A 57,671-nucleotide genomic window follows, 5' to 3' on the forward strand; every position below is an offset into this window, starting at 1 on the left:
TGCACCACCGAACAGGTGCAGGAATTTCTGCGGGCCGTGCCGCTCGTCGAACGCGCGATCATCCATTCCGGCGTCTTGCTGCTCAAATACTGGCTCGAGGTGAGTCCTGAAGAACAGACGCGGCGCCTCGAAGCGCGGATTCACGATGAACGCAAGATCTGGAAACTCTCGCCGATGGATCTCAAATCCTATAGCCGCTGGTATGACTACTCGCGCGCCCGTGACGAGATGTTTGCGATGACGGATACTGAGTTCGCGCCGTGGCATGTCGTGAGGTCGGACAACAAGAAGCGCGCGCGCCTGAACCTGATCAGTCATCTACTTGGCGCGATTCCTTATCATCCGGTCGCCCGCGAAGAGGTCTCGCTGCCGGCGCGACAGAAAGCAAAAGACTATGAGGAACCCGACTACCCATTCAAGTACGTCCCCGAGAAGTTCTGAGTGGTGTTGCCCGTTTTGCCGCGGCAACGCGCTCGACCATGCGCTTTCCCCAGGCTGAGCCAGATACCTGGGCTGGGTCTACCGCCCCATGCGACGGTCGTAGCTCTGCGAGACTCGGTGAAGCAGGTTTGGATCGCGTGCGTCACTGGAGTCGAATCGTACCTGTACGCTGCCATCAGACTGCTGGCGCACGCTAGCCGTCACGGTGCTGCTGTCGAATTTTCCAGCGATGGTGCCGCTCGCCGGATCCTGGACGGTGATGGACAGTCCTTCGTCGCGCATCGCACCCGCTGCGGCGGCGAACGAGCGGTCGTAGCTGGCTGGCGTCATCACCACGGTGCCGGCTGACGGGACCGGGTAGTACGTGCACGCCGACAGGGCGACGAGGGCACCGCAGGCTGCGGCAAGCGGAAGGCGCATCAAGGTGACACCTTTGCCCACCCGGGGCCGGGGTCGAACGACGTCATCGCGGCGGCCTTCGTTGCGCCATCGGGGCCAAGATCGCGCTCATAGACCTGCCCGTCGTGACTGACCAGGAAGCTCTTGATGCCGGTATCGTCGTAGTGAACGGGCCAGGCAACGACGGCGAATCCGCCAAACAGCTTGCCGTTCACGACATAGTTATAAGCCCCGCCCGGAGCATGAGGACCTTGCGAGGTGAGCAGCTTGTAGTGATAGCCGTAATAGCCTGCCTGGCCAGCGTTGCGTGCGCCCGCTGTCATGAAGGCAGACCCAAGCGGGCTCGGCTTGTCATCGGGGCCTGTCGGCCAGTAAAGGCCGTCCTGCTTGCCCGGTGTGCTCGAAAGTTTCGCCGCATACGCAAGCACGCCGCCTCCGTCGTGGTCCGTCTCGGCGTATTCGCGCTGTGCATCGTAGATAGCCAGCATCGTCTGGATGACGGCAAGCTCATTGCGGCCGATACGGCGCAACCGCATTTCCTCGGCTCCGGCCTGTGTGTCGAAATGCCAGCCCCTGGCTGTTTTCACGAGCGGGATGGGCAGCGTCCAGCCGTCGTCGCCCACCGCGATTTCGACGTGGTCGCTGTCCGTTGGCTGAATCGCATGTGACTTGTTCCAGGCGCTCAGGAAGCGGGTGCGGATTTCGGCGCCCGCCGGAGGGATGAGTTTGCGGAAGTCGTGACCGAGCAAAGCCCTTAAAGCGGCTTCGTCGTTATTGGCAACTGCATTGCCAAATGCGGTCATCGCCTCGTCCGGCGACTTGAAGTCCGTCTGCGCGTATGCAGCAGGCGGCGATCCGAGGCAGAGTGCCAGCGCAACCGTGACAGAACTGCCGGTCGCTGCGAGCCGGGCCGCAGCAAATCGTAGTGGTGACTTCATGCTTGTGTCTCCTTAGCGCCTGCCGCGTCCGCCGCCACCGCCACCGCCACCGCCCGCCCGCATTCCGCCGCCGCTCGGTCTGTTGAAGCTCGAAGACTGTGCGCTGGATCGGCCCCGGTTGAAGTCGCTTTGTGAGGCGCCACCGCCGCCCACGCCCTGGAAGGCACTGTCGCGGCCGCCACCACTGCTTGCGCGGTTGCCTCCAGCACTGGCCCGGTCGGACGCCGAGGCGCGATTGCTTACACCAGGCGAATTCGCGCCACCGCCGCGGTCAGCCAGACCGGCATTGTTCGCGCCGCCTGCGTTCGCGCCGCCTGCGCGGTTGGCCACACCTGGGTTGTTGGCGCCGCCTGCGCGGTTGCCCGCGCCCGCACCGTTTGCTCCGCCTGCGCGGTTGCCCGCGCCCGCACCGTTTGCTCCGCCCGCACGGTTGCCCGCGCCGGCCCTGTCGGCTACCGCGGCGCGGTCGGATGCGCCGCCGGTACGGCCACGGTAGTCACCGCGCGCATCGGCGCCAGGGACATTCTTCGCAAACTTCTCGCGGGACGCGTTGTCACGATAGGCGACACCCTGACGATGGCTTGCATCATGTTTCCACTTGCCGCCCTCAACCTTGGTGCGGTCGAAATTCCGATCGATATTGGCGGCCTTGTTGACGTTGATATTAACGTCACCGCCACCCCAGTTGCAGTTACCGAAGATTGCTCCTGCGGCGGCAAGGCCGACGCCCCAGGCGAGTCCGGTGGCGAGCGCGGCGCCGGGATAATAAGCCGGATACGGTGGCCAGTAAGTTGGAGGATAGGCCGGATAGCTCCACGCGCCGTACACGACGGTCGGGTTGTAGGCCGGCACGTAGATCACCTCCGGGTTCGCAGGTTCGATGCGCACGATGGTCTGTGTGGTCTGTGCGCCCGCCGGCGGCGGTTCCATGATTACATTTTGTTGCTCGTTGGACTTGAGGTTTCCCGATTCCTGCGCACGCGCGCGCAGTCGTTGCACCGCGTCGAGCACGTCCTTTTCCTGTGCGAGGAATGCGTCGCCGAGCTTCTGGGTCCAGTCGAGCTTGTCGCTCATTGGCTCGAGCGCTTGCGGAAACGCGACCATCGATTTCACGCTGACATCCCAGGGTTGGTCCTCCACGGCCTTCACCGCGGCATCGCCCTTGATGTTCGGATTAGCCTTGACCCAACGCGCGGCGTGCACAACTTCTAGCGGATAGGTCGAGGCGATCAGTACCTGGGATAACACCGAGTCCGGATAGAGCGCGATCGGCGCCACCAGCGCCTCGATCTCCTCCGGCTTGAAGGTCGGCTGCTGTGGTTGCGGCTGATTCTGGGCACTCACACCACTCGAACCCATCATCAGTGCCACGATCAACCACTTACCGACCGCTTGAGACAGCCTTTCACTCCACCGGGTCATAGCGGCTCCTCCCAACTGATCACGATGCCAGATGGCGTGCGCGTTTCTCGTTGCCGGGCACGGGTTCCTGCAGATGGCTGGGCCGGTTCATGACTGTTCGCGGCGCCGCTCTGTATCAATGTTAGACCATTACCGGCGTTTGAGGAGGGCGGCTAGGGGTTTTGTCTGCTGGGCCGGACGAACGATCTGGACGGAATGACTCAGACCATGCCCGATGCAGCTTTGATCAAGCGCCTGTTGAGGGTTTCCCCGTAAGTGTATGCAATGGGCTGATCGATGGAATTGCTCAAACAGGTCGACTCGGCTGCAAGGGATCAAACACGGTTTGGCTTTGTGTTCTGCGATGCACATGAGCACGCCGTAAGAACGATGAAGACCATGTGAACGGCAAATCAAGCTTGAGACGGAAGCCTCGACGCCGGCTGTAGATGTGACACTTCCTCATGACCGCGTGTGCACTCAAAAAGACCCGCAAGGCTGCCGCGCAATTAGCTTGTGTATTTGTGGCAACGCACTCTCGCAGTGAAGGAAACGGCCGGTCGTTAGCCGCTGAGCATCGCGAATGTAACCACCCCAAGGACAGCAGCAGGTAATTGGAATTTCACGCTGTGCGAACGTGCCGCGAACAGGAAAGTACCGAACTACAATGCAATGGCATCATTGAAAAGTGCGCTGGAAGCGGGTGTCGGGTGCAACGCGGGATGTCGGTAGAAAACCGCATATTGTGGCTCAGGAGGACTTCGCCATGGCTAATCTGTGGATAGGCAACATAGACGACGGTACGACCGACGATGAGATAAGGGAACTTCTGATCAGATATGGGTTGCCGCCATTCGACACCATCCAGCGTATCGAAGGGACGGGCGCACGTCCTGCCGTCCTGCTGGAATTCATCGGCGTGGATCACCATGCGCTGCGCAGCCTGCAGCCGCGCCTCCACAATCTGTTCTGGAAGAACCGGGTGCTCACGGTACAGGTCATGCCGGAGCGCGACGAAACCTGAAAGCTTCGGCCAGCGTTGGAGTATCGGTATCGGCCCCCTATCACCTGAACGAGACGACGAAACGTCGATGCGAACGCGACCAGGCGTGAGCGCCTGGCGAGGCGCATTGCACTTCTCGCGCGCAATACGACATGGACCCTGCTGCGCGAAGGGGCGCTCAAGGTCCAGTTCGCAGGCGTGCTGTTTTACGACAGCCAGGCGATTATGGTGCCGGGGCAGGGCCAAGGACATTCAGTTGCCTCGCTCAAGGGTGCCACGGTGTGCGTTCAGAAGGACACGTCCACCGAAGACCATCTGCGTGCCTACTCGGCAGCGAACGGACTGGACGTCAAGCCACTTGTGATGGATTCCGCGCCTGAACTGGAAAAGGCATTCTTCGCCGGGCGCTGTAGCGCCTACACGGCAGACGCCTCCAGGCTGACTGCGATGCGCCTGCGTGCACCAGGCGGCGCGACATCGTTCGTCATACTTGACGAACGGATCTCGAAGGAGCCACTTGGTCCGGTTGTCCTCGGCGATGACGCGCCCTGGCTGACTCTCGTGCGCTGGGTGCTTTTCACGCTGATCGAAGCTGAAGAACTGGGTGTGACGCGTCAGAACCTGCAGGCGCGCATAGGCGATCCCGTGGTTCGACAGGCGCTTGTTCCCGACGACACGGTCACCCGTACGATGGGTGTCGAACCCGGCTGGACACTGCGGGCTCTTCAAAGCGCGGGGAATTATGGCGAGATGTTTGACCGAAACCTCGGCGCGCAAAGTCCGCTTCGACTCCAGCGTGGAATCAACGGATTGTGGACGCATGGCGGCCTGATGTATGCGCCGCCGATGCGCTGAACGACGCGAGGCGAGTCATGAGTCAACTGCAGGTCTACATCGTCCTTGGCGTATTCCTGACGGTCATATTGTTGATCGCGTTCAACGTGATCGATATGGCCGTCGCGGCGCTTGTCGGCGTGAGCGTTCTGATTGCGCTGCGAATACTCGACGAACGGGACCTGATCGCCGCAGCCCGAACCGCTGCGGGTCCGATCAGCCTGCTGTTCGGCGGCATGGTGGTTGCGCGCATCCTGTCAACCACGGGTCTCTTCGAACTGGTCGGCGACCTGTACCTGCAAGCGACGCACGGCAGCGGCAAGCGCTTTCTGCTTCTGCTCATCGCGATTGTCTCGCCACTGTGCGCGTTTTTGCCGAATGCGACGACGGTCGTTCTGCTTGCCCCCATCATCATCCGCGTGGCCGTCGCACTAGACGTGGACATCATCGCGCCAATGGTGCTGACTGCGATCGTCAGCAACTCGGCCGGAATGCTGACGCTGGTCGGCGATCCGGCGACGTTTCTCGTCGGCAGCTCGATCGGCATGGCGTTTGGCGAATACCTGAGACGCGTCAGTCCAGGAGGGGTAGTCGCGCTCGTCGTCGTGGTACCGATGCTGCCGCTCTTGATGGGCAACGTGTGGCGGATCCAGCGGACCTTGCCACCGCGCGAGCCGCGCGCCCGGCTCAAGCGGCCCATCTACGCGGGCCTGTCGCTCGCCGTGCTGGCGATGATGATGGTGTTGTTCGTGTTCGGCGAGGAACTCCCCACGCGCATTGTCCCGCCGGCAGGGGCACTGATCGCCAGCTCGCTGGCGCTGCTGGTCGGCTATGCGGCCAAGGTCGAGCCGACCGATAGCGTGCTGCGCGACGTCGACTGGAAGACACTGGTGTTCCTCGCGGCCATATTTTGTCTGGTTCAGGCGATAATCAGAACGGGGTTGCTGCAGGTCGTGTCGCTCAAGCTCAATGAGCAGTTCGGGACCCAGTTGTCGCTTGTCGCCCTTGTGATGATTGCCGGGATTGGCCTGTTATCGTCCCTGCTTGCCAACGTCCCGGTTGCTGCGGCGTCCATCGTGATGGTCAAGGGATACCTGGTGGCGGCGGAATTCGTTCCCGACTCCGCGCTCTCCGACCAGTTCACACAGTGGCCGCCGGTCACCCATTCCGGTATTCGTCGGCATGATGTTCGGGGCGACGCTCGGTGGCAACGCTACGCTCATCGGAGCAGCGGCGAACATCGTATCGGCGGGCATCTGCGCCCGCGAGGGCAAACCCGTCACGTTCGCCTCCTTTCTGCGTTATGGACTGCCCGTGACGCTTGTGCAACTCACAGCGTCCGCGGTATTCGTGCTCGTGCTGGCACGCTTCACGCGTTGACACGGGCGGCGTCGACAGGGCGTGCGTACGGCAGCGAATGTGCTTATTGAACTTCGGATTGAAATTCACGCGAGACCTCGCGCACCATGGCAAAGCGGGGTAGAACGCTCCAGCTTTCGTTTGATCATTGTCCTTGCATCTCCGATATCCGTCCTGCGCCCGGACAGCACGATTCCGACATCACGGCTGTGCGATTTCGCGCCAGAATGTTTTTAAATGACTTAATGTTTCGATGACGTCCCCCTGTATGGCAGTCAGGAGAAGATCATGACCAGACCTTGCCCGGTTTTGCCGGCCGTCGCGGTAAGTCTTGTTGTTGCATTCGCGTATGAGCCTCACGTCATGGCACAGACAGGCACTCCCGGCATGAAACATATGCAGGATGCACAGCGAAAAGCCGAACAAAAGGCACGCGGTACACACACGGGCAGTAATACCCACGCAGAGCATCCCAAGGCCGGAAGCGCCGTAGCGGCATCCGCGCCCTAGGTTCCCGGACAATCAATCGGGTGGATCGGTGACATCGGATACGGACGCTCTGTAGGCCTCTGAAATCGGCGCTGCGAATTGCGCCCGTCGACACGGTACGTGCCGTGACCCCGGTCGGCGTTTTTCGCATGCGCACTGACAGCGCAACGGAATGGCCTGATACTGCCGGCACACTCGACCGTTCGCGAGCATCAACGGCACGCGCGGGAGGACTGCCGCGGGCTGGCCGTCTTATATCTGCGGCGCATGACGTTCGCCGCGCGAATCTGCCGGCTGGTTCGGTGTAAGACAGGCGCTCGTCAAGCGCCTGGTTTTTTGACCGTCTCGACAGCCTTATTCCTTGCGGCCCGTGCGTCGACGATCAATTTGTACGCGACATAGTATTTATAGATATTGCGTACATAGGTCGTGGTTTCGATGCCGATTTTGTCCGCAACCACGATTTCCACATTGTTGAACCACTTGTTCGGATCCAGTCCGCGCGCCGCTGCCTCCTTGCGCATTTTCGCAATATTTCCTGGACCGGCGTTATAGCTCGCGAACGCAAACAGTGTCCGGTTGCTTTCGTCGAAGTGTGCGTCGGGGAAATAGCGGGTCATCAGATGGTCCATATATTTGGCGCCTGCGTGAATATTGGACTCGGCACCCGAGATGCTGCCGACGCCCATTTGCTTACCGGTGGACGGCATGATCTGCATGATGCCGATCGCACCCACGTGGCTGCGCGCGCGCTGATTGAGTTGCGACTCCTGATAGCCCTGCGCGGCCAGCATCAACGGGTCGAAGCTGTACGCCTTACCGTACTTGGTGAAGAATTCGATCGTTTGCTGGAAGCGTTTGTCTTCTTCGCTGTTGGTGTTGTTCGAGATCTGTTTGATACGCTTCATGTACTGCGAAAGCCGGTAGGCCGCCACCCCCTCCTTCTTCACGAAATTCAAGTAGAAGTCGTTGAGGGCAGCTTGTAGCTGCGGACTATTCTTGCGGATGGCCCAGCCCACGTAGCTCTCCGTGCGAACGGCAAGATCGTCATGCACCTTGATGCGCGGCAGTACTTGAGCCCACATTTTTGCTTTCCAGTCGTCGACCACGACGATATCGATCAAGCCCGCGTTGAGCATCTCCAGTTTGTCTTCGTCTTCGAGCGCATCCGGCAGGAGGGTGAGTTGCATGAGCGGCTTGCCGGTAGCCTTGAAACGGCTGTTCAATGCAGTGAGGCTTTCGTAGTAGCTCGTTGACCTGCGCACATAGACCTGCTTTCCGGCGAGGTCGTCGAGCGTTGCAAGCGGTGGCGCCTTGGGGCCCGTCACGATCAGCTCGCGCATGGCTTTCCGGTCACGGGGCGCGACGAAATCAACGAGCTTCTCGCGTTCGGCAGTGACGGTCAGGTTGCCGGCGGATACGTCGCCGAGGCCAGCAACCAGATCGCCCAGAAGCCTGTCGCGCGTGGTGGGAATCAGGAAAATTGTAACGGGCCGATTGCCGAGCTGGCTGGCGTAGCGCTTGTTGATATAGTGCTCAAAGTCTCGCGCGAGCTCCGCCGACAGCCCGCGCTCGCGGCCTTTGTCGCTGAAATAAAGCGTGCGGCTATAGGGAACCAGAAAGCGGATCTGGCGTCGCTCGAGCATCGCATCGAAATCGCCGGTCCAGGGTTTGTTTGCGAGAGACAGCCCGCGTTTCTGAGCAGGAGGCGCAGCCACCGGCTGAGACGCGGGAGCAGCTGCGGACGTGGGCTGCGGCGGTGCCGCGTGTGCCGTTCCTGTGTACGCCAGTGCAAGGGCCAGCAACGCAATAAATCGACGCTTCGAGTTCATGGCGATCGGTCTCCCTGCGCGTTCTGCATACTCACTTTGAATTTTAGTTCGGATAGTCGCGAATCAGCCCCGTTGTGCGTGATGAGCCTGCGCCCTTGTCGAAACGGGGGACAGTGGGCTTCCTGCGCGGCCGTATGGGGTGCCGGGCGGAAAGGGCCAGCAAAGAACAGCGTTTTCGCGGCACTCGAGGCTCAAGGTTGTGGATGCGCCGCTGCAACTCGCCAGGCACAATGAACGCGGCATGCTGGAAAGTCTGCCGCATCGCCGACTGCGACCCAGATGTTGCCCCACCCATGGATGCAGCATGAGCGCTCGTTCATTGCCAGCGGCCGCTACGCCATGATGTGCACGCCCCCGTCTACGTAGACCGTCTCGCCCGAGAGCCGTCGCGCATAGGGCGTGGCGAGAAATGCGCAGGTGAATCCCACATCCATGATGTCGACCAGTTCGCCGAGCGGAGCGCGCTCTGCGGCCTCGTTAAGCAGCAGATCGAAATCCTTGAGGCCTGAAGCGGCGCGAGTTTTGAGCGGCCCCGGTGAGATGGGGTGGACGCGGATGCCCTTAGGGCCGAGTTCATAGGCCAGATAACGCGCAGAGGCTTCAAGTGCGGCCTTTACGGGTCCCATCACGTTGTAGTTCGAGACGACCTTGTTGGCCCCGTAGTAGCTCATCGTGAACATCGTCCCGCCGTCCTTCATCAGCGGCGCCGCCATTCTTGCCATCCGTATGAACGAGTGGCAGGAAATATCCATCGCTTTCGAGAAACCCTCTGCCGAGCAGTTCAACAAGCCGCCTTGCAGATCCTGCGCGGGCGCCCACGCGATGGAATGCACGAGCACGTCGAGCCGGTTCCACTCTGCTTCAATCCGCGCGAATACAGCCTCGAGATCGCCTGGCCGCGAGACATCGAGCGGCATGAATATCGGCGCTTCCAACTGGCGTGCAAGGGGCTCGACATACGCCCTGGCCTTGTCGGTGGCGTAGGTGATGGCCAGATCGGCGCCCAGTTCGCGAAAGGCCTTCGCACAGCCATAGGCAATGGAGTATTCATTGGCAATTCCGCAGACCAATGCCCTCTTGGCCTTCAGTATCTGACTTGGGATTGGGTCGGTCATGACGACGCTCCTTAACGGTTAATCCGTGGACTCAACGTGTTGTTGCGCTCAGTGTGTGGCGCGCGAGTATCGTCTCTTCGTTAGTGGGTATCACCCATACGGCGACCTTGCTGGTCGTCGTGCTGATGCGCGGGCCTCCGGTCTCGTTGGCCGCTGGATCGAGTTCGATGCCAAGCCAATCCGCTTCGCGGCACACGCGTTCACGTATGGCCGGCGCGTGTTCGCCGATTCCCGCGGTAAAGACAAGCGCATCGATACCTCTCGCCGCTGCAACGAGCGACCCCAGCTCGCGCCCAATGCGGTACGTGAACAGATCTACCGCGAAGCGGGCGCGCTCATCGTCGCTGGCAAGCAGCGCACGCATGTCGCTGGACAGGCCGGAAACGCCGAGCAGCCCCGACTGCCGGTACACGAGATCCTCGATAGCGCGTGCATCCATGCCGAGTTCGTCGATCAGGTACAGGATCACGCCAGGGTCGAGATTGCCGCAGCGCGTACCCATCGGCAATCCATCCAGCGCGGTGAAGCCCATCGTGCTGGCGACGCTGCGCCCGCCCACCGTCGCGCACATGCTGCTACCGTTGCCGAGATGCGCGACGACCGTGCGCCCCGACGCTGCCTTCGGATCGAACTGTGCGAGCACGCTGGCGATATATTCGTACGACAGGCCATGAAACCCATAGCGGCGCACGCCGCGCCCGGTGATGGATGCGGGCAGCGCGAACGCCTGCGCCACTTCCGGCTGCACGCGATGAAATGCCGTGTCGAAGCAGGCCACTTGAGGCAGATCAGGGCGAAGGTGCGCGATGATCTCGATGGGCTTGAGGTTATGCGGTTGATGCAGTGGCGCGAGAGGCGTCAGCTTTGCGAGGGCGGCGACCACCTCGGGCGTGATACGCACGGCCTGCGAGAAGTCCACTCCGCCATGCACGACGCGATGCCCGACGGCCACGAGCGTGTGTTCCGCGCGATGGCTGCGGAAAAAATCGATCAGATAGGCAATTGCGCCTGCATGCCCGAGTTCGACGCCGGCCTCCCAGGCATGCGCGCCGATCTCGGCGCCGTGCGTGTCTTCGGCCACAAAGCACGGCGCGGTGTAGAGGCCTTCGATCCGGCCTCGCAGCAAAAGTGGGTGAGCGTCGCTGCCCGCGTCGAACGCGCTGAACTTGATGCTGGACGACCCCGCGTTAAGCACGAGAATTACATCGGCCATGATGTCACCCCATCACCTTTGCGTTTTCGCGACGTGCCTCCGAGACCAGCACCGCGACTGCGCACGAAGCGAGCCGGGTGAGGATCGAGTCGACCCTGCTCGTCAGAATGGTGAACCTGCGCACCTGCAGAAGTCGATCAGGCGCTGGTACTTCGCATGCTTGGCATCCATTTCATCTCCTGCTTCCAGGACGTGTTGACATCGCGATTCCAGCCAGGTGCGTCACGCCGCGCCAGGGCGGCGAACCTTCTCTGGCCTCGCGAGCCTCTCGACCTTCTCGCGCTTTTCGAGCTTCACGGGCTTCTCTGCCAGCACTTCGCGGATGCGCGCGAGCATCGCGGTCTGTTCCTCAGTCGGCGACGTAGCCTGTACGCGCTCGTCGGCGATCAGCTTGTCGAGCAGCGCGACGAACTTCTCGCGGTCGGCCTGGCTTTCCAGTAACTGCGGCAAGGTTTGGACGGCCAGATCCGGCTCGTAACGCGAGATGATTTCCTGTTCGCCACGGATGCGGCGCCACTCATGAGGCGCTAAACCCGGAAGCAAGTGTGCATAGTCCGACACCAGTTCTTGCCGCAATTCGAGTCGCGAAAGGGGCAGCGGCTTGCCCTTGCTGCTGAGCAGAAATGCCGCGCGGGCGAGCGCTTCGACATAGCCGCCGTCCCCGATCGCAGCAAGTGCATCGCGCACCACGGGCAGTTCGAGCGGATCGACACTGGCGCCGGTCGCGTGTTCCTGCACCGCGCTTGCCTGGGCCTGCTGGAGTCCTTTCAGATTGCCGTAAATCGAGAAGAAGGCAGCTTCGGTCATCGCATCGCGCAGACCGCGATAGTAGTCGAGCGACGCACTGATCATTTCGGAACCTAGATGTTCGGCCCGTCGCGCAGGATGGCTCTCTTCGATCGGTTGACGAGTGGCTTTGACCATTTGTGCAGCGGGCTCGAGCCACCACAGCCACGGGTTCAGCCGCGAGACGGACCAGTTCTGGAATCGCAGCGGATGAAACATCCGCAGCAGGTGCGCCGTGTAATCATTCGACGTGGCCTGCACGAAGGGTCGGACGAACATCTCATAGTTGTGCTGGTTGAACTTCGATACTTCCGCGACTGCCTCGAAGGGCTTCTCATCGACGCGCTCGAAGCGATTGAGCCGCGCTGCGATGTCCTCGAGCCGATGTTCGTGAAACTCGACGTCGTACGAAGTCTCGCCATCCGCACCTTTCTTTTCGCTGATCACCATGCCGTAGAGGCCGGGCGCCAGCCGCTCGACAGTCTTCAACACCGACACGATCTGCGCATGCTCCTTCGTCGCCACCTTGCCGGAAACAAAGATTCCAAGATGCCCGACGTTCCCATGAAGCAGCCCGACAATGACCTGGCCGCGCGCCTTGATTTCCTCAGTGCTGCCGTAGATGTCCGCGACCCAGTTGAACGCCTGCTGCGGCGGCGTGATGTTGTCGCCCATGGAGGCGAACAGTACAATGGGCGACCTGATTTCGCGCAGGTCGAAGGGTGTGCCGCTCGCCGCCTTGACGTCCCCCTTCCACAGCGAATTACCGACGAAAAGATTGCGCGTAATCCATTCGATCTCTTCGCGATTCATCAGGTAGTAGCCGCCCCACCAGCGCTCGAATTCGAGAAAGCGCGGCGGCTCGGTGTCGGCCTTGTCGAACACATGGTAGAACTTGTCCCACAGGCTGTTGGCCGGATTCAGGTTCTCGAAGTTCTGCACTAGATGCGCACCATCGAACCGGCCGTTGCCCATGTCCGCCGCAAGCGAAGCGAGCCACGATCCGCCGAGCATGCCGCCGGCATAGCGCATCGGGTTGTCGCCGTCGCCTTCGCTCCATGCACCGCCCCAGTACGACATGGGAGCCCCGTTGATGACGATGGGGCCGGTATCGTCGGGGCCCGAGGCCGCCAGCATCATGGCCGCCCATCCGCCCTGGCAGTTGCCGATGATGGCGGGCTTCGGACTATCAGAATGCAGTTCGCGCACCTTCCTGACGAAAATCTGCTCGGCCTGACAGACGTCGAGCAGTGTCTGACCAGGCTCGGGATCGCGAAAGAAGATGACGAAATACACCGGGTGCCCGGCGCGCAGCGCGACGCCCACCTGCGAGTCGTCCTTGAAACCGCCGATGCCCGGTCCGTGACCCGCGCGAGGGTCGATGATGATATAGGGCCGCCGTGCGTCATCAACCGTCACGCCGGCGGGCGGAGTGATGCGCAACAGCGCGTAGTTAACCGGTCGCTCGAAAGAGCGTCCGTCGAGCACCGTTTCGTAGTCGAAATGGAGTACCGGCTTGAGGCCCTGCTCTGTGTTGTCGAGGAAGTTGTCGCCGCGCTGCCGTAGCGTGTCCCAGAAGAGCACCGAGCGCTGCGCCGTATCGACGACGTAGTCGTACCAATTGCGCGGATCCATCGCTGCCGCCATTGTCGTGAGCGGGTCCGTGCCGTTACCGGCGCCTGCGTGTTCGACGCGTCGGGCAAACTGGTCGCTCGCCGTCTGCAAGCGGTTATGTAAGACCGCGGCAACCTTTGTGCCGGTCCGTTGACTGAGCGCAATCTCGGCGGCTTCGTCCATGGTGAAGATTTCCGGGGTACGTTGACTTGAACGTCCATTGCTTCGACGTTGCTCACGATCTGTGCTGCCGCCTGATACGCTTGTGGAACTCGCGGCTCAATTTATATTATGCAACCCGTTGTGCAACCGCAAATAAAGTGATCGCATTGTGTTGGCATGCTATGAATATCTCGGGGTAAAGGCCGCGATCAACGAATCGCCCTTTAAAGCTTCCTGGCGCAGTGCGTCCGCCCGGGACCTGTGACGCGACACGAGACGCCGTTTGACTGCGAGCCGCGCGCCCCGGACGAAACGTCGTACCGCCACGCCAAAGGGCTTGGGTTGGGCGTCATACGTTGTCGAGATGCCGAGGGCGTGAGTCGATATTGGGACGTTGGCCCGTTGTCGTGCAATCGCACACGCTATTAATCAAAACGCGATCCGAGCGGTTATCACGGACCGGAACGTGCACGCAAGCGATGCGAACACGATAGCTGGGCGCGAGCCTGGTAGACCGAATGCTCTGCAATACCGTATCGTCTGGGACATGACGGTCGAGAAACACCATCCGAGACTATTTCCGCTGTTGCAATTTCCAGCTTGCATTGCCCGCTCGACAAAACAATGGATGAAGATCCATCGATTGACCTTTCGCAGTAAGCGCAACCGCAACGGAGCGACATGTGTTGCCGTCCCGCTTTATCGTGTTGCCGGGAGTAAGTATCGCATCCACCTTGACACTGTTGCCCGTATCAGAGTTATTCCAGCGGGCCGTCTCCCCGTCTGCCTTCGTATCAAGAGCATTCGCTACGGCAAGCTTGATCGAATCAATATCCCGCTGTTTCATATAGCTCAGCGGAGTATCATTTAAAAAACTGAGATTCGACGCGTGCGCAGAGCATACTATTGCTGCGAACAATAAGCCTCCGATGCAGAGGCGAGCGGAATATGCCCGGCGCGGCGACCTAAGGTATGGGGGCATGGCAACGACTCCTATCGCTGTTATCGAATACGAAGAAAAGGCCCGATCAAGACCGTGCAATCCGACTACCCGATTGCCCGTTTTCTTGTCCGCGCAAGGTGGGTGTCGACCAACCACTTTCGCTTCGCAACTGATGATATCCCGGTTCTTTGGAACCCCGATTGTTAATCATCAACTGCGCGGTGGCTGGGCTGCTTTTCTGGGGCAGCTGAATCGACCTGAACGCATAGCTCCGCTACCGACCCTCAATGCCGACAATTCGAATGTGACTTTTTCTGCTGTTGCATGGTTTTCTGGTTTGTTTTCGGGTTGGTGCCGGCGAACGCTCGCGGCGTCAACGGAACAGAGGTTCGCTGCGCGTGACTCGCTTCTGCTTGCGCATAAATCGATCTCATCCGGTTACAAGACAGCCCCATCGTCTGGCATTGTTGTGGACCGCGCTCCGCGCGATGTGCCGAGACCGGCTTCGGTACCACCAAGGAACTCGTCGATAACATCAGTCACCGAGACGCGGCGCCCGAAATAGCCGACCTGCTCTTCCAATCCCTCGGCGCGCAGGATATCCCGCACTTCCGCGTGCGGAGCCACGAGCCGCAGCCGCATCCCGGCGTCCTGCAATGCTGTGTTCAACATAGCCAGCATTCGCGCGCCAGCGAGGTCGACAACAGGCGTCGCGGACAGATCGCATACAACCAGATGGACCGGCGTTGTGCCCGAGCGAATTTTCCGCCACACGCTCGCGCGCACATGTTCGACGTTAAAGTAGAGCAGCGACGCTTCCACGCGGAAAACGAGCGCGCCCGGAATGGGCTCATTGTCTGGGTTGCGCTCGATATCCGAGTAACGAGTTTGGCCGGGGATGCGCCCCAGGATGGCGACGTGGGGGTGCGCGGCGCGCCGAATGAGCAACAACATCGAGATGAGTACCGCAGCGATCACGCCTTTCAGGATGCCGAGTAGCAGCACCGCAGCAAATGCTGCCATCGATACAGCGAATTCGTAACGGCTCACTCGCCACACGTGGCGGATTTCGCGGATGTCGATCAGGGCTTTGACGGCAACCAGAACGACCGCCGCCAGAACTACATTGGGCAGATTGCTCAGCAAGCCCGTAAGGAACATCAGACATAGGCCGATTGTGACGGAAGCGCACACCAGCGCAAGCGGTGTCTTGGCGCCGGCCTTATCGTTGACGGAGGACTGCGACAGGCCGCCAGCCACGGGGTAACCCTGGAATAGACCTGCGGCCAGGTTGGCCGCGCCGAGCCCGAGGAGTTCCTGGCGAGGATCGATTTCGTAGCCGTTGACCTGTGCGATGGCCCGTGCGGCAGAAACGCTTTCCACGTAGGAGAGCAGGAGGCACGCGAACGCCAGCGGGATTACGCCGTCGACATCGCGTATCCGCAGCCCTGGCATACGGAACTCAGGCAAACCGCGGGGCAACGCGCCGACAACCTTGAAACCCAGATCACCTAGTGGCGTGAACGAAAGCAGGACGATGGAAATTAGTACCACCAGCAGCGCAACGGGTCGCCCAGGCAGAAACCTTTCCCCTAGCAGTAGCACGAGGAGCGCGACGAAGCCGAAGGTGAGCACGACAACATTGGTATCGGGGAGTTGCCCAGCTAGCACAACAATGCGCTCGAAGAACTGTTCTCCGCCGCCCTTGACTCCGAACAGCTTGGGCAACTGGGTGAGGGCGATCGTGAGCGCCGCGCCTGCCTTAAAGCCGAGAAGTATCGTCTCGCTGATGAAATTGACGAGCGAACTCAACCGCAGAATCCACGCCAGCACGCACATACCCGCGACGAGTACCGCCGTAAGCGCCGCAACCGACGCAAAGCGCCCGGGATCCCCCCCGGACAGTTCTGCTACCGTCACTCCGACGAGCATCGAGATCGCAGACGTGGGTCCGATCGCAAGCTGGCGCGAAGAACCGAATAACGCGTAGAACAACCCGCCGACCAGATAGCAGTAGATGCCGTATTCAGGCGGCAGCCCGGCGAGCGTAGCGTAAGCAAGCGACACAGGAATGGCGTAGGCCGCGAGGGTCACGCCGGCAATTGCGTCGCGCGCCAGCCACTGAGGCCGGTAGGTCGGCAGCCACTGCGCGGGAGGAAACACAGCGCGCCACCCGGTCACGGGAACCGTGCCAGTGACTTCGTGGGTGGGGCGAAGGTCTTCCTTCAAGAGGGCACCTCCCTTTGCTGCAGGGTTCAAATCTCAACCGGTCGCAAACAAAAGGACCGGGTCACGGAGACGCTCACGCGTTCAAACTGTTCCACCAATGGCAGCGTCGCCCATCCGCCGTGCAATGAACATACGACTCAATTCCTGCTGAACTCACCACCCTGATCATGGCATAGCGAAACGATCGACGCCCAGCGCGTTTTGCATATCGTCCGAAAGATCGCTCGAGAAACAGCATGAAGAGCCCATCGTGTGTTTCACTCGGAGTCTGCCGTAGTGCTGACAGATGTAAATGCTTCAATAAGTTACTGCAACGAACCCGTTCGTGCGACTGGAAATGTCTTCGAAACGCAGATACTGCCGCATTGCAGAAGATCGATGTCTCACATACGTTCAAGTCCGTCTGCCATGGCACTCAGCCGATACCGACGTTGCGAACGTTCCGCGTACACATGAGAGAGCCACTTGAGCGCATCGTGATTCTCCGTCTCGATCTGCTCGATGATGAGCAATATCAGGTATTCTCACGCGCGCGGAATTTGATCTCGCTCAAGAAGGCAGGTTGTATCGTTTCGGCGCTGGGCAGTGCAACGACCAATCTTTGCCGCTCCATACCGGAGATAAGACCATGGTCTGATTGCGCTCGAGGGATATTGAACGAAACTATGAAGGCAACCTTGATGGTTACCCCGCCTTTCGCGCTGCGCGACGGGATACCGGTTGCCAAAGGGTTGTATGAGGCGGACACTCAAGGAGTGCTTTACGCCGCCCCGAGTTCAAGCAAGGAGTTACTGTGTATACATATAGGAGCCGCTGCATTTGGGCAGCGATCATATGGGAAGTGGCGCTTGCCGCTGCCGCGCAGGGCCAGCCAATTGCGTACCCAGCCAAAGGGCAAAGCCAACAGCAGCAACAAAAGGACTCCTCCTCGTGCCACTCATGGGCAAGGAACAACACGGGAATCGATCCGGCAGCGGTGGCTGCCACCCCACCTCCTCCGTCGGGGCCTGCGGTAGGGGGGGGAGAGCGCGTCAGGGGAGCGGCACGCGGCGCTGCTGGCGGCGCCGCGATTGGTGCGATCGCCGGTGATGCCGGAAAAGGCGCCGCGATAGGTGCGGTTGGCGGCACGATGGTCGGCGGGTCGCGAGCACGCCAAAACCAGCGAGCCGCAGCGGCAAATCAGCAAGCGCAGTCTCAAGGTGCCATCGATACCTTCAATCGAGCGTACGCGGCGTGTATGGAGGGGCGTGGGTACACGATCAAGTAGGTGCGGTCAGCGGTCTATGAAAAAGTGTGGCGCGGGGCTGCTCAGACTGCCATTCTGTCGGAAGATGTCTCGCGGACTCGCATGCGAAACCTTATCGCTTGCTGTTTTGTGCGGATCAGTGGCACTGATCCCGATAGAGGCCCGTTGTTGTTCAGTTGAACTTAGAGTGGCTAACAAAACTGTTCTACGAAGCGCGAGCAGATAACGCCACAAGCAAGGGTAAGCAACGCGACATGGGTATCGAGACCCCGTTCGAAGCGGATGCATGCCGGTTGGCGCCTGTGACCACGGGTGCCAGCGGGACGCCCTGACGGTCTACCGCGATATGACGCTTGCTGCCGAGCTTGCCCCGGTCGGTCGGGTTCGGCCCGGTCTGTTCGCCCCCTGGGGGCTTGCCACGCTCGCGCCATCGACGCTCACACGGGTCCAGTCAATCGCATCGTATTCACGCAATCGCGTGGGCAACGCCAGATGCAGGCGCGCCCACACGCCATCGTTTTGCCAGTCCCGCAGCGGCGCCAGCACGTCATGCCACTGCCAAGCCCATTTCTTGCGGCAAGTCTTCCCACGGGATGCCGGTGTGCAGTACGAAGAGAATTCCATTCAATGCCGCCCGGTCACCTACACGAAGACGCCCGCCTGTCGGCGAACGCGGCCGCGCGGGCAGCAACGGCTCAAGCGTTTCCCACAACTTGTCATTGATTCGCTGTTTTGTCATCCAACATCAAACGTTTACCCTCGCTTTCGGATGACACGTTTTGTTTAGCGAGTCTTATGTAGACGTCACTTCCCCTCACCCAAGTGGCTTTAGGGAGCGTAGATTCTTGCGTGTGTCTATCACGTTGAGAGTCACCGACCGGTGTCGATATATCCGTTTTTCGTGGGTCGTGGTATAGCCGGGTGTCAGGCCTTGCATCGATCGCGACGCTATTGCCGGTACCTTCGCTGATCCATGCGCTAATTTCCTCGTCCTTCGCGAACTACACTCGTGGCGCGCGGTTGTGTTGGTGAAATCGATATCAGTCTGCTTCGCCCGGGAAACCACATGCCATCGAAAGAGCCTGGATTCCGGGGTCGATCGTCGCCCGCCACACCGCGCTCGATTTCCGGCACATATTCGGCGCACCCGGATAGTGATTTGCATGAATCGGCAAAAGATATTCAGATGCGATGCGCTGCAAGGCGCGCACAGACTACGTGGTATTCGCAATCGGGACAGTTCCGGACCTCGTTGCATTCAACACCATGCTCCGGCTAGATCGCGTTATGAGTCCAGCACAGGAATCCGGGTCTTGAACCTGCCCCGAGTTGTTCGACGCGCCGTACCCGGTGCGATATACAAGGTGTTACGCCTCGTTAATGAAGCGGACAGGCTTTCGCTATAAGACCAAAGTCTCATTTACCCAGCCTGGCGTCGTGACATCATATAGGGGGGCAGGTACTGGGAGTCATCGGCAAGGCGGCGGCTCGAAACGGCCCACTCGGCCTACGCTGGCTGAGACGCCCTAGGTGGATGAAGCGGCCGGACTCACGCACCGGGGATTCGCCTCGCAACCACAATGGAGGAACATAATGAACAGACGGAATTTTGTGCTAAAGAGCGCGGCCGCCACCGCTGTCGCGGGTCTGACACTCGCGGGCTGTACCACGACGCCCGGCAGCGGCAAGAGTCCTGAGACCGATGTGTCGAAGCGCCAGGCGATCGACGCAAGTGTTGATGGCACGCTGACTCGGCTTTTCGCGACTGTGGGTGGCTCACGCGAACTCGCATCGAAGGCCCAGGGCGTCCTGGTGTTCCCGGATGTCAAGAAGGCGGCCTTCATCGCTGGCGCCGAGTATGGCGAAGGCGCATTGCGCGTCGGTGGCACGACTGTCGGGTACTACAGCACGGCGGCGGCTTCCTTTGGATTCCAGGCCGGTGTCCAGTCGACGGCTATCATTTTCCTCTTCATGACACACGACGCGCTCGACAAATTCCGCAACGCGGCCGGCTGGTCCGTGGGTGGCGACGTGGCAGTTTCGATCGTGAAAGTGGGTGCGAACGGCTCAATCGACACGACATCAGCCTCCTCGCAGGTGGTGGCCCTCGTGCTGACCAACACGGGTCTTATGGCGGACGTTTCACTCTCCGGCGCCAAGGTGACGCGGCTTAATCTGTAAAAGTGAGGCGCAGCTTGCTCCACTCTGCCAGATTGCTTGACGGGTAATGGTGGGTGCGGGGCAAGCGCAGCTCTGCCCGTTGATGGCTTCGCTGTCTCGCGCTTTCAGGAGTGTGCCAATGCTTCATCGCGTTCGATGGCGCGATTTCCCGTTTTCTTGTGAGATGAAGCCGATGGCCCAAGCCGTGGCCATAGATGCATTTCGCTGCAACGCACGCTGTACGTCCGCATCGTGAGCGACCCGCATCTGCTTGAGTGTCAAGAATTCGGGATCGGGACCGCGAGCAACGGGGCCTGGTTCAGTTTCAATACGCGTCGATTCGCCTGTCGACCTCTTCGACTGAAGACGCATGGCAGGAAAAGTCGGTTATCGTGGATGTGATAATTCTAAATAGGTGCGGACCACGGTAAGACGCAACGGCGCGATCGCAAGCTGAAACATCGCCGCAGATACGTTTATTCAACTGACCACCTCGAATTTGGCAGGCGTGCACCGGAACCAGACCTTAGGCTGACACCGGCACTAGCCATTCGATGGTCACGTATGCGCGTCGCACCAGGATGCTATCTGGACGCGGGAACACCAGTTGCGCGATGCATTGTGCCCATGGGTAGCTGTGCCGACATCTGGATGGCACATCCCGAAGCGACCGCGGCAAAACCGCACGGGGCGGGGTCAAGCCCCCTCACGCCGGGCGCTCCAAATGCGGGCGTCCGGCGAGGGACCTACTTCGTGGCAACGGGCTCCACGGAAACGGCAAGGGCTTCGGTGTAGACGACCTCCACCTGATCGCCCTTCTTGATGTTCGCAAGTTGCGCCGGATCCTCTACCCTCAGGTCCACCACGTTACCCTTGGGACCTTTCAACTCGACGGTCCTGCTTTTTGGATTGACCGCGATTACGTCGGCCACGATTTTCACTTCCCGGCCTAAGGTACCCCCGGGTTTTCCACCAGCAGGCGCGCGCTCCATTGTCGGGCGCTCTTCGGCCGAAGCCATGGCACCGCTGTTTTTCTTGAGGCTCAGGGTGAGTGATTCCCGATAAACCACCTTGACTACATCGCCAACCTTGAGCTGGTCAAAATTGCGCGCTTCGTCCCCGACTTCCACTTCAACGATATTGCCGTTAGTGCCTTTTAGCAAAACGGTTCGCGTCGCGGTGTCTATGTCCTGTACCGTGGCGGTCATCCGAGTGGTCCCCTTGATGCTGGCCGTACCCAGCGCTTTTGTCACCTCCACATTGGTTTCAGGTTGCGCCCACGCTGTATTGATCAGGGCCACCAAGGCGGCAATGACAAGCAAATTGCTGTTCGACATGGTTTCCTCCGTTGAAACGCCTAAGCATCATCTGTAGTGCCCCTGGACAGACGCAGAGTCCACTATGCTTTGGTCGCACGGGATGCGTGAGCCCCCCACTGCAGTCACCTCATGGGTGCGCCGCGTGCATTTCATTGCAACCCACACACACGATGCGCCGCGACTCGGAGCACGCCGTCACGCTACGTTCACGAAGCGTGACGGGATTGCGCCGGGCCTTTTATGCAGGCTCATGATATGTAGCGCGCTGAAGCGACGACTCGCTTCTAGTCACCATATACCATCCAGATCGCGTTCCGCTATCAGTGAATGATGTTATTTTGGGTTTGCCATGACGTGTGTCCCGTTGAGGCCAATACCCCGAGGTCGTCGAATCAGCAGATATGTCGTACAGGGCAAGGCGAATCGTCACTACACGCTGGTTCAGCGGGCTGACGTCTATGGATACTCAACTGCGCCTGAAACAACGGAGGGGACAGGGATCGGCATAACAGCAAAGCGTGCTTCCCACGCCGCGCTATCCCCCTTCGGTATGAATGCCGCGGTTTCCCCCGCAAACTGATGAGAACCGGCCACCGCCCTCGATCGTAATGTCGCTCGCAAAAAATGGCCGCAAGCTACCGGGTTTTCGCTCGATTGCGTCTCCATGGACGAAAACCGGTCGTATCCTGAGGGGGAGCGTGCCTACAATCGCGGGTTCAGTTCAGTTGGGTTGCGGACGCAATCGTGGACCTTCTCAAGCACGGAAGTTAGGTGGACGGAAACCCGCGCTTACGAACTACTATGTGTCAGACCGAGTCCCCGTGTCACGGATCGGCGCATAGGAGCCACTTCAGGATTGGCGTAATCGGGCTTTGTTGTCGGTTCGTCACCACGTAGGGCTGCCTTAGTCCGAAACGCATTTCGAATTTCCGCAACTGTCCTCCCCGAAAAGGCATAGCGTGCGATTGAACGAAGCCTGGACCACGCCGGCTATGCTGCCAGCCGCATCATAATGGTGATGCAAGCCGCCAACATCCGGGAACTCGACGACCGTGCCGCGATCGGGCGGCTGCACTGGTCTCGGGTCGGGACAATCCATGTCAGCGACAGGTGTGTACGCCCACGATGGTAGTAGTCGAAGTACCGGGTGAGGATGCGCCGCAGGTGGCGTTCGTTCAGGACAATGACGTGATCGAGGCAGTCTCGCCGGATGCTGCCGATCAAGCGTTCGACGTACGGATTCTGCCATGGGCTGCGAGGGGCGGAGAGAACCTGGTCGACGCCCATGCTCTCTATGCGTCGCCGAAAGGGCTCGCCATAGATTGCATCGCGATCCCGGAGCAGGTACTTCGGCGCGCTATGCCAGGGGAAAGCCTCGACGATCTGTTGAACCGTCCAGTGCGCGGTCGGATTCTCCGTGACATTGAAGTGAACGACCCGGCACCGCTTCTATGGGCACCAGCACGCCCGAGAAGGGGGCCAGCAACTCGATGCGTACTGCAGGCTCAGGAGCTTTCATCTCGATCCACTCCTTATCAATGGCCGCACGGCTGAAGCGACTTGATCAACTCGACCGGAGCCGCGAGCCTCGCGCCGGACGGTACGTTGCAAAGGAGTTGCACCGGCTTGAGCGAAATCATAGGCAACGGCTTGGTGTTTCGCTGCCTGAATGAATGACTTCTGCAGTCCCGACATTCGGCATGATCGTCGTGTGCTCCGGATGAGCAGCGTAGGCAAGGAGGCATCCTGCTTATGAGGGATGAAACGTGAGGTAGGGTCACCTCGAGATCAGGAGTTCGACCTAAACTAGATGATATCCAGCTTCTGTCTCAACGTTGAGTGCATCTTGCGCCGGCCCCACCACGAGCCCCGCAACATGCGTAGCAGATTGAAAAGCGATGCATCTGGATCTTGCGCAGCCAGCAGCGGACGAGCATCCGCTTAATTCAGTCGTCCGGCTCGAGAAACGAAACCGATAATGCGCTGACGAGGTTTGCGAAACCGACCGCAAATGTTGGAGGTCTCGATGAAGAAATCGGAAAGGCGGGTTGCGATTGCATTAGTGGGCGTCGCCATCTGGCTTGGTGGACTCTATTTCGCCATTACCGGATTGGTTTATGACCGTAGCATGGCATTCCGATATGGCGCGCTGGCCATTTTTGTCGGCGTGGCGATCGCAGTGATTGCACTTAACCTGATTTCAATTCCAGGCTTGCGGCAAAAGAAGTAGCGAATTTCATAATAGCAGCGCGCTCCCCCACACCAGATTCCGGCGCGATCCAGAATGTTGGAGCACGTTACTCGCCCGGATCGCTAGCCGCAACGATCCCGCCCAGGCTCATCGGATTGTCCGCTGGCTGGCGGCGGAATCGTCCTGTACTCAAACCGTTTGCGCCAACAACAGGCGCGCGGGATCCGCCTTGCAATCCGGGCGAAGCGGAATCGCCCAGGTGGGAAGAGGCAACGTGGCAACGGGTCCGACTTTAAGCGCGGCCGAAAGCGCCGAGACCGCTCATAGCGGGCTTGATACCGAGGGCCACTTTCCCGCGGTGAAATTCGTTTCGTGTCGTGTGATCGGCGAGTGTTGCGAATGAAACTGGAACATCTCTCCGGTGCCTATCAGCCTTGACGGATTGCGCAATCCGGACAAGATGAACCGGGGTCATTTCTTCGCACGCGCCCTCACCCGTCTTTCGACTCGCGAGGCAGAAGGAGTGGGCCAGTCGGCGGAGCCCGGCACGCCGGACCTGAAACCTCTTCTCGCGGCTACCGTGTCAGCCCGGATCGGATACTGGGACGCATCACAGGCTCACGTCACACTCTGCAGTCATAGGTCCTTGTACTCGCGGGCCAAGGGTTTATACTAACCCTGTCTCCTCCATGTCTCTCCTCCGATATGGATTCAGCCCGCCGCGAGCGGGCTTTCTTTTTTTGCGGGCCGGTGCCGCTCGCGGCACAGCTTGCGCTGTGTTACTGGCTGTCGCGATCGGGCACCTTGCTCCAGCCCGGACCCGGGTCAAACGACTTCGTGGCCTCCGCTTTGGCTGCGCTCTCGGGTCCGAGGTCCCGCTCGTAGACCTGCCCTGCATGGCTCACCATGAAACTCTTGATCCCGGTGTCGCCGTACTTCACCGGCCAGGCGATGACGGCAAAACCGCCGAAGAGCTTGCCTCGTACCACATAATCGTAGGCGCCACCTGGGGCGTGTGGCCCCTGTGACTCGAGCAGCTTGAAGTGGTACCCGTAGTAGCCGGCATTCTTCGCATTGCGCGAACTCGCATCCACGAACGCCTCGCCGAGCGGACTCGGGTTGTCATCCGGTCCGGTAGGCCAGTAGAGGCCGTCGTGTTTGCCCGGCGAACTCACCATCCTCGACGCATAGGCAAGCACACCCTCGCCGTCGTGGTTGGTCTGCGCATACTCGCGCTGCGCATCGTAGATCACGAGCATTGTCTGAATGACAGCCAGTTCGTTGCGGCCGATGCGCCGCACGCGCATGACTTCCGCGCCCGCACGCGTGTCGAAGTGCCATCCCTGGTCGGTCTTGACGAGTGGAATCGGGAACGTCCATCCGTTGTCACCCACGACAATCCGGGCATGCCCGGCGTCCGTCGGCTCGATCGTATGAGACCTTGCCCACTCCGCGACAAACGTATCCCGCACCTGCGCGCCGATGGGTGGAATCAGTTCACGAAAGTCGTTGCCGAAGATCGCGCGCAACGCGTCCTCGCGGTCTTTCACGACGGCGTCGCCGAAGGCGCTCATCGCCGCCTCCGGAGAGCTGAAGTTCTTTTGAGCATAGACGGAAGTCGTCATTGCGACCGACAGGACGGCTGCCGCGGTGAGGTTCGCCAGTATGGGCGCCACCCACTTCTTGAAAACGCGTGATTGGAAATCCATGGTTCCCTCTCCTCAACGCCTGCCGCCGCCGCGTCCACCGCCCCCGCCGCGCATGCCACCGCCGGAGGGCCGATTAAAGCCTGAACCCTGCATACTCGATCTTCCGCGATCATAGCTGCGCTGCGTGGCGGCGCCGCCTCCTCCTATGCCCGAGAACGAGCTGTCGCGCCCGCCGCCGTAACCACCGCGGTTGCCGCTACTGACACGACTCATGTCGCCAGGGCCGCCGCGATTCGATGCGCTCCCCCGGTTAGCCGCGGCGGAGCGGTCTTCCGTTGCTGCCCGATTGCCGCCGGCTGATCGGTCGTTGACTGATGCCCGGTTCCCGGCGCTGCCCCGGTCAGCGGCGGTTGCGCGGTTGCCTGCCCCCGCCCGGTCGCTTGCGCCGAACCCCGTACCCGAATCGGTACCACGCCCACGATACTGGGATCGCCTGTCGGCACCCGACGAACCGGCAAATTTATCGCGCGTGGCATTGTCTCGATAGGCGACGCCCTGGCGATGGCTCGCATCGTGCTGCCAGCGACCTCCCTGTCCCTCGACTTTGCTGCGATCAAAATTGCGGTTGATGTTCGCGGCCTTGTCGGTGTTGATGTTGACGTCGCCTCCACCCCAACACGAGTTGCAGTCGCTGAAGATTGCACCGGCGGCAGCGAGACCAATGCCCCACGCGAATCCTGTCGCGAGGGCCGCGCCGGGGTAGTAACCAGGGTAGTAAGCGGGGTACGGTGGCCAATAGGTTGGCGGATAGGCCGGGTAGCTCCACCCACCGTACACAACCGTCGGATTGTAGGCCGGCACATAGATCACTTCCGGGTTCGCGGGCTCGATGCGCACGATGGTTGTTGTCCCGCCGCCCGCCGGCGCGGGCTCGACTTCGACCTTCTGCTGCTCGTTCGATTTCAGGTTGCCCGATTCCTGCGCGCGTGCCCGCAGCCGCTGCACGGCAGCGAAGACGTCTTTTTGCTGCGCAAGAAAAGCGTCACCAAGCTTCTGCGTCCAGTCGAGCTTGTCATTCATCGGCTCGAGTATTTGCGGAAACGCCACCAGCGATTTCACACTCGTGTCCCACGGCTGATTCTCAACCGCCTTCACGGCCGCGTCACCCTTCACATTCGGATTCGCTTTCACCCAGCGCGCAGCGTGCACGATCTCAAGCGGGTAGGTCGATGCCATCAATGTCTGAGACAGCACGGAGTCCGGGTAGAGCGCGATCGGCGCGACCAGCGCCTCGAGTTCCTCCGGCTTGAATGGCGTAGGGCCCTCAGGACCGCGATCTGCATAAGCTGGAAATGTCACCAGCAGAATCAGCCACAGAAAAACGGCTTTTGCCCATCGTTCGTTCCACTTTCTCATAGCCCCTCCTACCGGCAGGTTTTTGACTCGGAAAACGAAGCGTTTGTGACAGTCACGTGTGGCGCACGCGCAGCTGAGTTCCCGGATGGTTGTGGCGTCGCCGATTCGGGAAGCAGAGCGTCCGAAAAAAGTGCATTCGTGGGCGTTTGCTGCTCAAACGTGATCCACTCAGAAATTGCGAGTTCTTTGCCGTGGAGAAGGTAGCCCGCCAACAATACTGCCATGACGACATGGAGCCAGAACACAGCCTGCTCGAACCCCGCGAAGTCGTGTCGAATGTCGATGCTCCTGTTCATTTTACTTCTCGATAGGCTCGACCGACCCAACAGCTTTCCTATCGTAGTACCCGTTGATTACAAAACGATGGGTGCATATGCGCTTCGCAGCCTCAGGACGCCAGTATCTAAAGCGTTTACTTAATGAACGGCGCCGAGGCGAAAACCACACTTTTTCCCCGATCACCGTTGCCAAGCCCTGGCTCTTCCTCCAGAGCGAGTAGCATGTCGAGGTTCTGGCCGAGCGCCAGCATGCGGTCGCGCTCGCCGTAAGCAAGTGCCATGTACCAGTCGTGCGGGGTGGCGATGGCCGGATAGCGGGCCTGCAGGCAGATGAGGTTGTCGATGATGTCGCGTTGCAGTGTGTCGGCATCCAGCCCGCTTCGCGCGGTTTCGGCGCTGCGGGATGTGTTGCCGGGCGGGTCGACGGCCATGGGTTTCACGGGCACTCAGTCTGGCCACACCCAATCGGTGATCTCGGCGCGGTCGATGCCGTGCGTGTGCGCATGATTCAGGTTGCTGATGATGGCGTTCTTCATGTCTTCCCTGAGATAGGTCGTCCTGCCCTGTAATCTCGGCACGCGGTCGAGGACATCGATCACCAGATTGAAGCGATCGACCTGATTCAGGATCGCCAGTTCGAGCGGGGTATTGATGTTGCCCTTCTCCTTGTAACCGCGTACGTGCAGATGTTCGTGGTTGCGGAAACGATAGGCGAGCTTGTGGATCAACCACGGATAGCCGTGGAAATTAAAGATGACCGGCTTGTCCACCGTGAAAAGGCTGTCGAATTCGCGTTCGGTCGAGCCGTGCGGATGCTCGCTCGCGGGCTGCATCCTGAAGAGGTCCACTACGTTCACGAAGCGCAATTTGAGCTCGGGCAGCCGCTCGCGCAAAATCGCCGTCGCCGCCAGCGCTTCCTGAGTGGCGACGTCGCCGCACGATGCCATGACCACGTCCGGTTCTTCGCCCTCGTCGTTGCTCGCGCGCCGCCACACGCCCAGACCCTTCGCGCAGTGCACGACAGCTTCGTCGATGGTGGTGAACTGCAGGTGCTTCTGCTTGTCCGCCACGATGATATTGATGCAGTCGGTCGAGCGCAGACATTCGTCGGCCACCACAAGCAGCGTATTCGCGTCCGGCGGAAGATAGACGCGCGTGACAGATGGGCTTTTGTTGGTGACGAGGTCGATGAAGCCTGGGTCCTGATGCGAGAAGCCGTTGTGATCCTGTCGCCAAACGGTCGAGGACAGCAGGATGTTTTGCGACGACACTGACGCGCGCCACGGCACGTGGTTCTTGCACATGTCCAGCCATTTCGCGTGCTGGTTAAACATCGAATCCACTACATGCGCGAATGCCTCGTAAGTGTGGAAAAAGCCATGCCGCCCCGAAAGCAGATAGCCCTCGAGCCATCCCACCAGCGTATGCTCCGAGAGCATTTCCATCACGCGGCCGTCGCGCGACAGTTCTCCGCCGTCGTCGTCCTCTGGAAGCAGATCGCCCATCCAGACCTTTTTGCTGACCTCGTAGATTGATTGCAGACGATTGGAAGCCGTTTCGTCCGGGCCGAACACACGGAAAGTGCTCATGTTGGCGCGCATGGTGTCGCGTAGAAATTCGCCAAGTGGCCGCGTATTTTCTTGAAGCACCTTGCCCGCGTGAGAGACCTCGACTGCATAGGAGCGGAAATCTGGCAGCTTCAGTTCCCTGCGCAACAAGCCGCCATTGGCATGCGGATTTGCGCTGATGCGCCGTGACCCTGTTGGCGCGAGCGCTCGCAGTTCCGGGATCAGCCGGCCGCCCGCATTGAAAAGCTCGTCGGGCTTGTAGCTGCGCAACCAGCTCTCCAGAAGCGCGAGGCTATCGGGATTGTCGCGTACATCGGCGAACGGCACCTGATGGGAACGCCACGAGCCCTCGGCCTTGTGGCCCTTGACCTCCTTGGGCCCAGTCCAGCCTTTGGGCGTTCGCAACACGATCATCGGCCAGCGCGGCCGCTCGGGCTCGCCGCCAGCGCGCGCCTTTTCGTGAATCGCGCGAATCTCCGCGATGACGGTGTCGAGCGTGGCGGCCATCTTTTCATGCATCTCCGCATGGTCCGATCCCTCGACAAAAAAAGGCGTGTAACCATAGCCCTCGAACAGCGCCTCGAGCTCCCGGTGGCTGATGCGCGCGAGGATGGTGGGGTTGGCGATCTTGTAGCCGTTCAGGTTGAGAATCGGCAGCACGGTGCCGTCGCGAGCAGGATTGACGAATTTGTTCGAATGCCAGGCCGTCGCGAGCGGTCCCGTTTCCGCCTCGCCATCGCCGACCACACAGGCGACGATGAGGCCCGGATTGTCGAGCGCCGCGCCATAGGCATGGGACAGGCTGTAGCCCAGTTCGCCGCCTTCATGAATCGAGCCAGGCGTCTCCGGCGTGACATGTGAACCGATATGGCCTGGAAACGAGAATTGCTTAAAGAATTTCTGCATGCCCTCAGCGTCTTCGCTCTTGTCCGGATACACCTCCGAGTAGGTGCCTTCCAGATAGGTGGGGCCGAGCACGCCCGGAGCCCCATGGCCGGGGCCGGCCATGAAGATCACGTCGAGGTCATCGCGCTTGATGACACGATTCAGATGCGCCCAGACAAACGAAAGCGCTGGGCTTGCGCCCCAATGCCCAAGCAGACGCTGCTTCACTTGATCGACCTTCAGCGGCTCCCTTAGCAACGGGTTGTCTATCAGATAGATCATGCCGACCGACAGGTAGTTGCACGCGCGCCACCAGGCGTCGATCAGTCGAAGTTCGTCGGAGTCGAGGGTAGTCTGCTGTGAGGCGCCCGAAGTGGGATGCTGGCCCATAGCGATGTCTCCTGAACATGCAGCCTCATCCCTACGGGTGTAGAGTGTGACAGGCGCGCTGCATCGACGCTTTTCTGTATTTGTCGGGCCGTGTCGCGCCTGTTGGCGGCCTCTTTACATCGAACTTGTTGCGCAAAGCGGGTATGCCTACACCACGGGAGCATACGTCACTTCGCAAGGATTTCAAGTGCGATCCCACGTCCTTCCAGCTCACTTGCCGACGGGCATACCATGATCGTGGCCCCAATCGGACGAGCTTGTTGGTTATGCGCGGATTTTCACGAGTGCGAGTCCTGAATGTCGGATCGAGAGCGAATGCGCGTCACCAAATCCTGGAATTGGCCAGGCAGGTTTGGCATGATTCATGGGTCCGGTCGTCCAGGTTGGTGGAGACCGCCAATTCTGCAATCGTTGACCTGCGCCAACCTTTTCGACCAGCTGATAAGCCCAAAGTCCTATTGTGGTAAAGCGTCAACAAAGCGATATTAATTTGCACAATGTAGCGTCGCGCGCGTCTGCCGATCGTAGCAGTAGCCGCTTTCTGTACATCTGGGGTCAGGCATGCCTTTGCGCTCGACTCCGAGTCGCATCCGGTGCGACTCCTACGCCCCCCCGGCTCCCGCTATTTAACACGACAGGCTTGAGTCCGGGAGCGGCATTCACGTACGCGAAGAAAACTGCCGTCCGGTTTGAGGAATGGGTAGTTGCCTGCTGCCCTCCGAAACCTGCAAGAGATTTCTCGCCCTCCCAATTCAGGAGACGCATGATGAGCACGGAGAGGATCAACCTCGGGGTTCATTCCGAGGCGGGCAAGCTGCGCAAGGTGATGGTGTGTTCGCCGGGACTGGCGCACCAGCGTCTGACGCCCGGAAACTGCGACGAACTGCTTTTTGACGACGTGATCTGGGTCGGTCAGGCCAAGCGCGTGTAGCGGACGTGCCCGTTTCGCCCCGTGCAACGCCGCGACGCACTGCCTCTCTCTCCAGGCAGATCGTGTTGCGAATTCGGACCGGCTCCCACCAGCGTCTTGCGATTTGAACGGCCGCCAATGCGCGATCAGAACGCTCGTTCATTGCCGGTACGACAGCCGGGCGCTACGAAACCGGTGTTCGAAAGGTCGGAAGGTGGTACGGATAAGCATTGAAACATCATCGCGGCTGGGGACCGGGCTTGCGTTGCTGGGCAATGCGGAGAGTAGCAACCTTTCGGCCAGGATATATCGGCGCAGGAAATCGACGGGAAGCCGTCGTGACGTGCGCGAGGGGCCGAGGGGGCATGGGTTTGTCGTGATGTATGCTTTAGCCCGTAATCGCGGCACGAAGCGCAGTTCGGGCGCGGCAGCGCTTTCGCAACAGCGTTAGCCTGGCGACCCGGCTCTCACAGGGGTGACCTTTCGGAAGGGATCTCCATGACCGCATCCAGGCAGTGTGAATCCAGCCGTGCCATGGTCTTCGCCAGACTGCCGGCCCGCGCTGTTTTACATGCAGGCGCGTGGCGCGCGATTGGGTGCGCCTGCTTATGGCTGGTCGTGACCAGCTTCCTCGTTCTGTCGACGGCGGCTATCAATCCAGCGGCAGCGTTGCCCGCCGGGCTGCAAAACCGCATCAACAATGTGACGGGTGGCTCCGCGCCGCCAGCCTCGGCAGCGCAGACTGCATCGGCTCCAACGCCCGCGAGTCAGGCCGAAATGGCGCGCTCGCTGGACAGCCTGATCGGCACGCTCGAGAGCGATCCACAACGCAAAGCGCTGGTCGCCCATTTGAAGGCGCTTCGTGAAGGTACCCAAAGTGGCGCACCCGCTGCGCCGGCATCGTCCGAACAAGGCAGCAGCGATCTGCTCGGCGCGATTGCGTCAGGCATTGCGTCTGTCGAGACGGATTTGAGTGAGGGCCGCACACCCTTGCATTACTGGGCGACCCGTTCGACCGCGGCGGCCGACGATCTTTGGACTATTCTCAGAGGCACAAGTGGGGAGTCGTTCGGTCACGTCCTGCTTGGCATGATCGCGACGCTCGCGGGCTGGGGCGCGTGCGCTGGCCTGTTGATCTATCTGCGGCTGCGCACCAGTGCACGTTATGGCTGGAAGGTCACGCTGGAACCGAATCCAACCTCGTTCGAACTGTTGAGCTTCGCATTTTGGCGGACGGCGCCATGGATCGTCGCATTCGTGGCGGTGGCACTGTTCATGCGCGGAATGCCGGACGCGCTCGGCAGCACGCTGGGGCTTGTGATCGCCTATGTCATAGTCGCGGGCGCGATGTTCTCGGCGATCTGCCTGATCGTGTTCTCAGCGTTCAATACGGCACACCGGCGTGTCGCAGTACATCAGCTGCTCGCGCAAAGCCACTGGCCGCTTTTCGCGATCGGTGCATGTGGCGCGCTCGCCGACGCGACGGACAACCCGGAAGTCACAGGCCTGCTCGGCGTGAATCTCGCCGGGATCGTGTCGGCAACCGCAAACGTGGCGGCGGCCGTACTGATCGGATATTTCGCACTCGCTTACCGGCGGCCCGTCACGCATCTGATACGCAATCGCCCGTATGCGCAAAGGCGTGATCACAAACTCGCCACGGAAGCGCTCGATATCCTCGCATCGCTGTGGCACATCCCGATCCTTGTAATCGCGATTGCGTCGGTTTTTACGATCATCGATGCGCGCGGTTCGGAAGAGAACGTATTACGGCCGTCGCTTCTCAGTGCGCTGTTACTCGTGCTCACGCTGTTCGTGTCGGCGCTGCTGATCCACGTAACGCGTCGCAGGGACACGCGCGCATACCACCGCGCGCCGCACCTGATGCGACTCTTGCGCTTCGCCAGCACGCTGCTCATTCTCTTGATGTGGCTCGCGTTCATCCGGTTCGAACTGGACCTATGGAGTGGTCCGATCGCGCGGATGATCAAGCGCAGTGCGATGACACCCGGTTTCAAGCATGCGCTGGTTACAGTCATCGCGACGGTCTTCGGCGCCTGGTTCATATGGTTACTTTGTGACACCGCAATTCTCAAGGCGCTAGGCCCGAGCAGTTCGCGTAGCAAGGCACTCGATCCCAGCGTGCGAGCACGCACGATGTTGCCGCTTGTGCGCAACGCAGTTTTCGTGACGGTTGCGACCCTCGCCGCCATCGTCGCCGCCGCCACTCTGGGCGTCAATCTGACGCCTCTCCTTGCGGGCGCGGGCGTGATCGGTCTTGCAGTCGGCTTCGGTGCGAAGGCGCTCGTCACCGACCTTATCACGGGGCTCTTCATCATTGTCGAGGAGACGATCTCTGTCGGTGACTGGATTGAGATTGACGGCAGCCATGCCGGCATCGTCATGGACCTGACGATCCGCACGGTCCGGTTACGTGACGCACAAGGCGCGGTTCACACCATTCCCTTCTCGCAGATCAAGATCGTGAAGAACCTGTCGCGCGACTTCGCAAACGCGGTGTTCGAGGTACGGGTGCCGTTCTCCGTTGAGCTCGATGAAGTCACACGCATGATTGTGGAAGTGAGCGCCGATCTGCAGGGGGACTTTCGCCTGCGCAACGAAATACTTGCGCCCGTCGAAGTGTGGGGGCTCGACCGCTTTGAGGCTAACTGGATGGTTGTGAAAGGGCAGATCAAGACGCGGCCGCTGCAGCAGTGGAGCGTGACGCGCGCTTTTAACGCGCGGCTCAAGCGCAAGATGGACGAGGCGGGTATTGAGATTCCGGTGCCGCATATGCGGCTTCACACCCCGCCAAACGGACCCAACGCATGGTCGCAGCATGGCGATGGCGCCCAGGACGAGAGGGGAGGGCAGCGCGGTTGAAGCAGTACCTGGCGCCGCGGGTGCCATATCTCGACGCAACTGCATTGACGGCGGCCGCGACGCAGGGAAGGCACGACGCGAAACGAGTCGAGGAAGACGCCGCCCGGTGCATGGCAACCTGCGCCAATGACCCAAATCTGGTCGCATGCATGAATTCGTGTCCCTCCGATGCCGTCTGAGGTACAGGGCGGAACGTCATGGTGACGGACCTTGATTTTGCGTATTGCGATGCAATGCGCAGCCGTCGCCAACTGTGCGACTATCATAAGAAGCACGGCGAATGCCGCCCAACCCCGCAATGCCCAGTGCTATAGTTGTTCCGTCATTCTTCTGCGATCCTGACTCCCATGTTTTGCGACGCGTGCGAGAAAATGCTACAGAGCGCTACCCCTGCGCCCCATCCACAGCTGCAGAAATCACACTGTTCGACGAGGCTGCGTCCACTGGGTCGCCACCCGCTTGAAGTGTGCAGATATCGCTGTCTTCAGTGCGGGGTGAACTGGATGCTCGAAACCGACATGTCGAACGGGGGCGAGCACGAGTGGATCTGTCTTTACCATTCGTCGAGCATTCTTGAGCCAGGCAGCGTTTCGGCTCCCGCTTCGCAGGTGGAAACTGATTCTCCAACAGTCACGCGCGTGAACGCCGCTCATGCGGTGGGCCCAGAATGGCCATATCAAATGCTGATTCAGCTAGGATCGCTTCCCTTCGTATGACGAACTAGCGCCGGCCGCCACCGCGTGCGCCTCCGCCACCACCACCACCACGGGCTGCGCCGCTCCCACGGTTATAGTTCGAGGACTGCGCGCTCGCTCGCCCGCGATTGTAGTCGCGCTGCGTCGCGCCGCCTCCGCCGACGCCCTGGAATGCCGAGTCGCGGCTGCCTCCCGAGTAACCGCCGCCTCCTCTGTTACCGGTTTGCGCGTTTGACGAACCGACACGAGTGGGCGTCTGTGCGCGATTGCTGGCTGAGGCGTTGCGGTTGGGCGTCTGCGCGCGATTGCTGGCTGAGGCAGTGCGGTTGGACGTCTGTGCCCGATTGCTGGCTGTAGCGCCTCGATTGGCGTTGTTGGACCGATCGCTGACACCCGCGGTTCGGCCTGCGCGATTGGCCGCACTCACGTTGTTCTGGCGACCCGTGCGATTTCCGGCCTCCGCCCGATTGGCGACGCTCGCGCGCTCGGTAGCGCCGCCGGTGCGTCCGCGATAGTCGCGTCGCGCGTCGGCGCCCTGCACACCCTTGGCGTACCTGTCACGCGTCGCGTTGTCGCGATAGGCGACGCCCTGACGATGTCCCGCGTCGTGCTTCCACTTGCCGCCCTCTACCTTAGTGCTGTTGAAATTGCGGTCGATGTTGGCGGCCTTATTCACGTTGACGTTGACGTCATTGTTATTCCAGTCGCAATCGCTGAAGATTGCGCCTGCGGCCGCGATGCCGACCCCCCACGCGAACCCGCTCGCGAGTGCGGCGCCGGGGTAATAGGCCGGAGGAGGCGGCCAGTAGGTCGGCGGGTAAGCTGGAGCGCTCCAGCCCCCGTAGACGACGGTCGGGTTGTAGGAGGGCACGTAGACGACCTGGGGATCGGATGGCTCGATGCGCACGATGGTTTGCGGCGCCTGGACCGCCTGGCCACCTTGTGCGGGCTGGCCGCCCTGACTCGGGGCAGGCGCTTCAACAACCACCTTCTGTTGCGCGTTAGACGTCAGGTGTCCGGCTTTTTGCGCACGCACCCTCAATCGCTGCACAGCGTCAAGCACGTCCTTTTCATTTGCAAGGAACGCATCTCCGAGCCTCTGGGTCCAGTCGAGCTTGTCGCTCATCGGTTCCAGAACCTGCGGAAATGCCACCAATGACTTGACGCTGACGTCCCACGGCTGGTCCTGCACTGCTTTCACGGCAACTTCACCCTTCAGGTCGTTGTGCGTTTTCACCCAGCGGGCAGCATGCACGACTTCGAGCGGATATGTCGACGCCATCAGGATTTGCGATAACAGCGAGTCGGGATAGAGCGCGATCGGCGCGACCAGCGCCTCGATTTCCTCCGGTGGAAATTGCTGGGCCTGAGGCTCGGGCGCCGAGGCCGGGAGTGGCACAGACGCTGCGGCCGCAACAGGGGCTGCGGCTGGAGCAGAGGCCGCAGCTGCGGCCGGCGCTGAAGTGGGCTGAGTCTGAGCCTGCTGATCCTGCTGCTTCGATGGGCAGCCCGCCAATAGGACAACGAGGCCGGTGCTTAAGAGTCGTGCAATCCTTATGGTCATGGTCACTCCCCGTTCGTTCCGTCAGGCAGCGAAATGTTCGCGGGCTTCAATCTCACAGCGCCGCATGATGAGGCGGATGAACCGCTGACCGGTGGAGCGCGGCGACGCTGCACTGTGAGCAGATGATGGAACGCAAACTAGATTAGTACTCGCCATTCGATCGGTACAGTTAGATGTTACGTGATCGGAAATTGCCAGGCCAGAAAAGACCCGACGCACAATGCTCTTCATTGAGGTGTTGGCGCGAGTGCGGCGTTCAATTAGAGTCATCGAGATGAAGGAGAGCAATGCGGCGGGTCAACAGGACGTTCGTACTGCGCGGTGGCTTCGATCTCGCATAAGTTCACGCGTCCATCATTACTGAAACAATCCGGCTAACGAATTCGCTTTTCGCAACGGATGTCACGCATTTTTCCGGCAGTGGATGCCATGTTCGCCTCGTTCGTCTGTGAGGATCGGGAATCGGGCAGCGATGTCCATCGCGTGCACTGGATTGCTGATAGCGGGTCTGAAGCTCGCAGTTCTTCTGCAGAGTGCCCGGTCAAGCGAAAGCGTCCTCGTCGTCATGCGTCGATCCTGGCGACGTGGGCTGCGGCGATCTTTGCGGCTACCGCCTTTGCATTGGTTGACGCGCGCGCCGGCGTTGAACCCCTCAGCTTCAGGGACCCGATGACAAGCAGTTCGACGTAAGTGACTTCTGCTCAAACACAAAGGCGCGCTGCCTGTACCCGTCGTGATCACCGAACCGGCTGTCGGCTACGGTCTGAGACCTGGCCTGCTGTTCTTTTCCGCGCCGGTCGCCGACACCGCGTCGGTTCCTTCGCGCGATAGCAAGGATCGCGTGCCGCCGAATGTCACCGCACTTGGCGGCCTCTACACTCAGAACGGTACATGGGCCGCCGCCGCGGGTCACTTCCACACCTGGGACAACGACCGGTACCGGTATCTTGGGTCGACACCATCCACGCCCGGCGTGCGGGCTCCGCTGGATGCCAGCGTAATGCGAGCCGCCTCGCTCAACCAATCCCTGTCGGCAATCAGTCTCAGGAGTCGATCGAACTTGCGTTCTTTGTTCTCCGTCGACCATGTCGCCAGTTTGCTTTGCATTTCACTTTATCAAAGGTCTTCACCTCTCTATGGTTAGCTAATCAAACACCGGTCGCTTGTCCAGCAAAGCGTCACATCAGGTTCCGCGGGCGGGTGTCAGTGGTGCCGGCCGCCTCAGTGCGCATCCGGCATCGACACGCGCTCAGGCCTCCAGCGGCATCGCGCTCGTTCCTTTGATCTCGTCGAGGCAAACGATTGACTGCACGCTGCTCACACCGGGAGTGCGCATCAAGGTGTCGAGGAGAAACTCGGAGAGCGCCTTCAAATCGCGGGCGACGACTTTCAGCACGTAGTCGATATCGCCCGTTACGGAAAAGCACTCCTGGATCTGTGCCAGCTTCATGACGAGTTCCTTGAATTTCAACAGGTCGCGAATATGCCCGCGCTCCATCGTGACCTGAATGAATGCGACCACGCCGAACCCCAGGCTTTCGGCGTCGAGCCGCGTTTCGTAGCGTTTGATCACGCCCATTTCCTCGAGCCGCCGATGTCGTCGCAGCGTTTGTGCCGGCGAAAGCTTGATCGCCTCCGCCAGTTCGAGGTTGGAGGCGCGTCCGTGTTCCTGCAAAGCGCCAAGGAGCCGGAGGTCGATGCGGTCGAGGGCGAAGTTTTGCATTTTTGTTTCCTTATCTATGGACTCGGAGAAATTTGATTGCATTAGTAAGGGTATGCCAGCGTGTCAAACGAAATCATATTTTGTCGGTCAAAATATACACTGAGGCCTGAGAAAGGCGAAGTTCGCGTGTTCAGGATGGCCACTTCGGCGTTGAGGGAAGTAAAGCGGGCGCGCGCCAACCCCGTGTTTGCGCAATTTTATTTCTCCGCCGATGCCTGGAAACTCCTGGGAAACCTCGGCGCGCCGTTCGACGTCTAATGCGAGCAACGCTTCTCACCCTAAGGAGCATGACCATGGCTGATCTTTTTGAGAACCCGATGAAACTCATGGGCTTCGAATTCGTGGAATTCGCATCGCCCACCCCCAACCTCCTGGAACCGCTGTTCGAGCAAATGGGCTTTGCGCTCGTGGCGCGCCATCGCTCGAAGGACGTCCTGCTGTATCGTCAGGGCGAAATCAACTTCATCGTCAACCGCGAGCCAAACAGCCCGGCAGCGTATTTCGCCGCCGAGCATGGACCGAGCGCCTGCGGCATGGCGTTTCGCGTGCAGGACTCGCACAAGGCCTACGCACGCGCATTGGCTTTGGGTGCCCAGCCCGTTGAAATCGCAACCGGCCCGATGGAATTGCGTCTGCCCGCGATCAAGGGTATCGGTGGCGCGCCACTCTATCTGATCGATCGTTTTGAAGAGGGCAAATCGATCTACGATATCGACTTCGAATTCATTGAAGGCGTCGACCGCCATCCGGTTGGCCACGGCCTGCGCCTCGTCGACCACTTGACCCACAACGTCTACCGTGGCCGGATGGCACATTGGGCCAGTTTCTACGAGAAGCTGTTCAATTTTCGCGAGATCCGCTATTTCGACATTCAGGGCGAATACACAGGGTTGACCTCGAAGGCCATGACGGCGCCGGACGGCAAAATCCGCATTCCGCTCAATGAGGAGTCGTCGAAGGGGAGTGGGCAGATCGAGGAATTCCTGATGGCGTTCAACGGCGAAGGCATCCAGCACATCGCCTTCCTGACCGATAACCTGATCGAAGTCATCGATAACCTGCAAATGGCCGGCGTGCCGTTGATGAGCGCGCCGAACGACTACTACTACGAAGGCCTCGAAAAACGCCTGTCAGGCCACGGCCAGCCGGTGGCGGAACTGCAGTCGCACGGCATTCTGCTCGACGGCAGCACCGAAGGCGGTTCGCGGCGCTTGCTGCTGCAGATCTTCTCGAAGACGCTGCTCGGCCCGGTGTTCTTCGAGTTCATCCAGCGCAAGGGCGACGAGGGCTTCGGCGAAGGCAACTTCAAGGCGCTGTTCGAATCCCTCGAGCGCGATCAGATCGAGCGGGGCACGCTCAAGGTGTAGACATCCAGCGGCATCGACGGCAACCGCTGCCTGGCGTCACGAGCGTCAAGCGGCCAGGGCCCGGCGCGCCTGCACCGGTCAGGGACGCAAGCCGGTCTAACCCAAGGTAGGAGACAGGAAGAGACATGGTTTCAAACAATAGAAGTGACGAACTCAAGCGCGGGCTCAAGAATCGCCATATTCAGTTGATCGCGCTTGGCGGCGCGATCGGGACGGGTTTGTTTCTCGGCATCGCGCAGACGATCAGGATGGCTGGGCCATCCGTATTGCTCGGCTATGCGCTCGCTGGCGTCGTCGCGTTCTTCATCATGCGCCAGCTCGGCGAAATGGTCGTCGACGAGCCTGTCGCCGGCTCATTCAGCCATTTCGCGAACAAATACTGCGGACCCTTCGCGGGTTTCCTCTCGGGCTGGAACTACTGGGTGCTGTACATTCTGGTCAGCATGGCCGAGTTGTCAGCCGTCGGCATCTATATTCACTATTGGTGGCCTGCGATTCCCACCTGGGTCTCGGCGTTGGCGTTCTTCGTGATCATCAACGCAATCAATCTGACGAGCGTCAAATCCTACGGCGAGATGGAGTTCTGGTTCTCCATCGTCAAGGTATTGGCAATCATCGGCATGATCTTGTTCGGCGGCTATTTGCTGATCTCCGGTGCGGCCGGCCCTGAGGCGAGCGTCGCCAACCTCTGGCAACACGGCGGCTTCTTTCCGCACGGCGTGAGCGGGCTCGTCATGGCGATGGCCGTGATCATGTTCTCGTTTGGCGGTCTGGAATTGGTCGGTATTACTGCGGCCGAAGCTGACAACCCGTCGAAAAGCATTCCGCGCGCGACCAACCAGGTGATCTACCGAATCCTGATTTTCTACGTCGGTGCGTTGGGCGTGCTGCTGTCGCTTTATCCGTGGGAAAAGGTTGTCACAGGCGGCAGCCCGTTTGTGCTGATCTTCCATGCGATGAACAGCAATCTTGTGGCCCATGTGCTGAATATCGTCGTGCTGACCGCGGCGCTGTCGGTCTACAACAGCGGCGTGTATTGCAACAGCCGCATGCTCTACGGTCTGGCGAAGCAGGGCAATGCACCGCAAGCGCTGCTCAAGGTGAACCGGCGCGGCATTCCGCTCGTTGCGCTCGGCGTATCGGCGCTGGCCACCGCAGCGTGCGTGGTGATCAACTATTTCATGCCGGGCAAGGCGTTCGAGCTGCTGATGGGGCTCGTCGTCTCAGCCCTGATCATCAACTGGGCGATGATCAGCATCATTCACCTGAAATTCCGTCACGACAAGCGCAAGGCCGGCGAGCCGACGATGTTCCGGAGTCTCGGCTACCCGCTCACCAACTATCTGTGCCTGGCGTTCCTGACGGGAGTGCTGGTTATCATGTACCTCACCCCGGATCTGCGGATCTCGGTGTACCTGATTCCGGTCTGGCTGATCGTGCTTGGCATTACCTACCGTTTCAGGCAAAAGAATGCGGCACCGGTGCTGCGCCGCGGTATCTCGATGTAATGGGCGCGGCTGGCAAAGCAGCCGATCATCAATAGTACAAGCGGGCGCCATCCACCGGTCCGAACCGGTGACGTGTGGCGCCCTGTCCGGCGGTGGCGCTATCGTAGAGGCGCCGGTTGGCCGCTTGCCGCGACCGTCGGCTTTTCTCATCCTGTCAGGAAACACCATGTTCGAACATATAGATGCCTATCCCGGCGACCCGATCCTTACCCTGAACGAGAATTTTCAGAAAGATCCGCGACAGAACAAGGTCAATCTGAGCATCGGCATCTACTTCGACGACGACGGGCGCCTGCCGGTGATGCAGGCCGTGCGCGAAGCCGAAGAAGCGATTCTGAACGATCCGGGCCCCAAACCGTATCTGCCGATGGCTGGGTTCGCCCCCTACCGCGACGCAGTCCAGGGGCTCGTGTTCGGCCAGCAATGTCCGGCGCGCGCGCAAGGACGTATCGCCACCGTGCAAACGCTTGGCGGCTCGGGCGCCCTGAAAGTCGGTGCTGATTTCATCAAGCGTTATTTTCCGCAAGCTCAGGTCTGGGTCAGCGACCCGACCTGGGAAAACCATCGCTTCATCTTCGAACGAGCCGGTTTGACGGTAAACACCTATCCCTACTACGACGAAGCCACCGGCGGCCTGAAATTCGACGCCATGCTAGCGGCCATCGATGCGTTGCCGAGACGCAGCGTCGTCCTGCTGCACGCCTGCTGCCACAATCCGACCGGGGTCGACCTGGACCACGCGCAATGGGAGCAGCTGATCGCGGTACTGCAAAAGCGCGAGTTGCTGCCGTTTGTCGACATGGCCTATCAGGGTTTTGGTGCCGGCCTCGATGACGATGCCTTCGCCGTGCGCGAACTGGCGAACCGAGGTGTGCCATCGCTCGTGGCGAATTCGTTTTCGAAGAACTTCTCGCTGTACGGCGAGCGCTGCGGCGGCTTGCACGTGATCTGCGAGAGCGCGATCGAGGCCGAACGCGTGCTGGGGCAACTGACCGGTTCAGTGCGTTCAAACTACAGTAACCCGCCGACACATGGCGCGAAAATCGTGACCAGGGTGCTGACCACGCCTGAACTGACTCTCGCGTGGCAAAGCGAGCTGTCGGCGATGTGCCAGCGCATCGCCAGAATGCGCGTTGCCATTCACGACGGTCTGCTTGAACATGTGCGCGGCGAGGCGCTGTCGCGCTATATCAAGCAACGTGGCATGTTCACGTATACCGGGCTGACGGCCGGCCAGGTCGAGCGCCTGCGCGAAGCATATGGCGTGTACATCTTGCGTTCGGGCAGGATGTGCGTGGCGGGCCTGAACGAGAAGAACGTCGGGCCGGTGACGGAAGCGATCGCGAGGGTGCTCGCGAGCGCAGTCTAACGATCTTGCCGGGCCGCGCACCTACTGATGCTCGCGCCCGCCCGGCTCCTCGGCCCCGTAGTCGAACAGCGCGTCCCGTGTGGCGAGTCCCGGACCCGCCAGCGGATCGACTCATGCGGGCACCACGACTGAAAAATAGCGCTGCCGATATCGGGTCTGGCAGCGTCATCGGGCGTCATGCATGTCGCCCTGGTCGATGGGCACGCGCCCAACGACGGGAAAACTCTCCGAGCGAATCGAAGACCCTTTTTGTCATCGACCGCACAGACGCCGTGGGCGATCACAGCGACTCTGGCCATGTCAGGCTAGAGACGAATTACGTCCGAATAGCCCGGGGCGTGCCGTTGAATTCAATACCTGACCTAACATCATCAATCCATTCTTATTCTGGGAGTGATCATGCTCCACACAATTCAGGAACTCGCTATTGCAGCGCAGCAACTCAGGACCGTCGCCGTAACCGTGGCTGTGGACGCGCATATTGTTCGTGCTACCGCAGACCACTGTACGGGTGTAGTTAGCTGGAGCGTTGACGGCAGGCCGGCGGACGAACACGCCGTTAACGCACTTCTGGCCGATGAGTGGAGGCACCAGCACGACGCCGACACCGACGACGAGCGTTGAACATGCTGACAGTCGATGAAATCAAGGCAGGCAGTCAGGTTGAGGACGCAGCGGCCGCCCTGCTGCGCAGCCAGTTCATCGCGGTGAAGAGTAATGTCGCGAACACGATCAGCACCGTCGCCACCGCAAGGATCGATGGATCGATCTGGTCGCGGATGCCGCTCCACATCTGACGCGGCACCGTGCGCTGCTCAGGGCCGCCGATGAACAGGATGACGATCACCTCGTCGAACGACGTGGCGAACGCGAACACGCTGCCCGTCGCGACAGCCGGCGCGATCAACGGCAGCGTGACGCGGCGGAACGTCGTCCACGGTCGCGCGCCGAGACCGGCGGCGGCGCGCAGCAGGCTCTGGTCGAACGACAGCAGCGAGGCGGTCACCGTGATCACGACGAACGGCGTGCCAAGCGCCGCATGCGCGAGCACCACGCCCGGATACGAGTTAACGAGTCCGAGGGGCGAGAAGATGAGATAGAAGCCGGCCGCGACCACGACGATGGGGATGATCATCGGCGAAATCAGCATCGGCATCACGATCGCGCGAAACGGGAACACCGAACGGCTCAGCCCGAGCGCGGCGAGCGTCCCAAGGCAGGTCGCGATCAGTGTCGCGACCGCGCCGATGCCGATGCTGTTCGCGAATGCGAGCTGCCAATCGTGCGCGCCGAACGCCTGCGCGTACCACCGCAGCGAAATGCCATCCATCGGATATGAAAAGAACGAGCCCGAGTTGAACGACAGCGGCACGATGGCGAGGATCGGTGCGACGAGAAACAGGAAGATCAACGCGCAATGCACGCGCAATCCCGCGCCTGCGATACGCTCGGACAGCATTCGGTGACGTTGCGGTTGCATGCTGGTCTCCCCGCTAGCCGAATCGCAGCCGGTCGATACCGACCAGCCGGTTGAAGACGAAATAGAACACAGCCGTGAAGATCACGAGATAGCACGACAGCGCGCCCGCGAGTCCCCAGTTGAGCTGCTCGTTCGTCTGCGATGCGATCAGCTGGCTGATCATCTCGTCCCCCGCGCCGCCGAGTAGCGCAGGCGTGATGTAATAGCCGAGCGCGAGCACGAAGACGAGAAAGCAGCCCGCGCCGACACCCGGAAGCGTCTGCGGAATATAGACCCGGACGAACGCCGTTACCGGATGTGCGCCCAACGACTGCGCGGCGCGCACGTACATCGGCGAGACGCCCTTCATCACCGAGTAAATCGCGAGGATCATGTACGGCAGCAGGATGTGCGTCATCCCGATCAGCACGCCGGTGCGGTTAAAGATCAGCGGCACCGGATGATGGACGATGCCGAAGCGCATCAAGGCGGTGTTGATCACGCCGCCCGGCTGCAGCAGCACGTACCACGCGGTCGTGCGCACCAGCAGCGAAGTCCAGAACGGCACGATCACGAACAGCATGAGCCGGTTGCCCTGTTTCGGCGGCAGCGTTGCGAGCAGATACGCGACCGGGTAGCCGAGCAGCAGGCACAACAGCGTGACGGTCGCGCTGATCTGGATGGTGCGCACGAAGGCGGCGCGATAGACGGCGCTGTCCGCCGGCACCGACGTCACTGAGCCGTCCGGCGAGACCTGCGCATCGATTGCGTTGAGCAGGTAGTCGGGCGTCGGCGACGTGGCGGCGCGCTTCAGCAGCCGCCACGTCTCGGTCTTGCCCCAGCGCGGGTCCATATCGATCAGCGCCGGCTTCCACGCGTCGGGCGTCTGCGAGCGCGACTCGCGCGCCGTCTTCATCAGCAGGCTGCGGAATTCCGGCTGATAGAAATTCATCCGGCGCGCGAGGTTGCCGAGTTCGCCGGCTTCGGCTGACTGCCGCAAACCTTGCGCGAGCGCGGCAAATGCCGGCTCGCCGGGTACGCCGCTGCCATCCCACGCCCGCAGCGCCGCCGTCAGTTGCGGCATGCTGCCGCGCATTTCGGGATTCTGCACGCTGCGTGCAAGCAGGCTGGCGATGGGCGCGATGAATGTGGCGAGCAGGAACACGAGCAGCGGCAACGCCAGCAGTAACGCCTGCACGGCGGCCTTGCGACGCGCGCGCTGCCAGGCGTGACGACCGCCGCCGCGGTCGCTGGCGCCGATCGATGCCGTGGGTTGCAGTGGCGTGTTCATCGTCGCGCCCATTCGCGTTATTGCGTGAGCCACACCTGGAACCGCTTGTTGATCGCATCCGCGTTGTCGGCCCAGAACGTCGCGTCGATCTGTAGCGGACGCTTGAAGTTGGCGGGCGCGGTCGGCAAATCGCCAAGACGGCTCTTTTCGATCCGCGGAATCGCGTCCTTGCGCGGCGGCGCATAGGCGATGTACTTCGACAGGTCCGCGTAGGCCTGCGGGGTCGATGCCGAGACGATGAATTTCTCCGCCTCGGCCGCATGCTTCGCGCCCGCCGGAATGCCCCACCACTCATAGTCGTACACCTGCGCATCCCAGACGATCTTGAACGGCTTGCCGTCCTTGTGCGAAGCATCGTCGATTCGGCCGTTATAAGCCTGCGTCATCACGACCGCGCCGTCCGCGAGCAACTGCGGCGCCTGCGCGCCGGCGTCCCACCAGACGATGCTCGACTTGATCGTATCGAGCTTCCTGAATGCACGGTCGACGCCTTCGGGCGTGCCGAGCACCTTATAGACGTCCTTCGGCGCGACGCCGTCGGCGATCAGCGCCCATTCCATCGCCACCTTCGGCGATTTGCGCATGCCGCGCTTGCCGGGATATTTCTTCAGATCGAAGAAATCGTTGATGGTGGTGGGCGGCGTCTTCAGCTTCGTCGTGTCATACGCATACACCGTCGACCACACCATCGCCGAGACGGCGCAATCGCTGATCGAGCCGGGCAGAAAGTCGCTGGTATTGCCGAGCAGCTTGCGGTCGAACTTCTGCAGCAGGCCTTCGTCGCACGCCGTGATGGCGTCGTTGGTTTCCAGGTCGATCAGGTCCCACGTGGGGTTCTTCGCCTGTTCCATCGCCGACAGCTTCGCGAGGCCGCCGTCGTACGATTCCGTCGAAAAGCCGATTCCGGTCTTCGCGGTGAACGGCTCGAACCAGGCTTTTTTGGCGGCGTTCTCGTAAGCGCCGCCGAACGTGACGACCGACAGCGTGTCGGCGGCATGCACCGTCGACGACAGGACGGAGAGGACCGTGACGGCGGTGAGAACGGCGCCGTGCTGGATACGGGAGCGGGTAGCGTGCATGTTTAGTTGACTCCTGCGATGAGTGGCGATGCGGACGATGAAGGCGAAAATACGGTGCTGTCGTCGCCGGTGACCGCGACGCGCGACGAAACGGCGGGAAGTACCTTGCAGTCGTCGCGGCGCCACGTCACGGCGGTGGTATGGCCGAGTGCGGGCAGATCACGATGCTGCGTGTTCGGCACCTTCACGACGACGCTCTCGCCGTGCGCCAGTTTCAGATGCACGCGATGGTGGTCGCCGCAATAGACGAGCTCCTGCACGAGTGCATGGACGACATTTGATTCGCCTTCGCCGTGCGCGGCATCGGCTGTCGCAGCCGCAGCCGCCGCGATGTGCGCGCGCTCGGGCCGCCATGCCAGCATCGCTTCGCCGCCGGTACGCAGGCCGGTGCCCGCACGGCCGATGATGGTGGTCCCGTCGGCAAGCTGCAGCGTAGCCCACTCAGCGTCGCTCGCGATGACGCGGCCCGTCAATCCGTTGTTTTCGCCGACGAAGTTCGCCACGAACGCATTCGCGGCGTTCTCGTAGAGTTCGGTCGGTGTCGCGGCCTGCTGGATACGGCCGTCGGAAAACACCGCGACGCGGTCCGACATCGTCAGCGCCTCGTTCTGGTCGTGCGTCACGTAGACGATCGTCAGCGACAGTTCGCGATGCAGGCGCATGATTTCGTATTGCATGCTTTCGCGCAGGCGCTTGTCGAGCGCGCCGAGCGGCTCGTCCATCAACACCACGCTCGGCTCGAACACAAGGGCGCGCGCCAGCGCGACGCGCTGCTGCTGGCCGCCCGAGAGCTGCGCTGGCCGCCGCGCCGCGAGGTGCGGAAGCTCGACCATCTCGAGCGCCCGCACCACGCGCGCCTTCAGTTCGCTGCGGCCGACCTTGCGTACCGACAGCGGAAACGCGACGTTCTCCGCGATCGTCATGTGTGGGAATAGCGCGTAGTTCTGGAACACCATGCCGATATCGCGCTGATGCGGCGGCTTGTCGTCGAGCCGCTTGCCGTTCAGCCGGATCTCGCCGCGCGTCGGCGACTCGAACCCCGCGAGCATCATCAGCGTCGTCGTCTTGCCCGAGCCAGATGGGCCGAGCAGCGACACGAATTCGCCGCGCGCAACGTCGAGGTCGAGACCCTCGACGACGCTGTTCACCCCGTCATAAGACTTGCTGACGCCTGTGAATGAAATGAACGATTGGCTGGACATGGTCGTGTGATCATCCGGTGCGCGGCTCGCCCGCGTCATGACGTGACGGTTCGCCGCGCGAGATAGCGCGCGAAGTCGTAGTTCGGTCGCTCGAGTGGGCTCAGGTTGCCTGGCTTCGCGAGCGGGGCATGCACGCCGCGAAACACGGCTTGGACGCCGCGCCGGTCTTCCGCATTGACTTCGTCGAGCAGCGTTTTCAGCGTGGCCATGTAGTCGGCCGCTTTCGGATCGTCGACGAACTCGGGCGAAAGTCCGCCACCGAACTGGATGTGTACCTGACCCACGCCGCGCGGCTGCAGCACGAGGTACCAGAAGTAGCCCGGCGTGAGCGTTACGAGATGCGTCGGGTAGATCGCAAGGAGCGCGGTCGTACGGCGCCAGTGTCCCTGCAGACGCGTGTTGTCGGGGTGTGCGTTGCCAATCGGCAGCGACGCTTCCTTCGTGATCCAGTGATAGTTGAATGTCGGTTTCCCGGGCGGACACTCCATTTCTTCGAGCCGCGAATGCGGGCCTACCGTCGCGCGATGCAACATCGGCAGGTGATAGCTCTCCATGAAATTTTCCGCGAGGATCTTCCAGTTGGTGTCCCAAACGTGTTCTTCGTGGAAGGTCTCAACGTAGTCCGACATACCGTACGGCTCGATCAGCCGCGTGAGCTCCTCGAGCTGCGTCGCGACAGGCGGCACGTCGGCATCGAGCGTGACGTAGATCCAGCCCTGCCAGGTTTCGCAGCGGATCGATGGCAGGCGGTAGCTTTCCTTGCAGAAGCCCGTCTGCCGGTCCATCATCGGCGCGCCGGCGAGCGTGCCATCAAGCGTGTAGTTCCATGCGTGATAGGGGCACACGATGCGTCTGACGTTGCCGCGTCCTTCGAGCAGCACCGACATGCGATGCAGGCACACGTTCGACAGTCCGCGCAGGTCGCCGTTTTCGTCGCGCAGAACGACGATGGGCTGCCCGTCGATCTGCGCGGTCAGATAGTCGCCAGGGTTGCTGAGCGCGCTGGCGCGCCCAACGCACAGCCATTCCTTGCGAAAGATCTCGCGTTGCTCGAGCGCGAGGAATGCGTCGGACGTATAGACCCGCGGCGGCATGGCGTGCGCGTCGTCGAACGGCCGCTCGCAGTTCGCCTGCAGTTCGCGGGCGATCTCGGCTCCAGCATCCGGCGACGTTGCAAGGGCAGCCATATGGCCTCCGGTTCAGCATTGCGTTGCGATGGACACCAATCTATCAAGTCAAATTACCAGCCAAAATATTGTTTTTGGATGTAAAAGCCAGCTTTTTCCTATGCAGACCAGTAGGCGGCCGGTTCAGCCATGGCGATGCAATTCACGGATCTGCGTCTCGCAGAAGTCCGCGAAGCGCTTCACTACCTGACGCGGTTTCAGTTGGCGCGATTGCGCGATGCCGAGCGTCGTCGCCGTCACGTCTTCCTTGAACTGCTTGATCACGAAGTCCGCCCCGTCCACAGTCCTGAGCGATTTCAGCGGGAAGTTCAGGATGCTATAGCCAAGCCCGTTCGCGACCATCCCGCGCACCACTTCCGGCTGCGACGAACGGAAAGCGGGCACTGGCCGCGTGCCGACCGCGTCGAACAGCGCCGCGAAATATTCGCGGCTGTGCGGCAGGTCGAGCATCACATAGGGTTCGTTGAGCAGTTCGGTCAGCGAGACGGCTCGTGCGCGGGCGAGCCGGTGCAGCTTCGGCAGGATCACGTAGGGCGGCAGTGAGACCAGTGGCGTGAACGCGATTTCGTCGGTCAGGTCGAGGCTGTAGGTGAGCGCGAGATCGAGCGTACCGTCGCGCAGGCCTCGCAGCAGGTCATCCTGATGCGCTTCCTCGGTGCGGAAGTTGACGCCCGAGTGGCTCGCAATGAAGCGGCTGATGAGCGCCGGCATCACCGGTGGCGCGAGCGAGACCATGCAGCCGAGCGCGATCGCGCCCGACATGCCGCCGTCCATCTCGCGTGCAGCGGACTGGAGTTCTTCCGCGTTCTTCAGGAGATTACGCGCCTGCCCGAGCATGTCGCGACCCGCCTGCGTCAGCGACAGGCCGCTCGCATGATGGCGGATGAACAACTGCACGCCGAACGACGCCTCCAGGTCGGCAAGCGCCGTCGAGATCGACGGCTGCGAGATATGCAGTTTCTTCGCCGCCGCGGTGAACGACAGCACTTCCGCGGTGACTACGAAGTACCGCAGCTGCCGCAGCGAAAAGTGCAATTGGCCCACTTCCATCGCCTGTCCCTCGACGTTTCATCTGTCGCGATTGTGCGCCGACAGAAATCCGTTTGCATAGGTAAAAGCGATGAATTGCATTTTTGAAATATGTTTTTCGGATGCGCAGTGCGGGCGTAGATTGGACTCATCGAATCAAGCCGCCTTTCAGAAAGGGACAGCGATGACAGCTGAAAAAACGTCAATTGATACGCTTGTTGTGGGCGCCGGCCAGGCCGGCGTGGCCATGAGCGAACACCTGAGCAGGCAAGGGGTGCCGCACCTCGTCCTGGAACGCAGCCGTATCGCTGAACGCTGGCGCACCGGACGTTGGGATTCGCTGGTTGCCAATGGCCCGGCCTGGCATGACCGGTTTCCGGGTCTGGAGTTCGACGATCTCGATCCCGACGCCTTCCCCTCGAAGGAGCGGGTCGCGGACTATTTCGAAGCCTATGCCAGGAAATTCAACGCTCCCATCCGCACCGGCGTGGAGGTGAAGAAAGTGGTGCGTAGCGCGGGCCGGCCCGGCTTCACCATTGAGACATCGGAGGGCACCCTCGAGGCCACCCGTATAGTGGTCGCTACCGGAGCGTTCCAGCGTCCCCTGATTCCGCCGATCGCGCCAAAAGACGAGCCATTCCCGCAGATCCACTCTGCCGATTATCGCAATCCAGGCCAACTGCCCGAGGGTGGCGTTCTGGTGGTTGGCGGCGGGTCGTCAGGGGTGCAGATCGCGGATGAACTGCAGCGCTCGGGCAGGAAGGTGTATCTGTCGGTTGGGCCGCACGATCGTCCTCCAAGGTCCTATCGCAACCGTGACTACTGCTGGTGGCTGGGCGTTCTTGGCGAATGGGACAAGGAGGTCGCTACGCCGGGCAGGGAACACGTCACTATTGCTGTGAGTGGTGCGCGTGGCGGTCATACGGTCGACTTCCGGGCGCTTGCGAAGCAGGGGATAACGCTCGTCGGTTTGACGAAATCGTTCAATCGCGGCGTCGTCGCTTTCGAACCGGACCTTGCAGGTAACCTCGCTCGCGGTGACGACAACTACCTGGCGCTGCTCGATGCAGCTGACGCGTATATAGCCCGGAATGGACTGAATCTTCCGGAAGAACCTGAGGCCCGCAAGACGCTTCCCGATCCGGAATGCGTGACCCATCCCCTTCTCGAACTCGACCTCGCCGAGGCTGGCGTTACCTCGATCGTCTGGGCAACCGGCTATGCGGTCGACTACAGCTGGCTGAATGTCAACGCCTTCGCCGCAAACGGCAAGCCGCAGCATCAACGAGGCGTTTCGACCGAACCTGGCGTCTATTTTCTGGGTCTGCCGTGGTTGTCGCGTCGTGGTTCCAGTTTCATCTGGGGCGTTTGGCACGATGCGATGTACATTGCGGACCACATCGCCACGCAGCGCAGATATCTCTCTTATCGTGATGCGTCGCAGCGTCAGGCAGAGGATTGCCAGAAGCCTGGACCTGATGGCGCACACCCTGATTCGCAACATCTCGCCGACCTTCTCGACTGACAAGGCAGGGAAGTCCGTCGGTGCCGCGGCTGCCTGTCGGACTTTCTCTTCACCCGGCTAGACGGACTCTCTTTCACTACGATCAAGGCGCATGATGAACCAACCTACGCACACCCGCATCCGCATGTTCAACACGAAGGATACGTACCCGAACCAGTCGCTGGATAACGACCTCTGTCAGGCCGTGCGGGCCGGCAATACCGTTTACGTGCGCGGGCAGGTGGGCACGGATTTCGAAGGCAACCTGATCGGGCTCGGCGACCCGCAGGCTCAGGCCGAGCAGGCGATGAAGAACGTCAAGCAATTGCTCGAGGAAGCGGGTAGCGACCTGTCACATATCGTCAAAACCACCACCTACCTGATCGACCCTCGTTATCGCGAGCCGGTGTATCAGGAAGTCGGCAAATGGCTGAAGGGGGTCTTCCCCATTTCCACCGGCCTCGTGGTAAGCGCCCTGGGTCAGCCTCAGTGGCTGATGGAGATCGACGTGATCGCGGTGATTCCGGATAGCTGGAAGCCGAATCAGGCTTAAGGAGCAGGACATGACATTCTCCATCGTCGGACGCTGCCCGGGAACTGGCCAGCTCGGCATCGCCATCAGCTCATCCAGTATCTCGGTGGGTGCTCGATGCCCATGGTTGCGCGCGGGTGTAGGGGCGGTGGCGACACAGAATGTCACGCTGCCTGCCCTCGGGCCGCAGATCCTCGACTTCCTCGAAGCCAGGCAGCTTGCGCCTGCTGCGGCCCTGGACCGGGCGCTCGACGCCGACGGATGGAGCCAGTATCGACAGGTCACGGTGATCGATGGTCAGGGCCATACGGCGTTTTTCACTGGTGAGGAAGCGCTGGGCGTTCACCACGCCGTGGCGGGTGAGCAGTGCGTGGCCGCCGGCAACATGCTGGCTGGCGCGGAGGTGATAGAAACAATGGTTCAGGCGTTCGAGAAGACGCCCGGCGCGCTTGCCGACCGCCTGCTCTCGTCGATGCGCGCCGCGGTCGCGGCCGGTGGTGAAGCGGGACCCGTGCACTCGGCGGCGCTCAAGGTGGTAGGCGACGTGATCTGGCCGATCGTCGATCTGCGGGTTGACTGGGCGGATGTAGACCCAATCGGACAACTGGACGCGCTGTGGCAAGCCTATCGACCGCAAATGCAGGACTACCTGACGCGGGCGTTGAATCCGACTGCAGCGCCCAGCTATGGGGTGCCCGGTAATGAATGAGTTGTCGAGCCATCAACTACTCAGCAGGCTGATCGGCTTCGCCACTGTCAGCCGGGATTCCAACCTCGAAATGATCGCTTTCATCCGGGATTATCTTGAGGAGTTCGGGGTGCAGAGCGAACTCTTCTACAACCCGGAGCACACCAAGGCCAACCTGTTCGCCACCATCGGTCCTCGTGATCGAGGTGGCATTGTGCTTTCCGGTCATACCGATGTGGTGCCGGTCGACGGGCAGGCGTGGACGGTAGAGCCATTCCGCCTCACCGAAGCAGACGGGAGGCTGTACGGTCGCGGCACCGCCGACATGAAGGGCTTTATCGCTTCAGTGCTGGCGGCAGTGCCGCGCTTTCTCGAGCGGCCGTTGACGCGGCCGGTACACCTCGCCTTCTCCTATGACGAGGAGGTGGGTTGTCTGGGTGTACGGCCAATGCTGGAGGAGATCAGGAGGCGTCCGCACAAGCCGCGCCTGTGTCTGATCGGCGAACCTACCGGGTTGAAACCGGTGCTGGGCCACAAGGGCAAGCTGGCCATGCGCTGCCATGTAAAGGGAGCGGCGTGCCACTCGGCTTATGCACCCTATGGCGTCAATGCTATCCAATACGCCGCGCGACTGATCGGCAGACTGGAGGAGATCGGTGCGGAGCTCGCGCAGCCTGAACATCATGATCGTCGCTTCGACCCGCCGTTCTCGACCGTGCAGACTGGCGTTATCAAAGGCGGTCGTGCGCTGAACATCGTGCCGGCGGAATGCGAATTCGATTTCGAGGTACGCGCGCTGCCGGACTTCAATGCAGAGGAGGTATCTGACAGGCTGCAGACCTATGCCGAGGCCGAATTGCTGCCGAAAATGCGTTCGGTGCAGCGGGACACCGACATTCGCCTGCAGCCGTTGAGCGCCTATCCGGGATTAGCCACCTCGCCCGACAGCGAAGCGGCTCGCCTGTTGGCCCTGCTAAGCGGTTCTACCGAGTTCGGAACGGTCGCGTTCGGAACCGAAGGCGGCCTGTTCGAACACGCGGGTATTCCCACGGTGGCCTGCGGGCCGGGAAGCATGGATCAGGGCCACAAGCCGGACGAGTTCGTTACGATTGAACAACTCACGGCTTGCGACGCAATGATGGCTCGTCTGGCCGACCATCTCTCCAGTCCTGTCTGATTCTTGGGCCAGCGCAAGGTGGATCGCGAGCCCCCGGGCAAGCGAAGTCATCGTCATTGTGCGAGGTGGGGTCTGTAACGCGGTTAATGCGCCCGGTTGCGAATAGCGGCCTACAATACGCGGGGACCGTGCGCGCCGTGGCGGCATCGCAGCAATCCCACTCTCTCCGCCAACCTTTGGGCGACCGTGCCTGGAGAAAGACGATGGTCAAACGTTCACGGGGCATGCTGCTGCAATCGATCGTATTGGAGCGCAACGTCTCGCAGCCCCTGTCCACAGCGCCGATATCCACGAACCCCTTCACATCGATCCGAACTACCTGTCTACCGAGCATGACCGCCAGGAAGCCGTCGCCGGCGCCCGACTGGTGCGTCGTCTGGTTTCGGGCGTTTGGACGCCATGTCGAGCGGTTTGGCGTTCGACTCCCAGAGGACGATGACATCATCCTCGAGCGTGGGGATGTCCCTGTTGGGATTCAGTCATCCATATTCGGGGACGTTGATCGCCTCGTCCCAGGTCGATCGGCTTCAACTCGCAGTCGAGCGCAAGAAAGTTCTTGAGGGCGACGATGCCGTTTCAGGTCGCCCAGCCCCTTGAGGCGCGGCTTGTCGAACCTGGCTATCCAGCGCTCGTAGCAGATGGCCGCGGTCCATGGTTCAAGCGCCGTATCGATGCACTCACTCGGCACCCGGCTTGCAGGTTATAGAGCATTCGCCTATCGTCAATGGGCGGTCCCTTGCTTGTCGCTCTTGCTTTGGGTATTTCATTATCAGGAGGCGCTTTAGTATGAAGCAAGATAACGAGGAACTTCCGACAATGGAATATGACTGGCGGGATGAGAGCATTCGGCAAATTGCGGAGAATATTTGGCATGCTCAGATGGCAGGTTGGCCACGCGTTCTGACCTATGTTTATCGGTCGAAATCGGAAAAGAGCTCAATCCGGGCCGAATCATTGCGCAACATCCCGAGAATCCAGAGTCGCGACGAATACCCGTTCGCCAGTACATTGGAGAACGAAGGCAGCGTGTGGATTGGTCATGCCTCAGTGTCTCAGCAGAATGCGCAGCGGGACTTGATGAACCGTTTCTATCAGCGCAACAAGGCTTACGTCAAAGGAACCACCCTGAAATTCAGGGTGAGGGTCATCAACTATCCCATCGACCAGGTGAAGAGTTGATGAACGGGTGGTCGAACAGGAATCCGCCCCAGCTTGCGTTTGCAGGGAAAGGTCCGGGAAATTCAGCGAGCGAATCGTACTGACGTCCAAAAATCAAGATGAACGTAGTAACGTATTGAGGAATCGATTCTCCGCCGGACCCCAATTGATTCTTGAGGTGCCTATGTCTACAGACGCAGACACGATCATCGATGAACAGGTCGCTGCAATTGCAGATCGCATGACAGAAGAAGGCAGGCAAGTTTCCCCCGTCACGATCTGGTCGGAGGTTCACAGCGGTTCGATTGTTGCGATTGCGGCTGCCCTGCAACGCTGGCGCGAAGCGCGACAGCCCAAAACGCCCGAGGTGCAGGTCCAGACCGGATTGCCGCAGGACGCCGCTGAGACGCTTGTCAATGTCGCATGGCGACTCTGGACAGCTTCTCACGACGAGGCAGGGAAGGTGCTCGATCAGCGCGTGGGTGTAGTGAGCCGGCAACTTGAGGTCGCCCTCAGGGAGCGGGACGAGGCGCTTGTCGAATACCAGAAGACGGAGGAGGAAGTCGAAACGGGGCGCGAGCGACTGAATGATCTGGTAAACCAGCTGCAAGCCGCAGAAAACGCAGCTACGCAGGTCAGGGCAGAACTTGCGGCTGCGACCGCTCGCGCCGAGACTGCCGAGACGAACGTCGAGGCACTTCTGCAGCGTGCATCACTGGACGAGGCCAAACTGGATGCCACCAGGGCGTCGCTTGAACAGCAACATAAGGCGAACGAATGGCTGGCCGAGACGGTTTCGAGCAAGAACAATGAGATCGCCCGGATTACTCAGGAGCGCGATGACGCGCGGCTGGAAGTCGCGACTTTGCGTCACGCATGTCAGGCGAAGTCGGCAGAAGTGGAGCGATGGTCTCAGGAGGCCGGTGCGGCTAACTCGCGAGCCGAAGCCGCCACGACGCAGGCGCACGAGAGCCTCGTGCGGCTCGCCGCGCTGGAGGGTGAACTGGAGGTGATCCGCGGTGCACTCGCAGCTGAACGTGAAGCGACCGCGGCGCGCATCGACGAAGCGGCGGCTCAGCTCAACGAACTGGAGCGCGTCACCCGGGAAGCCGAAGAAGCCCGCGTGCAGGTCGGCGTCATGACCGAAGCGCAGACCGCCGCAAGCGCCGAATTGGCTCGGGTGTCGCGGGACGCCTCGGCAGCGCGAGATCGGGCAGATGCGGCCGAACAGCATGCAGCCCAGCTGGAGCAGCGGCTCGCCGGGCGAGCGCGCGACGATGCCGCCAGAGACACTTCACACGACCAGCAACCTGACATGGAGGCGACAGGAACTGCGAGCGCGAACGAAATCGCCGGGTTGCAGCGTCAGATATCGCTTCAGGCCAGAGCCCACGAAAGGGCCTATGACGAGCTTCGCGCCACTGCCGAACAGTGGGTCGTGCATGCGAAGGAGATCAAACAACGACTTGATCTCGCAAACGAGAAGATATTGTTCATCGACGCTCGCAGCGCCGGAGAAGTGGCGCTCTTGCGGAAACTCTCACTCGAGCTGGAGCGATTCAAGCCAGATCATGAACTGGTATTCCGGGATGCCCAAAAAAAGCTGATCGACGCTGCCATCGTCCAGCAACTTGCCCGGCAAGGTTACCGGTATGACCCGGCTACCGCCGTGATGTCAAAGGTGGAGAGCTGATGTTATCGCTTCGATAAACGGCATCCACCGGTTGAATCCGCAAAGCCCAGCGGCCAGCGGGCCATCGAACCCGGTGAAAAAATCTCCGTGCCCGAGATTGCCTTGGGGCTTAAGTGGTACGTCGAGACCCTCCATGACGTCGCGCATTGCCGCAAGGTCGAATGCCATGACAATACCGACGTATGGCTCGGCACACATCCACTCCTGACGAATATGAGCGACACACCGCCACTCTGGCCGTCTAGTGGTTCAGAGGAAATCCTTCTAAGCTACCTTCGAAGGATTTGACCACTTCTTGCATTCCTAACGCGCATACGCAATCGCGGATTTCATGGGATGCGTGCGCGCCTTGTCCATTGGCGGCAGATGAGGCCACGGTCAGCGCCGGTTCGGGAGAACGTCATGGTGCGAACTGAGTTGAGAATTGTGCTCGCAACGCTTGCGACCTTCGCAGTGCTGGCGGGCGTGGCGGTCTGCATCCACGGACTGCTTTTCGACCAGATGCGTGTCGTCTGTTCGGGCGTCGTGGCTATCGTGGCTGCGGTCGCTACGTTTGTCGTAATGCTGAACCTGTGGCCGAAGGACGCTTCGAAAGACGATTCGTAGCATTGCGAAGTGCCAGGCCTGGGGCCCCGCTACGAGCACGGACGCGTCGAAGGCCCGACTCCCCCAGGCGTGGCAATGTTTGATAGCGGCTGGCAAACGTATGCTCCCAGCCTCATCTCCATGGCCAGCGAGGAAGGCATGGAGGTATTGCATGTACATGAGAGAACTGCAGATGTCTGTTGACGTTGAGCATCTAAAAGCACTGGCGGAAGCCCTGACCGGCGAGCGGGCGGATACCCTTCGGCAAGCTGCCAGGGAGATTGAACTGCTTCGCAGGCAGCTATTCGAGGCTCATGCCAGCAATGCGGACAGCGAACGCCTGAACTGGCTGAGTAGTCAGGTTCTTGACGATTACTGTCATCCGACGCATCGCGCCTACTTCAAACTGCCACGCATCCTGGCGACGAAAAATGGTGTGATCGCCCCGACGTTGAGGGAGGCCATCGATCTCGTTCGTCAACCTCGGTGTCGTGACTTCTAGTTACTGGCAATGGTGTCACGTACATGACAGGCGATGTGCCAGCAGATAGATAGACGCCTCGGTCCTGGGCGACCGGAAAACGGTCAGGGCTCAGCCTGACCGTCTCTCGCAGAAGAACTCTGACTTACTTCTCTTGCATGGCTACCAGCTTGCCCTGCACGTACTCCACAAAAATGGTTGCAATTCGCCTGATATGCCGATGGTTAGGGAAGACGGCGCAGAACCTGGTTTCGTCCGAGCGATATTGATCGAGCACGCCGACGAGACGCCCGGCCTCGATATCCGGCTTGACATGCAGTTCGGCAAGCAACGCAATGCCTAGACCTTCTATCGCAGCTTGTCTGACCGGGTTGGAGGTGCTCGCGAGAAAGCGGCCATGGACTTGAACCTCGGCACGCCCACCCGGGCCGTTAAGATGCCACGTGACCGGTCCGGAGTTTCGGGCGAACAACAGGCAGTCGTGCTGGCTGAGTTCATCGAGGCATGTCGGTGTTCCTCGAGACTCGAGATATTTCGGCGCCGCAACGAGCCTCCAGCGCACGGAGGCCAGCACGCGGCGCGTCGCGTTTTCGTCCAACAGGAATTCAGCACGAAACGCGAGATCCACACCGCTGGATATCAGATCGAGATAAGCATTGTCGACAACGAATTCGAGGCTGATGCCTGGATAGAGAGCAAGAAAATCTGTCACCCAGGAAATGGGAAC

Annotated in this window: 44 protein-coding genes and 5 pseudogenes (1 of these 49 running past the window's edge); 22 read left to right on the plus strand and 27 right to left on the minus strand. The window is 60.8% G+C overall.

What is annotated here, in order from left to right; translation table 11 throughout:
• Positions 1 to 441 (plus strand): annotated as a pseudogene (locus P3T23_RS27095) (polyphosphate kinase 2); the annotation flags it as partial.
• A gap of 78 nt (positions 442 to 519) precedes the next feature.
• On the opposite strand, the gene P3T23_RS27100 reads toward P3T23_RS27095, so the two are convergent.
• From P3T23_RS27100 to P3T23_RS27110, 3 genes are read right to left on the minus strand one after another with little or no spacing between them, the layout of a single operon-like run.
• Positions 520 to 861 carry a hypothetical protein gene (locus P3T23_RS27100; RefSeq protein WP_429319177.1) on the minus strand — a complete coding sequence of 114 codons (342 nt, stop codon included), beginning with the start codon at positions 859 to 861 and terminating at the stop codon, positions 520 to 522.
• Positions 861 to 1,778, minus strand: coding sequence for a DUF2950 domain-containing protein (locus P3T23_RS27105; RefSeq protein ID WP_429319178.1), 918 nt, complete (start codon positions 1,776 to 1,778; stop codon positions 861 to 863). Before P3T23_RS27105 ends, P3T23_RS27100 begins: the two co-directional genes overlap by 1 nt.
• Before the next feature lie 12 nt (positions 1,779 to 1,790).
• Entirely contained in the window at positions 1,791 to 3,200 is a 1,410-nt protein-coding gene (locus tag P3T23_RS27110; protein WP_429319179.1) for a DUF3300 domain-containing protein, read from the minus strand.
• A gap of 745 nt (positions 3,201 to 3,945) precedes the next feature.
• Between P3T23_RS27110 and P3T23_RS27115 the strand changes: the two genes are divergently transcribed.
• The 3 genes from P3T23_RS27115 (at position 3,946) to P3T23_RS27125 (ending at position 6,446) form a co-directional block, all read left to right on the plus strand.
• Positions 3,946 to 4,203 (plus strand): RNA recognition motif domain-containing protein, encoded by a 258-nt coding sequence (locus tag P3T23_RS27115; protein ID WP_429319180.1) that lies wholly within the window; start codon positions 3,946 to 3,948, stop codon positions 4,201 to 4,203.
• 177 nt (positions 4,204 to 4,380) lie between these two features.
• Positions 4,381 to 5,037, plus strand: coding sequence for an amino acid ABC transporter substrate-binding protein (locus P3T23_RS27120; protein WP_429319181.1), 657 nt, complete (start codon positions 4,381 to 4,383; stop codon positions 5,035 to 5,037).
• 17 nt (positions 5,038 to 5,054) lie between these two features.
• Complete coding sequence (locus tag P3T23_RS27125; RefSeq protein WP_429319182.1) at positions 5,055 to 6,446, plus strand: SLC13 family permease; 1,392 nt, start codon at positions 5,055 to 5,057, stop codon at positions 6,444 to 6,446.
• 738 nt (positions 6,447 to 7,184) lie between these two features.
• Here the strand turns inward: P3T23_RS27125 and P3T23_RS27130 are convergent.
• The 7 genes and pseudogenes from P3T23_RS27130 to P3T23_RS27160 form a co-directional block, all read right to left on the minus strand.
• Positions 7,185 to 8,696, minus strand: coding sequence for a transglycosylase SLT domain-containing protein (locus P3T23_RS27130; protein WP_429319183.1), 1,512 nt, complete (start codon positions 8,694 to 8,696; stop codon positions 7,185 to 7,187).
• Between the two features lie 332 nt (positions 8,697 to 9,028).
• A complete protein-coding gene (fabI, locus tag P3T23_RS27135; protein WP_429319184.1) occupies positions 9,029 to 9,811 on the minus strand; it encodes an enoyl-ACP reductase FabI in 783 nt (260 codons plus the stop codon).
• Between the two features lie 31 nt (positions 9,812 to 9,842).
• A complete protein-coding gene (locus P3T23_RS27140) occupies positions 9,843 to 11,024 on the minus strand; it encodes an acetate/propionate family kinase (protein ID WP_429319185.1) in 1,182 nt (393 codons plus the stop codon).
• 4 nt (positions 11,025 to 11,028) lie between these two features.
• Positions 11,029 to 11,133: pseudogene (locus P3T23_RS27145) on the minus strand (phosphate acetyltransferase); the annotation flags it as partial.
• 113 nt (positions 11,134 to 11,246) lie between these two features.
• The gene (locus tag P3T23_RS27150; RefSeq protein WP_429319186.1) at positions 11,247 to 13,607 is read right to left on the minus strand and encodes a DUF3141 domain-containing protein; all 2,361 of its coding nucleotides are present in this window, start codon (positions 13,605 to 13,607) and stop codon (positions 11,247 to 11,249) included.
• Positions 13,608 to 14,160: 553 nt separating this feature from the next.
• A complete protein-coding gene (locus P3T23_RS27155; RefSeq protein WP_429319187.1) occupies positions 14,161 to 14,568 on the minus strand; it encodes a hypothetical protein in 408 nt (135 codons plus the stop codon).
• A 399-nt stretch (positions 14,569 to 14,967) separates the two neighbouring features.
• A complete protein-coding gene (locus tag P3T23_RS27160) occupies positions 14,968 to 16,758 on the minus strand; it encodes a SulP family inorganic anion transporter (protein ID WP_429319188.1) in 1,791 nt (596 codons plus the stop codon).
• 817 nt (positions 16,759 to 17,575) lie between these two features.
• On the opposite strand from P3T23_RS27160, the gene P3T23_RS27165 reads away from it, so the two are divergent.
• Positions 17,576 to 18,025 (plus strand): glycine zipper domain-containing protein, encoded by a 450-nt coding sequence (locus P3T23_RS27165; protein ID WP_429319321.1) that lies wholly within the window; start codon positions 17,576 to 17,578, stop codon positions 18,023 to 18,025.
• Positions 18,026 to 18,284: 259 nt separating this feature from the next.
• Here P3T23_RS27165 and P3T23_RS27170 read toward each other — a convergent pair.
• Positions 18,285 to 18,743: pseudogene (locus P3T23_RS27170) on the minus strand (IS5 family transposase); the annotation flags it as partial.
• An 854-nt stretch (positions 18,744 to 19,597) separates the two neighbouring features.
• On the opposite strand from P3T23_RS27170, the gene P3T23_RS27175 reads away from it, so the two are divergent.
• The gene (locus tag P3T23_RS27175) at positions 19,598 to 20,185 is read left to right on the plus strand and encodes a BPSL1445 family SYLF domain-containing lipoprotein (RefSeq protein ID WP_429319189.1); all 588 of its coding nucleotides are present in this window, start codon (positions 19,598 to 19,600) and stop codon (positions 20,183 to 20,185) included.
• A gap of 725 nt (positions 20,186 to 20,910) precedes the next feature.
• On the opposite strand, the gene P3T23_RS27180 is transcribed toward P3T23_RS27175, so the two are convergent.
• The gene (locus tag P3T23_RS27180; protein WP_429319190.1) at positions 20,911 to 21,501 is read right to left on the minus strand and encodes a hypothetical protein; all 591 of its coding nucleotides are present in this window, start codon (positions 21,499 to 21,501) and stop codon (positions 20,911 to 20,913) included.
• A gap of 972 nt (positions 21,502 to 22,473) precedes the next feature.
• Complete coding sequence (locus P3T23_RS27185) at positions 22,474 to 22,770, minus strand: integrase core domain-containing protein (protein WP_429319191.1); 297 nt, start codon at positions 22,768 to 22,770, stop codon at positions 22,474 to 22,476.
• A gap of 739 nt (positions 22,771 to 23,509) precedes the next feature.
• Here P3T23_RS27185 and P3T23_RS27190 point away from each other — a divergent pair.
• Entirely contained in the window at positions 23,510 to 23,713 is a 204-nt protein-coding gene (locus P3T23_RS27190) for a DUF2964 family protein (protein WP_429319192.1), read from the plus strand.
• Between the two features lie 740 nt (positions 23,714 to 24,453).
• Here the strand turns inward: P3T23_RS27190 and P3T23_RS27195 are convergent.
• The 5 genes and pseudogenes from P3T23_RS27195 to P3T23_RS27215 form a co-directional block, all read right to left on the minus strand.
• A complete protein-coding gene (locus tag P3T23_RS27195) occupies positions 24,454 to 25,383 on the minus strand; it encodes a DUF2950 domain-containing protein (RefSeq protein WP_429319193.1) in 930 nt (309 codons plus the stop codon).
• A 12-nt stretch (positions 25,384 to 25,395) separates the two neighbouring features.
• Positions 25,396 to 26,739 carry a DUF3300 domain-containing protein gene (locus P3T23_RS27200; protein ID WP_429319194.1) on the minus strand — a complete coding sequence of 448 codons (1,344 nt, stop codon included), beginning with the start codon at positions 26,737 to 26,739 and terminating at the stop codon, positions 25,396 to 25,398.
• An 8-nt stretch (positions 26,740 to 26,747) separates the two neighbouring features.
• Entirely contained in the window at positions 26,748 to 27,035 is a 288-nt protein-coding gene (locus P3T23_RS27205) for a hypothetical protein (RefSeq protein WP_429319195.1), read from the minus strand.
• 152 nt (positions 27,036 to 27,187) lie between these two features.
• Positions 27,188 to 27,448 (minus strand): annotated as a pseudogene (locus tag P3T23_RS27210) (glycogen phosphorylase); the annotation flags it as partial.
• Between the two features lie 15 nt (positions 27,449 to 27,463).
• Positions 27,464 to 29,860 (minus strand): phosphoketolase family protein, encoded by a 2,397-nt coding sequence (locus P3T23_RS27215; protein WP_429319196.1) that lies wholly within the window; start codon positions 29,858 to 29,860, stop codon positions 27,464 to 27,466.
• Between the two features lie 766 nt (positions 29,861 to 30,626).
• On the opposite strand from P3T23_RS27215, the pseudogene P3T23_RS27220 reads away from it, so the two are divergent.
• Both P3T23_RS27220 and P3T23_RS27225 read left to right on the plus strand, forming a co-directional pair.
• A pseudogene (locus tag P3T23_RS27220) lies at positions 30,627 to 30,785 on the plus strand (arginine deiminase); the annotation flags it as partial.
• 519 nt (positions 30,786 to 31,304) lie between these two features.
• Positions 31,305 to 33,653 carry a mechanosensitive ion channel family protein gene (locus tag P3T23_RS27225; protein WP_429319322.1) on the plus strand — a complete coding sequence of 783 codons (2,349 nt, stop codon included), beginning with the start codon at positions 31,305 to 31,307 and terminating at the stop codon, positions 33,651 to 33,653.
• 720 nt (positions 33,654 to 34,373) lie between these two features.
• Here the strand turns inward: P3T23_RS27225 and P3T23_RS27230 are convergent.
• Positions 34,374 to 35,912 carry a DUF3300 domain-containing protein gene (locus tag P3T23_RS27230; protein WP_429319197.1) on the minus strand — a complete coding sequence of 513 codons (1,539 nt, stop codon included), beginning with the start codon at positions 35,910 to 35,912 and terminating at the stop codon, positions 34,374 to 34,376.
• Between the two features lie 733 nt (positions 35,913 to 36,645).
• On the opposite strand from P3T23_RS27230, the gene P3T23_RS27235 reads away from it, so the two are divergent.
• Positions 36,646 to 37,056, plus strand: coding sequence for a hypothetical protein (locus P3T23_RS27235; RefSeq protein ID WP_429319198.1), 411 nt, complete (start codon positions 36,646 to 36,648; stop codon positions 37,054 to 37,056).
• A gap of 105 nt (positions 37,057 to 37,161) precedes the next feature.
• On the opposite strand, the gene P3T23_RS27240 is transcribed toward P3T23_RS27235, so the two are convergent.
• The gene (locus tag P3T23_RS27240) at positions 37,162 to 37,635 is read right to left on the minus strand and encodes an Lrp/AsnC family transcriptional regulator (protein WP_429319199.1); all 474 of its coding nucleotides are present in this window, start codon (positions 37,633 to 37,635) and stop codon (positions 37,162 to 37,164) included.
• 293 nt (positions 37,636 to 37,928) lie between these two features.
• On the opposite strand from P3T23_RS27240, the gene hppD reads away from it, so the two are divergent.
• From hppD to P3T23_RS27260, 4 genes are all read left to right on the plus strand, one after another.
• The gene (hppD, locus tag P3T23_RS27245) at positions 37,929 to 39,002 is read left to right on the plus strand and encodes a 4-hydroxyphenylpyruvate dioxygenase (protein WP_429319200.1); all 1,074 of its coding nucleotides are present in this window, start codon (positions 37,929 to 37,931) and stop codon (positions 39,000 to 39,002) included.
• Positions 39,003 to 39,127: 125 nt separating this feature from the next.
• Positions 39,128 to 40,510: an amino acid permease gene (locus P3T23_RS27250; protein WP_429319201.1), complete on the plus strand. Its 1,383-nt coding sequence runs from the start codon at positions 39,128 to 39,130 to the stop codon at positions 40,508 to 40,510.
• A gap of 166 nt (positions 40,511 to 40,676) precedes the next feature.
• Positions 40,677 to 41,879, plus strand: coding sequence for an amino acid aminotransferase (locus P3T23_RS27255; protein ID WP_429319202.1), 1,203 nt, complete (start codon positions 40,677 to 40,679; stop codon positions 41,877 to 41,879).
• Between the two features lie 399 nt (positions 41,880 to 42,278).
• A complete protein-coding gene (locus P3T23_RS27260) occupies positions 42,279 to 42,503 on the plus strand; it encodes a hypothetical protein (RefSeq protein WP_429319203.1) in 225 nt (74 codons plus the stop codon).
• A 34-nt stretch (positions 42,504 to 42,537) separates the two neighbouring features.
• Here P3T23_RS27260 and P3T23_RS27265 read toward each other — a convergent pair whose 3' ends face one another.
• The 6 genes from P3T23_RS27265 to P3T23_RS27290 all read right to left on the minus strand — a co-directional run bounded on the left by P3T23_RS27265 (position 42,538) and on the right by P3T23_RS27290 (position 49,141).
• A complete protein-coding gene (locus P3T23_RS27265) occupies positions 42,538 to 43,359 on the minus strand; it encodes an ABC transporter permease (RefSeq protein ID WP_429319204.1) in 822 nt (273 codons plus the stop codon).
• Positions 43,360 to 43,372: 13 nt separating this feature from the next.
• On the minus strand, positions 43,373 to 44,629 hold the full coding sequence (locus P3T23_RS27270; protein WP_429319205.1) for an ABC transporter permease: 1,257 nt from the start codon (positions 44,627 to 44,629) through the stop codon (positions 43,373 to 43,375).
• 17 nt (positions 44,630 to 44,646) lie between these two features.
• Positions 44,647 to 45,708 (minus strand): ABC transporter substrate-binding protein, encoded by a 1,062-nt coding sequence (locus P3T23_RS27275; RefSeq protein ID WP_429319206.1) that lies wholly within the window; start codon positions 45,706 to 45,708, stop codon positions 44,647 to 44,649.
• A 2-nt stretch (positions 45,709 to 45,710) separates the two neighbouring features.
• The gene (locus tag P3T23_RS27280; RefSeq protein WP_429319207.1) at positions 45,711 to 46,910 is read right to left on the minus strand and encodes an ABC transporter ATP-binding protein; all 1,200 of its coding nucleotides are present in this window, start codon (positions 46,908 to 46,910) and stop codon (positions 45,711 to 45,713) included.
• A gap of 35 nt (positions 46,911 to 46,945) precedes the next feature.
• On the minus strand, positions 46,946 to 48,097 hold the full coding sequence (locus P3T23_RS27285) for an aromatic ring-hydroxylating oxygenase subunit alpha (RefSeq protein WP_429319208.1): 1,152 nt from the start codon (positions 48,095 to 48,097) through the stop codon (positions 46,946 to 46,948).
• A gap of 123 nt (positions 48,098 to 48,220) precedes the next feature.
• Positions 48,221 to 49,141: a LysR family transcriptional regulator gene (locus P3T23_RS27290; protein ID WP_429319209.1), complete on the minus strand. Its 921-nt coding sequence runs from the start codon at positions 49,139 to 49,141 to the stop codon at positions 48,221 to 48,223.
• 169 nt (positions 49,142 to 49,310) lie between these two features.
• Here P3T23_RS27290 and P3T23_RS27295 point away from each other — a divergent pair, with 169 nt between their 5' ends.
• From P3T23_RS27295 to P3T23_RS27330, 8 genes are all read left to right on the plus strand, one after another.
• Entirely contained in the window at positions 49,311 to 50,651 is a 1,341-nt protein-coding gene (locus P3T23_RS27295; protein ID WP_429319210.1) for a flavin-containing monooxygenase, read from the plus strand.
• Between the two features lie 94 nt (positions 50,652 to 50,745).
• Positions 50,746 to 51,183, plus strand: a complete 438-nt coding sequence (locus tag P3T23_RS27300; protein WP_429319323.1) for a RidA family protein — start codon at positions 50,746 to 50,748, stop codon at positions 51,181 to 51,183.
• Between the two features lie 10 nt (positions 51,184 to 51,193).
• Positions 51,194 to 51,871: a DUF1028 domain-containing protein gene (locus tag P3T23_RS27305; RefSeq protein ID WP_429319211.1), complete on the plus strand. Its 678-nt coding sequence runs from the start codon at positions 51,194 to 51,196 to the stop codon at positions 51,869 to 51,871.
• A complete protein-coding gene (argE, locus tag P3T23_RS27310) occupies positions 51,864 to 53,027 on the plus strand; it encodes an acetylornithine deacetylase (RefSeq protein WP_429319212.1) in 1,164 nt (387 codons plus the stop codon). The genes P3T23_RS27305 and argE overlap by 8 nt, the downstream gene beginning before the upstream one ends.
• Before the next feature lie 786 nt (positions 53,028 to 53,813).
• Positions 53,814 to 54,206 carry a NucA/NucB deoxyribonuclease domain-containing protein gene (locus P3T23_RS27315; protein ID WP_429319213.1) on the plus strand — a complete coding sequence of 131 codons (393 nt, stop codon included), beginning with the start codon at positions 53,814 to 53,816 and terminating at the stop codon, positions 54,204 to 54,206.
• A gap of 7 nt (positions 54,207 to 54,213) precedes the next feature.
• Positions 54,214 to 55,878, plus strand: a complete 1,665-nt coding sequence (locus P3T23_RS27320; RefSeq protein WP_429319214.1) for a DNA-binding protein — start codon at positions 54,214 to 54,216, stop codon at positions 55,876 to 55,878.
• Positions 55,879 to 56,280: 402 nt separating this feature from the next.
• Positions 56,281 to 56,484: a DUF2964 family protein gene (locus P3T23_RS27325; RefSeq protein WP_429319215.1), complete on the plus strand. Its 204-nt coding sequence runs from the start codon at positions 56,281 to 56,283 to the stop codon at positions 56,482 to 56,484.
• 151 nt (positions 56,485 to 56,635) lie between these two features.
• Entirely contained in the window at positions 56,636 to 56,965 is a 330-nt protein-coding gene (locus tag P3T23_RS27330; RefSeq protein ID WP_429319216.1) for a hypothetical protein, read from the plus strand.
• 124 nt (positions 56,966 to 57,089) lie between these two features.
• Here the strand turns inward: P3T23_RS27330 and P3T23_RS27335 are convergent, their stop codons facing one another.
• A protein-coding gene (locus tag P3T23_RS27335) for a LysR family transcriptional regulator (protein WP_429319217.1) crosses the window boundary here: on the minus strand, positions 57,090 to 57,671 show its 3' portion. The gene runs 315 nt beyond the window's last position; the window shows 582 of its 897 coding nt (coding positions 316–897); its start codon lies beyond the right edge, outside the window; it ends in the stop codon at positions 57,090 to 57,092.

The organism is Paraburkholderia sp. GAS448, assembly GCF_050435685.1.
Classification (GTDB): Bacteria; Pseudomonadota; Gammaproteobacteria; order Burkholderiales; family Burkholderiaceae; genus Paraburkholderia.

Bases quoted from the DNA above. Each gene is read 5' to 3' on its own strand.
- P3T23_RS27100 (WP_429319177.1), bottom strand. From the start codon at position 861: ATGCGCCTTCCGCTTGCCGCAGCCTGCGGTGCCCTCGTCGCCCTGTCG.
- P3T23_RS27105 (WP_429319178.1), bottom strand. From the start codon at position 1,778: ATGAAGTCACCACTACGATTTGCTGCGGCCCGGCTCGCAGCGACCGGC.
- P3T23_RS27110 (WP_429319179.1), bottom strand. From the start codon at position 3,200: ATGACCCGGTGGAGTGAAAGGCTGTCTCAAGCGGTCGGTAAGTGGTTG.
- P3T23_RS27115 (WP_429319180.1), top strand. From the start codon at position 3,946: ATGGCTAATCTGTGGATAGGCAACATAGACGACGGTACGACCGACGAT.
- P3T23_RS27125 (WP_429319182.1), top strand. From the start codon at position 5,055: ATGAGTCAACTGCAGGTCTACATCGTCCTTGGCGTATTCCTGACGGTC.
- P3T23_RS27130 (WP_429319183.1), bottom strand. From the start codon at position 8,696: ATGAACTCGAAGCGTCGATTTATTGCGTTGCTGGCCCTTGCACTGGCG.
- fabI (WP_429319184.1), bottom strand. From the start codon at position 9,811: ATGACCGACCCAATCCCAAGTCAGATACTGAAGGCCAAGAGGGCATTG.
- P3T23_RS27140 (WP_429319185.1), bottom strand. From the start codon at position 11,024: ATGGCCGATGTAATTCTCGTGCTTAACGCGGGGTCGTCCAGCATCAAG.
- P3T23_RS27150 (WP_429319186.1), bottom strand. From the start codon at position 13,607: ATGGACGAAGCCGCCGAGATTGCGCTCAGTCAACGGACCGGCACAAAG.
- P3T23_RS27155 (WP_429319187.1), bottom strand. From the start codon at position 14,568: ATGCCCCCATACCTTAGGTCGCCGCGCCGGGCATATTCCGCTCGCCTC.
- P3T23_RS27175 (WP_429319189.1), top strand. From the start codon at position 19,598: ATGAACAGACGGAATTTTGTGCTAAAGAGCGCGGCCGCCACCGCTGTC.
- P3T23_RS27180 (WP_429319190.1), bottom strand. From the start codon at position 21,501: ATGTCGAACAGCAATTTGCTTGTCATTGCCGCCTTGGTGGCCCTGATC.
- P3T23_RS27185 (WP_429319191.1), bottom strand. From the start codon at position 22,770: ATGGGCGTCGACCAGGTTCTCTCCGCCCCTCGCAGCCCATGGCAGAAT.
- P3T23_RS27190 (WP_429319192.1), top strand. From the start codon at position 23,510: ATGAAGAAATCGGAAAGGCGGGTTGCGATTGCATTAGTGGGCGTCGCC.
- P3T23_RS27195 (WP_429319193.1), bottom strand. From the start codon at position 25,383: ATGGATTTCCAATCACGCGTTTTCAAGAAGTGGGTGGCGCCCATACTG.
- P3T23_RS27200 (WP_429319194.1), bottom strand. From the start codon at position 26,739: ATGAGAAAGTGGAACGAACGATGGGCAAAAGCCGTTTTTCTGTGGCTG.
- P3T23_RS27205 (WP_429319195.1), bottom strand. From the start codon at position 27,035: ATGAACAGGAGCATCGACATTCGACACGACTTCGCGGGGTTCGAGCAG.
- P3T23_RS27215 (WP_429319196.1), bottom strand. From the start codon at position 29,860: ATGGGCCAGCATCCCACTTCGGGCGCCTCACAGCAGACTACCCTCGAC.
- P3T23_RS27225 (WP_429319322.1), top strand. From the start codon at position 31,305: ATGGTCTTCGCCAGACTGCCGGCCCGCGCTGTTTTACATGCAGGCGCG.
- P3T23_RS27230 (WP_429319197.1), bottom strand. From the start codon at position 35,912: ATGACCATAAGGATTGCACGACTCTTAAGCACCGGCCTCGTTGTCCTA.
- P3T23_RS27240 (WP_429319199.1), bottom strand. From the start codon at position 37,635: ATGCAAAACTTCGCCCTCGACCGCATCGACCTCCGGCTCCTTGGCGCT.
- hppD (WP_429319200.1), top strand. From the start codon at position 37,929: ATGGCTGATCTTTTTGAGAACCCGATGAAACTCATGGGCTTCGAATTC.
- P3T23_RS27250 (WP_429319201.1), top strand. From the start codon at position 39,128: ATGGTTTCAAACAATAGAAGTGACGAACTCAAGCGCGGGCTCAAGAAT.
- P3T23_RS27255 (WP_429319202.1), top strand. From the start codon at position 40,677: ATGTTCGAACATATAGATGCCTATCCCGGCGACCCGATCCTTACCCTG.
- P3T23_RS27260 (WP_429319203.1), top strand. From the start codon at position 42,279: ATGCTCCACACAATTCAGGAACTCGCTATTGCAGCGCAGCAACTCAGG.
- P3T23_RS27265 (WP_429319204.1), bottom strand. From the start codon at position 43,359: ATGCAACCGCAACGTCACCGAATGCTGTCCGAGCGTATCGCAGGCGCG.
- P3T23_RS27270 (WP_429319205.1), bottom strand. From the start codon at position 44,629: ATGAACACGCCACTGCAACCCACGGCATCGATCGGCGCCAGCGACCGC.
- P3T23_RS27275 (WP_429319206.1), bottom strand. From the start codon at position 45,708: ATGCACGCTACCCGCTCCCGTATCCAGCACGGCGCCGTTCTCACCGCC.
- P3T23_RS27280 (WP_429319207.1), bottom strand. From the start codon at position 46,910: ATGTCCAGCCAATCGTTCATTTCATTCACAGGCGTCAGCAAGTCTTAT.
- P3T23_RS27285 (WP_429319208.1), bottom strand. From the start codon at position 48,097: ATGGCTGCCCTTGCAACGTCGCCGGATGCTGGAGCCGAGATCGCCCGC.
- P3T23_RS27295 (WP_429319210.1), top strand. From the start codon at position 49,311: ATGACAGCTGAAAAAACGTCAATTGATACGCTTGTTGTGGGCGCCGGC.
- P3T23_RS27300 (WP_429319323.1), top strand. From the start codon at position 50,746: ATGAACCAACCTACGCACACCCGCATCCGCATGTTCAACACGAAGGAT.
- P3T23_RS27305 (WP_429319211.1), top strand. From the start codon at position 51,194: ATGACATTCTCCATCGTCGGACGCTGCCCGGGAACTGGCCAGCTCGGC.
- argE (WP_429319212.1), top strand. From the start codon at position 51,864: ATGAATGAGTTGTCGAGCCATCAACTACTCAGCAGGCTGATCGGCTTC.
- P3T23_RS27315 (WP_429319213.1), top strand. From the start codon at position 53,814: ATGAAGCAAGATAACGAGGAACTTCCGACAATGGAATATGACTGGCGG.
- P3T23_RS27325 (WP_429319215.1), top strand. From the start codon at position 56,281: ATGGTGCGAACTGAGTTGAGAATTGTGCTCGCAACGCTTGCGACCTTC.
- P3T23_RS27330 (WP_429319216.1), top strand. From the start codon at position 56,636: ATGTACATGAGAGAACTGCAGATGTCTGTTGACGTTGAGCATCTAAAA.